This window comes from Paraburkholderia sp. FW306-02-B, assembly GCF_058782725.1.
Genome location: NZ_JBYSXZ010000001.1, coordinates 57,672 through 115,342, shown reverse-complemented (window position 1 = coordinate 115,342; position 57,671 = coordinate 57,672). Strand labels below are relative to the sequence as shown.

47 protein-coding genes and 2 pseudogenes (2 of these 49 cut by a window edge) are annotated in these 57,671 nt (G+C 60.5%); 22 read left to right on the top strand and 27 right to left on the bottom strand.

The genetic code is table 11. The annotated features are described in order from the left end of the window. Positions 1-784 carry the 5' portion of a carbohydrate ABC transporter permease gene (locus AC3WOG_RS00465; protein WP_492576126.1) on the bottom strand. The gene continues 629 nt to the left of window position 1, outside the view, so the window shows 784 of its 1,413 coding nt (coding positions 1-784); its start codon is at positions 782-784; its stop codon lies beyond the left edge, outside the window. Then, on the bottom strand, positions 691-2,049 hold the full coding sequence (locus AC3WOG_RS00460) for an ABC transporter substrate-binding protein (protein ID WP_492576125.1): 1,359 nt from the start codon (positions 2,047-2,049) through the stop codon (positions 691-693). The genes AC3WOG_RS00465 and AC3WOG_RS00460 overlap by 94 nt, the downstream gene beginning before the upstream one ends. A 669-nt stretch (positions 2,050-2,718) precedes the next feature. On the opposite strand from AC3WOG_RS00460, the gene AC3WOG_RS00455 reads away from it, so the two are divergent. The 3 genes from AC3WOG_RS00455 to AC3WOG_RS00445 all read left to right on the top strand — a co-directional run bounded on the left by AC3WOG_RS00455 (position 2,719) and on the right by AC3WOG_RS00445 (position 4,837). Beyond that, on the top strand, positions 2,719-3,921 hold the full coding sequence (locus tag AC3WOG_RS00455; protein WP_492576124.1) for a porin: 1,203 nt from the start codon (positions 2,719-2,721) through the stop codon (positions 3,919-3,921). A 91-nt stretch (positions 3,922-4,012) separates the two neighbouring features. Beyond that, positions 4,013-4,282 carry a SemiSWEET transporter gene (locus tag AC3WOG_RS00450; protein ID WP_492576123.1) on the top strand — a complete coding sequence of 90 codons (270 nt, stop codon included), beginning with the start codon at positions 4,013-4,015 and terminating at the stop codon, positions 4,280-4,282. Between the two features lie 240 nt (positions 4,283-4,522). Continuing rightward, a complete protein-coding gene (locus tag AC3WOG_RS00445) occupies positions 4,523-4,837 on the top strand; it encodes a LysE family translocator (RefSeq protein ID WP_492576122.1) in 315 nt (104 codons plus the stop codon). 110 nt (positions 4,838-4,947) lie between these two features. On the opposite strand, the gene AC3WOG_RS00440 is transcribed toward AC3WOG_RS00445, so the two are convergent. From AC3WOG_RS00440 to AC3WOG_RS00415, 6 genes are all read right to left on the bottom strand, one after another. Then, complete coding sequence (locus tag AC3WOG_RS00440; RefSeq protein WP_492576121.1) at positions 4,948-5,742, bottom strand: ABC transporter substrate-binding protein; 795 nt, start codon at positions 5,740-5,742, stop codon at positions 4,948-4,950. A 96-nt stretch (positions 5,743-5,838) separates the two neighbouring features. After that, a complete protein-coding gene (locus AC3WOG_RS00435; protein ID WP_492576120.1) occupies positions 5,839-6,993 on the bottom strand; it encodes a pyridoxal phosphate-dependent aminotransferase in 1,155 nt (384 codons plus the stop codon). 295 nt (positions 6,994-7,288) lie between these two features. Further along, a complete protein-coding gene (gene dbpA, locus AC3WOG_RS00430; protein ID WP_492576119.1) occupies positions 7,289-8,689 on the bottom strand; it encodes an ATP-dependent RNA helicase DbpA in 1,401 nt (466 codons plus the stop codon). Positions 8,690-8,725: 36 nt separating this feature from the next. Further along, positions 8,726-8,926 (bottom strand): hypothetical protein, encoded by a 201-nt coding sequence (locus AC3WOG_RS00425; RefSeq protein WP_341313710.1) that lies wholly within the window; start codon positions 8,924-8,926, stop codon positions 8,726-8,728. 123 nt (positions 8,927-9,049) lie between these two features. Further along, positions 9,050-9,481 carry a Cd(II)/Pb(II)-responsive transcriptional regulator gene (gene cadR, locus AC3WOG_RS00420; RefSeq protein WP_492576118.1) on the bottom strand — a complete coding sequence of 144 codons (432 nt, stop codon included), beginning with the start codon at positions 9,479-9,481 and terminating at the stop codon, positions 9,050-9,052. Positions 9,482-9,530: 49 nt separating this feature from the next. Further along, complete coding sequence (locus AC3WOG_RS00415) at positions 9,531-9,821, bottom strand: hypothetical protein (protein ID WP_492576117.1); 291 nt, start codon at positions 9,819-9,821, stop codon at positions 9,531-9,533. Between the two features lie 33 nt (positions 9,822-9,854). Here AC3WOG_RS00415 and AC3WOG_RS00410 point away from each other — a divergent pair, with 33 nt between their 5' ends. Next, positions 9,855-12,005, top strand: coding sequence for a heavy metal translocating P-type ATPase (locus AC3WOG_RS00410; RefSeq protein WP_492576116.1), 2,151 nt, complete (start codon positions 9,855-9,857; stop codon positions 12,003-12,005). 25 nt (positions 12,006-12,030) lie between these two features. Here AC3WOG_RS00410 and AC3WOG_RS00405 read toward each other — a convergent pair whose 3' ends face one another. Further along, the gene (locus AC3WOG_RS00405) at positions 12,031-13,074 is read right to left on the bottom strand and encodes a helix-turn-helix domain-containing protein (protein WP_492576115.1); all 1,044 of its coding nucleotides are present in this window, start codon (positions 13,072-13,074) and stop codon (positions 12,031-12,033) included. 324 nt (positions 13,075-13,398) lie between these two features. Between AC3WOG_RS00405 and adh the strand changes: the two genes are divergently transcribed. Further along, entirely contained in the window at positions 13,399-14,919 is a 1,521-nt protein-coding gene (gene adh / locus AC3WOG_RS00400; RefSeq protein ID WP_492576114.1) for an aldehyde dehydrogenase, read from the top strand. A 63-nt stretch (positions 14,920-14,982) separates the two neighbouring features. Further along, positions 14,983-15,378: a DUF779 domain-containing protein gene (locus AC3WOG_RS00395; protein WP_492576113.1), complete on the top strand. Its 396-nt coding sequence runs from the start codon at positions 14,983-14,985 to the stop codon at positions 15,376-15,378. Between the two features lie 4 nt (positions 15,379-15,382). Here the strand turns inward: AC3WOG_RS00395 and eutC are convergent, their stop codons facing one another. The 3 genes from eutC to eat are packed head-to-tail and all read right to left on the bottom strand — an operon-like array spanning position 15,383 to position 19,018. Continuing rightward, complete coding sequence (gene eutC / locus AC3WOG_RS00390) at positions 15,383-16,180, bottom strand: ethanolamine ammonia-lyase subunit EutC (protein ID WP_492576112.1); 798 nt, start codon at positions 16,178-16,180, stop codon at positions 15,383-15,385. Next, a complete protein-coding gene (locus tag AC3WOG_RS00385; RefSeq protein ID WP_492576111.1) occupies positions 16,177-17,571 on the bottom strand; it encodes an ethanolamine ammonia-lyase subunit EutB in 1,395 nt (464 codons plus the stop codon). Before AC3WOG_RS00385 ends, eutC begins: the two co-directional genes overlap by 4 nt. 43 nt (positions 17,572-17,614) lie before the next feature. After that, positions 17,615-19,018 carry an ethanolamine permease gene (eat, locus tag AC3WOG_RS00380; RefSeq protein WP_492576110.1) on the bottom strand — a complete coding sequence of 468 codons (1,404 nt, stop codon included), beginning with the start codon at positions 19,016-19,018 and terminating at the stop codon, positions 17,615-17,617. Positions 19,019-19,266: 248 nt separating this feature from the next. On the opposite strand from eat, the gene AC3WOG_RS00375 reads away from it, so the two are divergent. Both AC3WOG_RS00375 and AC3WOG_RS00370 read left to right on the top strand, forming a co-directional pair. After that, positions 19,267-20,133, top strand: a complete 867-nt coding sequence (locus AC3WOG_RS00375) for an AraC family transcriptional regulator (protein ID WP_492576109.1) — start codon at positions 19,267-19,269, stop codon at positions 20,131-20,133. 632 nt (positions 20,134-20,765) lie between these two features. Then, positions 20,766-22,124 carry a reverse transcriptase family protein gene (locus tag AC3WOG_RS00370; protein WP_492576108.1) on the top strand — a complete coding sequence of 453 codons (1,359 nt, stop codon included), beginning with the start codon at positions 20,766-20,768 and terminating at the stop codon, positions 22,122-22,124. An 88-nt stretch (positions 22,125-22,212) separates the two neighbouring features. On the opposite strand, the gene AC3WOG_RS00365 is transcribed toward AC3WOG_RS00370, so the two are convergent. After that, the gene (locus AC3WOG_RS00365; RefSeq protein ID WP_492576107.1) at positions 22,213-22,662 is read right to left on the bottom strand and encodes an ester cyclase; all 450 of its coding nucleotides are present in this window, start codon (positions 22,660-22,662) and stop codon (positions 22,213-22,215) included. 878 nt (positions 22,663-23,540) lie between these two features. On the opposite strand from AC3WOG_RS00365, the gene AC3WOG_RS00360 reads away from it, so the two are divergent. The 3 genes from AC3WOG_RS00360 to AC3WOG_RS00350 all read left to right on the top strand — a co-directional run bounded on the left by AC3WOG_RS00360 (position 23,541) and on the right by AC3WOG_RS00350 (position 27,004). Beyond that, positions 23,541-23,795 carry a hypothetical protein gene (locus tag AC3WOG_RS00360; RefSeq protein ID WP_492576106.1) on the top strand — a complete coding sequence of 85 codons (255 nt, stop codon included), beginning with the start codon at positions 23,541-23,543 and terminating at the stop codon, positions 23,793-23,795. 239 nt (positions 23,796-24,034) lie between these two features. After that, positions 24,035-24,877: a molybdate ABC transporter substrate-binding protein gene (locus tag AC3WOG_RS00355; protein WP_492576105.1), complete on the top strand. Its 843-nt coding sequence runs from the start codon at positions 24,035-24,037 to the stop codon at positions 24,875-24,877. Positions 24,878-25,438: 561 nt separating this feature from the next. Then, a complete protein-coding gene (locus AC3WOG_RS00350; protein ID WP_492579681.1) occupies positions 25,439-27,004 on the top strand; it encodes an EAL domain-containing protein in 1,566 nt (521 codons plus the stop codon). A gap of 311 nt (positions 27,005-27,315) precedes the next feature. On the opposite strand, the gene AC3WOG_RS00345 is transcribed toward AC3WOG_RS00350, so the two are convergent. Further along, a complete protein-coding gene (locus tag AC3WOG_RS00345; RefSeq protein WP_492576104.1) occupies positions 27,316-27,525 on the bottom strand; it encodes a hypothetical protein in 210 nt (69 codons plus the stop codon). Between the two features lie 231 nt (positions 27,526-27,756). On the opposite strand from AC3WOG_RS00345, the gene AC3WOG_RS00340 reads away from it, so the two are divergent. Further along, a complete protein-coding gene (locus AC3WOG_RS00340) occupies positions 27,757-29,568 on the top strand; it encodes an ABC transporter transmembrane domain-containing protein (protein WP_492576103.1) in 1,812 nt (603 codons plus the stop codon). A 478-nt stretch (positions 29,569-30,046) separates the two neighbouring features. Here the strand turns inward: AC3WOG_RS00340 and AC3WOG_RS00335 are convergent, their stop codons facing one another. After that, a complete protein-coding gene (locus AC3WOG_RS00335; RefSeq protein WP_492576102.1) occupies positions 30,047-30,685 on the bottom strand; it encodes a putative quinol monooxygenase in 639 nt (212 codons plus the stop codon). 763 nt (positions 30,686-31,448) lie between these two features. On the opposite strand from AC3WOG_RS00335, the gene AC3WOG_RS00330 reads away from it, so the two are divergent. After that, the gene (locus tag AC3WOG_RS00330) at positions 31,449-32,240 is read left to right on the top strand and encodes a hydroxyacylglutathione hydrolase (protein WP_492576101.1); all 792 of its coding nucleotides are present in this window, start codon (positions 31,449-31,451) and stop codon (positions 32,238-32,240) included. Between the two features lie 341 nt (positions 32,241-32,581). On the opposite strand, the gene AC3WOG_RS00325 is transcribed toward AC3WOG_RS00330, so the two are convergent. Next, positions 32,582-33,955 carry a hypothetical protein gene (locus tag AC3WOG_RS00325; protein ID WP_492576100.1) on the bottom strand — a complete coding sequence of 458 codons (1,374 nt, stop codon included), beginning with the start codon at positions 33,953-33,955 and terminating at the stop codon, positions 32,582-32,584. A 627-nt stretch (positions 33,956-34,582) separates the two neighbouring features. Between AC3WOG_RS00325 and AC3WOG_RS00320 the strand changes: the two are divergent. From AC3WOG_RS00320 to AC3WOG_RS00310, 3 genes and pseudogenes are all read left to right on the top strand, one after another. Next, positions 34,583-35,877 (top strand): annotated as a pseudogene (locus AC3WOG_RS00320) (recombinase family protein). Then, complete coding sequence (locus tag AC3WOG_RS00315) at positions 35,874-37,256, top strand: asparaginase (protein ID WP_492576099.1); 1,383 nt, start codon at positions 35,874-35,876, stop codon at positions 37,254-37,256. The pseudogene AC3WOG_RS00320 and the gene AC3WOG_RS00315 overlap by 4 nt, the downstream one beginning before the upstream one ends. A gap of 143 nt (positions 37,257-37,399) precedes the next feature. Continuing rightward, positions 37,400-37,825, top strand: a complete 426-nt coding sequence (locus tag AC3WOG_RS00310; RefSeq protein WP_492576098.1) for a lipocalin-like domain-containing protein — start codon at positions 37,400-37,402, stop codon at positions 37,823-37,825. Between the two features lie 750 nt (positions 37,826-38,575). Here AC3WOG_RS00310 and AC3WOG_RS00305 read toward each other — a convergent pair. Both AC3WOG_RS00305 and AC3WOG_RS00300 read right to left on the bottom strand, forming a co-directional pair. Beyond that, complete coding sequence (locus AC3WOG_RS00305) at positions 38,576-38,947, bottom strand: YciI family protein (protein WP_171929655.1); 372 nt, start codon at positions 38,945-38,947, stop codon at positions 38,576-38,578. A gap of 363 nt (positions 38,948-39,310) precedes the next feature. After that, positions 39,311-39,886: a TetR/AcrR family transcriptional regulator gene (locus tag AC3WOG_RS00300; RefSeq protein WP_429261044.1), complete on the bottom strand. Its 576-nt coding sequence runs from the start codon at positions 39,884-39,886 to the stop codon at positions 39,311-39,313. Positions 39,887-40,016: 130 nt separating this feature from the next. Here AC3WOG_RS00300 and AC3WOG_RS00295 point away from each other — a divergent pair, with 130 nt between their 5' ends. After that, positions 40,017-40,751, top strand: a complete 735-nt coding sequence (locus AC3WOG_RS00295; protein ID WP_429261043.1) for an SDR family NAD(P)-dependent oxidoreductase — start codon at positions 40,017-40,019, stop codon at positions 40,749-40,751. A gap of 102 nt (positions 40,752-40,853) precedes the next feature. After that, the gene (locus AC3WOG_RS00290; RefSeq protein WP_492576097.1) at positions 40,854-41,453 is read left to right on the top strand and encodes an NADPH-dependent F420 reductase; all 600 of its coding nucleotides are present in this window, start codon (positions 40,854-40,856) and stop codon (positions 41,451-41,453) included. A 533-nt stretch (positions 41,454-41,986) separates the two neighbouring features. Here AC3WOG_RS00290 and wrbA read toward each other — a convergent pair. The 4 genes from wrbA to ltrA all read right to left on the bottom strand — a co-directional run bounded on the left by wrbA (position 41,987) and on the right by ltrA (position 45,434). Beyond that, on the bottom strand, positions 41,987-42,607 hold the full coding sequence (gene wrbA, locus AC3WOG_RS00285) for an NAD(P)H:quinone oxidoreductase (protein WP_492576096.1): 621 nt from the start codon (positions 42,605-42,607) through the stop codon (positions 41,987-41,989). 23 nt (positions 42,608-42,630) lie between these two features. Continuing rightward, positions 42,631-43,314, bottom strand: a complete 684-nt coding sequence (locus tag AC3WOG_RS00280) for a type 1 glutamine amidotransferase domain-containing protein (RefSeq protein WP_492579680.1) — start codon at positions 43,312-43,314, stop codon at positions 42,631-42,633. A gap of 260 nt (positions 43,315-43,574) precedes the next feature. Then, positions 43,575-43,766 (bottom strand): hypothetical protein, encoded by a 192-nt coding sequence (locus AC3WOG_RS00275; protein ID WP_492576095.1) that lies wholly within the window; start codon positions 43,764-43,766, stop codon positions 43,575-43,577. A 360-nt stretch (positions 43,767-44,126) separates the two neighbouring features. Further along, positions 44,127-45,434 carry a group II intron reverse transcriptase/maturase gene (ltrA, locus tag AC3WOG_RS00270; protein ID WP_492576094.1) on the bottom strand — a complete coding sequence of 436 codons (1,308 nt, stop codon included), beginning with the start codon at positions 45,432-45,434 and terminating at the stop codon, positions 44,127-44,129. Positions 45,435-46,362: 928 nt separating this feature from the next. Here ltrA and AC3WOG_RS00265 point away from each other — a divergent pair. After that, complete coding sequence (locus AC3WOG_RS00265) at positions 46,363-47,070, top strand: hypothetical protein (protein WP_492576093.1); 708 nt, start codon at positions 46,363-46,365, stop codon at positions 47,068-47,070. Between the two features lie 327 nt (positions 47,071-47,397). On the opposite strand, the gene AC3WOG_RS00260 is transcribed toward AC3WOG_RS00265, so the two are convergent. After that, a complete protein-coding gene (locus AC3WOG_RS00260) occupies positions 47,398-49,368 on the bottom strand; it encodes a lytic transglycosylase domain-containing protein (protein ID WP_492576092.1) in 1,971 nt (656 codons plus the stop codon). A gap of 768 nt (positions 49,369-50,136) precedes the next feature. Here AC3WOG_RS00260 and AC3WOG_RS00255 point away from each other — a divergent pair. Next, positions 50,137-50,763: pseudogene (locus AC3WOG_RS00255) on the top strand (tyrosine-type recombinase/integrase). Positions 50,764-50,980: 217 nt separating this feature from the next. Here AC3WOG_RS00255 and AC3WOG_RS00250 read toward each other — a convergent pair. Then, complete coding sequence (locus AC3WOG_RS00250) at positions 50,981-52,396, bottom strand: IS1182 family transposase (protein ID WP_492576091.1); 1,416 nt, start codon at positions 52,394-52,396, stop codon at positions 50,981-50,983. A 201-nt stretch (positions 52,397-52,597) separates the two neighbouring features. Between AC3WOG_RS00250 and AC3WOG_RS00245 the strand changes: the two genes are divergently transcribed. Together AC3WOG_RS00245 and dctA are read left to right on the top strand one after the other, a co-directional pair. Further along, complete coding sequence (locus AC3WOG_RS00245; protein ID WP_408183237.1) at positions 52,598-53,527, top strand: LysR family transcriptional regulator; 930 nt, start codon at positions 52,598-52,600, stop codon at positions 53,525-53,527. Further along, the gene (dctA, locus tag AC3WOG_RS00240) at positions 53,524-54,825 is read left to right on the top strand and encodes a C4-dicarboxylate transporter DctA (protein ID WP_492576090.1); all 1,302 of its coding nucleotides are present in this window, start codon (positions 53,524-53,526) and stop codon (positions 54,823-54,825) included. The genes AC3WOG_RS00245 and dctA overlap by 4 nt, the downstream gene beginning before the upstream one ends. Positions 54,826-54,840: 15 nt before the next feature. Here the strand turns inward: dctA and AC3WOG_RS00235 are convergent, their stop codons facing one another. The 3 genes from AC3WOG_RS00235 to AC3WOG_RS00225 form a co-directional block, all read right to left on the bottom strand. Further along, on the bottom strand, positions 54,841-55,623 hold the full coding sequence (locus AC3WOG_RS00235; protein WP_492576089.1) for a substrate-binding domain-containing protein: 783 nt from the start codon (positions 55,621-55,623) through the stop codon (positions 54,841-54,843). 41 nt (positions 55,624-55,664) lie between these two features. Beyond that, entirely contained in the window at positions 55,665-56,963 is a 1,299-nt protein-coding gene (locus AC3WOG_RS00230; RefSeq protein ID WP_492576088.1) for an MFS transporter, read from the bottom strand. Between the two features lie 139 nt (positions 56,964-57,102). Then, positions 57,103-57,671: the 3' portion of a CoA-binding protein gene (locus tag AC3WOG_RS00225; protein ID WP_492576087.1), read on the bottom strand. It continues 2,131 nt past the right edge of the window; only the last 569 of its 2,700 coding nucleotides appear in the window; its start codon lies beyond the right edge, outside the window — the gene reads right to left on this strand; it ends in the stop codon at positions 57,103-57,105.

The following is a 57,671-nucleotide window of genomic DNA, read 5'->3' as shown; positions in this document are numbered from 1 at the left end:
GCGTTGCAAGCGCGAGCACGAGCGCAAAGCCGATATTGAACAGGCTGAGCGTACCGAACACGTAGAACAGCGTGTTGCCGAGCACTTTCCAGGTGCCGGGCGAAGACACCATCCGCGCATAGTTGCCGACAGTCACGGTCCAGCCTGTATAGCTGGCCTTGACCACGGCCTGCTGCTGTTCGGGCGTCAGGGATTGCCCAGCGACGGACACCGCAGCGAGCAGACTGCCAGCACTGTCGTACTTGCCGCCGCCCGCGGACTGCAGGAACGCGTCAGCATCGCGCTTGAGCACGAACACCTCGTCCGGCCGCCCCGGAAGCACGCGCAACGCGGTCACGAGATCATCGCGCTGCCCGTAGCTGCGGCTCATGAGTTGTGCGGCAATCGCATCGACAAAAGCACTGGGCGCACCATTGGCCTTGAGTCTATCGATGCCGTGCGCATCGACCCTGTATCCGACCTGCCCAAGACGGATGGCCAGGTCAGGTTGGTTGAACTCATTCGACAGGCGGGACAGGGCCACGGGAGTCAACTGGTACGTCCCGCGGCCAATCCCGGTGGCCGTGCTCATGTCCGTCATCGAGAACACTGCTGTCATCACGACCGGCAGCAGGAAGAAGAGCGACAAGAGAACCAGGGCCGGCGCGAGCATCGCCGGCCCCAGGGTGCGCGACCGATTTAGCACGCTCATTACCGGACTTCGACCTTGCTGGCGAAGCTGCTGGCACGCACTTCCTTCTCGGCGTCGGCAGCGGCTTCTTCCGGCGACTTCGAACCCGTCCATGCGGCCTCGAGACCCTTCCAGTAGATATTCCACAGATTGCCGAGGTCACTGTCGTTCGGCATCGCGTACGCGTACGGCATCAGTCGCTCCGTGGCTTCGGCAGACCAGCGGTCGGCGCGGTAGGCTTCGACGTTCTTCTCCTCCGGGCTGATGCCGAGGTGCGCCGACTTGAGCGCATGCAGCGCATTGATGCGCGGCTCGGAAGCGATTTCGATCAGCTTGGCTTCGATCGCCTTCTGCTTGTCGCTGCCCTGTTTCGTGATCAGATACACGAGCGGGTGCGTGAGGGTATTCGCCTTGCCGGTCTTGTCGCCTGCCGGGATCATCGAGTAGTCGACGTTACCAAAGAAATCCTTCAGGCCCTCCTTGCCCGTGTAGCGCACATAATGCCAGGTGCCGCCCTGCCAGAACACCGCCTTGCCTGCCGCCACCTCGTGATACCACTGGTCCCACGGCGTGCCGATCATGTTCTTGCGAGTCACGCCCATCTTCACTGCGTCAGCAAAGAACTGATAGGTCTTGCGGATCGCCTGCTTGTCGAACACGAGCTTGCCGGTCTTCGGATTCTGCATCTGGCCGCCGAAGCTCACGTAGTACTGCCAGTAGTCAGGGCCGGCCGACGGACGCGGATAGAAACCGTAGCCCGGCGCAACGAGACCCTTGTCCTGTGCCTTCTTCGCATCGGCGAGCATGTCGTAGAGCGTGTATTCGCCGGACTTGATCTTGCCCGGCAGCGCATCGATCTGCTTGTCGCTATAGCCGATCGCGCGCAGGCTGCTCCTCCACATGAACATCGTGCGGGCTTCCGCGTCCTGCGGCACGCCATACAGCTTGCCGTTGTACGAGGCAACCTTCATCAGGTTCGGGTAAATGCCCTTGATCGACGGGGCCGAGGTCTCCAGGTAATCCTCGATCGGCACGATGATGCCCGACTGCGACCACGGTGCGATGTCTTCATGGCCAGTCACCACAATGTTCGGTGCGTTGCCCGATTCGGCCGACAGCGTGACTGCCTGCTTGAAGCTGTCCCAGTCGGAATAGCTGCGCTTTTCCACCGTGATCTTCAGATGCTCGCCCTTCGCGACGGCCTGCTTCATCAGCACGTCGGCGGCCATTTCGATCGCGTCGGTACGATAGGTGTCGTTCGGGCCCGAGCCGCCGGCCACCACCGAGATCGTGTAGTCCGCAGCCAGTGCGTGGCCTGCGAAAGTCAGCCCGGCAACCATCAGGCTGCACCTGAAAATCCGCTTCGTCGATTTGCTCATTTCCCTGCCCCTTCAACCATGTTCGAGATCACCCCGGCACATTCGGCATCGCCCCGGACCGATGTGCACACGTGTGCATGTCCGGCATTATTCTGACGTTCCGTGAAAGATTTGTGATGGGCGGTCAGGTTTTTTCCGTTTGCTCCGAAGCACCTAGGCGACGTCCCGGCAGGTATGTCTTTGATGAGCGATCACGCGACTGCCGCAACAGCGTGTTCCCGAATTAAAACAATCCTTCACATCGCTTCCGGTGAATGCCCGGAAATTCCCTGGTTTTCGCGCTATTTCCCGAAGATTCATGTCATGAGGAATGCGACTCATCCGAGATTTCTGCGCCACTGTCACACACGCTTCATCGATTGACGTAAGACTGCGAACCGTTTCGAATCAGGATCACCTGAAGGCACCGTGTCGACAGGTCGCAGAAAGGGGGGCAAACCGCCTCCAATTTTTCCAGCTGTTGTGCACACGTGTTCAGTTTTGGTTGAAGAAGGTCTGAAAGGATGAGGGGCAATCGTTCTTTTTGGCCTTTTTTCTGGCACGAGACTGCACACGTGTGCACATCACGCACATACGAGGAACGAGCCACTGGGGCGCGGCCGCATCAACGGCTGCACTCCACGGATTTTCCTTCACGAACGACAGAGGGAATTGGGAGTTAATGGAACGATGAAAAAGTCATGCTTCGCACTGCTCGCGCTCGGTACGTTCGGCGCCGCCGCATATGCTCAGAGCAGCGTCACGCTGTACGGTGTGGTTGACGCCGGACTCGGCTACACGAGCGGCCAACGCGTCGTCGTCGCGCCCGGCAAGGCCGGTCGCCCGACCAGCTATCAGAACAAGCCGTTCTACGGCTTCGCAAGCGGCACGTGGTCCGGTCCTCGCTGGGGCCTGAAGGGCAGCGAGGATCTCGGCAGCGGTCTGTCGGCGATCTTCCAGATCGAAAGCGGTTTCAACATCGGCAACGGTCAGAGCTGGTCGGGCGACCGTCTATTCGGCCGCCAGGCCTACATGGGCCTGTCGAGCAAGCAGTACGGTACCCTCACGCTCGGCCGCCAGTACGACCCGATCGTGATGTACGTGGCCTCGATCGGTCCGGGTTCGTTCACGACCGGCGTGACCGCTCACCCGGGCGATCTCGACAACGAAGACAACCAGTCGCGCGTCAACAACACGATTCTGTATCGCACCCCGGCCTGGAACGGCATGCAGTTCGGTGCCATGTACGGCTTCGGCAACCTGCCGGGCAGCGTGAAGGCCCGCAACATGTGGAGCGTAGGCGGTAACTACGAGTACGGCCCGTTCGCCGTCGGCGTGGCCTACCTCAATGCGACCAACAACACCACCCTGCCGCATTCCGACACATGGGACAGTTCGTATGACGGCTCGTTCGGTTCGTCGGTGACCGAGGGTTTCGCCAGCACCAGGGACTTGCAGATCATCGCTACCGCCGCTACGTACAAGGTCGGCAATGCACGCTTCGGTGTGAACTACGGCAACACGCAATACACGCCGGACGGTGGTTCCCTGTTCAAGCACAAGGAGACGTTCAATGCAGTGGGCGTGAATGCCGAATACAACTTCACGCCTTTCACGCGCGTCGCATTGGGCTACAACTACGCACGCGGCGCCAGGATCGACGGCGCATCGGCACCGACATACCACACTGTCGGCGCGGGCGCGTTCTACTCGATGTCGAAGGCAACCCAGTTCTACCTGATCGGCGGCTACACGCATGCCGCCGGCAAGACGCTCGACCGCTACGGCAATCTGGTCGATGCGACGGCAACGATCGGCGACTTCACGAGCGGCACGCCATCGGCCACGCCGACGCAGACCGTCGTTCGTGTCGGCATGCGTCACTCCTTCTAGGCAAGACGGAAGCCGGTTCCTGCAACCGGACCATCAGGCAGTCCGGCGCGGCCGCGCACTCGTGCGCCCGCGCCGCTCTCATTCGTACAACATGGCCCTGCTTTTCAAACTTCTGACCCAGCCAATCGGCTATATCGCCGCGACCTGCACCACGGCCTCGTTCGTGCCCCAGGTGGTACTGACCTGGCGCACCAAGTCCGCCGAAGGCGTGTCGTTCGGTATGTATGCGGTGTTCGTCACCGGCATCGCGCTCTGGCTCACTTATGGCATGCTGACCGGCAACTGGCCGGTAATCGTGGCCAACGCCGTCACGCTTGCGCTCGCGGTGTGCATCCTCGCGATGAAGCTGCGCTATGACTGAAGCCACGCGGCCGTTACGCGGATGCTTTCATGTCGCCTGAATTCATCGAAGCGCTTGTTAGACCCAGTGACCAGGAGTAGCACTAGCTGAGCCTGGTTTGACTCTTAATCAGTAGGTCGAGTGTTCGAGTCACTCACGCCCCACCAAAGATTCAAAACAATTTCCTTCAATACACCCCACCCCACCGCCCGATACCGTTGGCCGTCGCAAATCCTGCGCACCCACCTATCGAGGCATCAGATGACCGTCTTACTTTCCATGGCCGCCTTTGCGTTTGCCTCGTCGATCTCTCCCGGCCCGGTGAATGTCGTTGCGCTCAGCGCCAGCGCGCAGCAGGGACTCGCCGCGAGCATGCGGCACGTCACCGGCGCAACCGTCGGCTTCACGCTGCTGCTTCTGCTCATCGATCTCGGCCTGCACGCGTTGCTCGCTCACTTCCCCAATCTGATCACCGTCGTCCGGTGGGCAGGAGTCGGGTTTCTGCTTTACATGACCTCGGCCGCTGCGCCGCATGCACTGACTAGCCACCGCCGCAGCCTTGCCACGAGAGAATAGCCGGGAATCTCCTTCGTCGCCCGCCGAAAAGAACGGCTGCGGATATCCGACAAGTTCGGCGAGACGCGCGACGTAATGGAGCGTGGTTCCGTGAACCACGCCCCTTTGCATTACTTCGGCGTCACATCAATATTCCCCAGATACTTCGCCGCCAGCGTCTTCACCGTGCCATCGGCCTGCACCTTCGCGATCGCCGCATTCAACTGATCGCGCAGCGCGGTATCGCCCTTGCGAATGCCGAATGCAATACCGCTGCCGAGAATCTTGTCGTCGCGCACCGGCTGGCCGACGAAGGCGTAATCCTTGCCGTTAGGCTTCGACAGAAAACCTGTCTCTCCTGCCGGCGCCAGAACCAGCGTCGCGTCCAAACGGCCCGCGACGAGATCCGTATAGACCTGGTTCTGATCCTGATACGGCACGACGGTGACGCCCGCCGCTTCCCAATGCGCCTTCGCGAAGGTTTCCTGAATCGACGCCTGCAACACGCCAACGCGTTTGCCCTTCAACGATTCAGGGGTCGGCAGCAGACCGCTGTCGCGCTTCGCGATCAGTTGCGTCGGCACGCGATACACGACGGTGGTGAAATCGATCGCCTGACGGCGCTGCTCGGTCGCGTTCATCGCTGAATTGATGGCGTCGAACTTGCGGCCCTGCAACGCGGGAATCAAACCGTCGAACGACGTTTCGACCCACTTGCACGTCATATGCGCAGCAGCGCAGACCGCCTTGCCGACATCGATGTCGAGGCCTTGCAGCTCACCGTTCGGCCCTTTCGACTCGAACGGCGGATACTGCGCTTCGAGTCCGAAACGCAGCGTCGATGTATCGGCAGCAATTGCGGCAGACGACGCTGCCACCGATGCCAATGCGCAAGCCAGCGCCAGTAGAGGTTTGAGCAACTTCATAACAGGTCCCTTTCCCTTGAATTTATTGTGACGGCGAGCACGCAGCGCGACGATCATACTGCGGCCAAAAAAGGCCGCCGGCTCGTGCAGCGTCCATCAGATTTCGCACAAACGCCGCGCACCTTCGATCAGCGTCGCGTCATCCTTCGAGAAGCTCAGGCGGATCAAACCCGAATCCGTGCCGTCGGTATAGAACGCCGACAGCGGAATCGTCGCGACGCGCGCATCGCGTATCAGGCGCAGCACGAAATCGCTGTCGCTTTCATCGGAGAAGCCACGAAAGCGCGCGAGCATGAAGAAGCTGCCTTCGCTCGGCAGCAACTCGAAGCGCGACTCGCGCAGCGCATGCGCCAGCAGATCGCGCTTCTTCTGATAGAACGCGGACAGGCCGAGGTAGCTTTCGCGATTCGCGAGCGCGTCGACGAACGCGTATTGCATCGGCGTATCGGCGGAAAACACCATGAACTGATGGACCTTGCGGATCTCGTCCATCAGCGCGGCGGGCGCGAGGCAATAGCCGACACGCCAACCGGTCACGTGATACGACTTGCCGAACGACGACACGATCACGCTGCGCGCCGCGAGTTCGGCGTCGCAGGCCATGCTTTGATGCCTGGCGCCGTCGAACACCACATGTTCGTAGACTTCGTCGGAGAGGATCACGATATCGGTGTTGCGCGTAATGGCCTTCAGCCGGGCGATGTCGGCATCGCTGAACACGGTCGCGGTCGGATTGTGCGGCGTGTTGATGATGATCATGCGCGTCTTCGACGTGATCGCGGCGGCGACCTCGTCCCAGTTCACGCGGAAATCGGCGAGCGACAGTTTGATCGGAATCGGCTTCGCGCCTTGCAGGCGCACGATCGGCCCGTAGCTGTCGAACGACGGCTCGAAGTAGATCACTTCGTCGCCGGGATGCACCAGCGCGCTGATCGTCGAGTACAGACCTTCGCTGGCGCTGGCGATCACGGTCACTTCGCCGGCCGCGTCGTAACGCACACCGTATAGCGTCTCGACCTTGTCGGCGAGCGCGTCGCGCAGCGCGCCGATGCCGGCCATCGGGGCATACTGGTTGTGGCCGGCGCGCATGGCTTGCGCGACGCCGTCGATCAGCTTCGCGTCCGGCGCAAAATTCGGCGCGCCTTGCGACAGGTTCAACGCGTCGTATTGCGCGGCCAATTGTCCGATCACGGTAAAAATCGTCGTGCCTACGTCAGGCAGTTTCGAGCGGGCTTGCAAGGCGCTCTGCATAAGGCGTTCTCCATCGGGCGGCGGATTCGCGGACAGCCAGGTGCGTGGCAGTCCCATCCGGTTCGATGATTAGGCATCAGCCAAAGAACCGTCACAATCGAAACTTTGTCATGCGCGGCATGCGTTTATGTCATGGCTGGCGCAATACCGCGCCGGCGCGGGCTAAGCCAATGAAATCGCGGCTTTGAGGGAAGAAATGAGGCCGTGCGGAGAACGCGGAAAACGGCAGAGGTATGACGTAATGTGATGAATGCGGACGGCTGCGACCGGGCGATCGCAGCCGTTTGAAGCGGAATTACTCGTCCATCAAGCGGACTTTGACCTTCTTACCCTTCACCTTGCCGGCGCTGAGCTTGCGCAACGCGTCACGCGCGACACTGCGCTCCACGGCCACATAGGTCGACATTTCGGTCACGTTGATCTTGCCGATCTGCGAACCGGCGAAACCCGCTTCGCCGGTCAGCGCGCCGAGCACGTCGCCGGGGCGGATCTTTTCCTTGCGGCCACCGAGAATCTGCAGCGTTTCCATCGGCGGCAGCAGCGGCTCGTTGCTGGCGGCCTTCAGATCCGCCAGCTTGTGCCACTCGACGTCACGCTTGTGCGCCTGTTCGAGGCTGCCCACGCGGCCCATCTCGTTCATGCTCGCGAGGCTCAGCGCCCAGCCTTCCTGATCGGCACGACCGGTTCGGCCGATGCGGTGCACGTGCACTTCCGGGTCCGGCGTCACGTCGACGTTGATCACCGCTTCGAGTTGTGCGATGTCGAGGCCGCGCGCGGCGACGTCGGTGGCGACCAGCACCGAGCAGCTACGGTTCGCGAACTGGATCAGCACCTGATCGCGCTCACGCTGATCGAGTTCGCCATGCAACGCAAGCGCATGAAAACCTTGCGCGCGCAGCACGTCGAGCAGATCGCGGCATTGCTGCTTGGTGTTGCAAAACGCCAGCGTGCTCACCGGACGATAGTGATTGAGCAGCATACCGACCGCATGCAGGCGCTCATCCTCGGTCACTTCATAGAAGCGCTGACGGATCTTGGTGTTGTCGTGCCGCTCGGCGAGCTTCACTTCCTTCGGATTGCGCAGGAATTGCTGGCTGAGTTTGACGATGCCCTCGGGGTACGTCGCGGAAAACAGCAGCGTCTGGCGCTCTTTCGGACATTGCCGCACAACCGTGGCGATATCGTCGAAGAAACCCATGTCGAGCATGCGGTCGGCTTCGTCGAGCACCAGCGTGTTGAGCGCCTGCAACGGCAGGCTGCCGCGCTCGAGGTGATCCATGATCCGGCCCGGCGTGCCGACCACAACGTGCGCGCCGTGTTCGAGGCTGGCCGTCTGCGGACGCATCGGCGTGCCGCCGCACAGCGTCAGCACCTTGATGTTTTCTTCGGCGCGCGCGAGGCGCCGGATTTCCTGCGTGACCTGGTCGGCGAGTTCGCGCGTCGGGCACAGCACCATCGCCTGCACGGCGAAGTTGCGTACGTCGAGGCGCGCGAGCAGCGCCAGCGAAAACGCCGCGGTCTTGCCGCTGCCGGTTTTCGCCTGGGCAATCAGATCGTGGCCGGCCAGTGCGATCGGCAAGCTGGCGGCCTGGATCGGCGTCATCTCGACGTAGCCGAGCTGCGTCAGATTGGCGAGCGTCGCGGGCGGTAAGGGCAGCTCGCTGAACGGCGCGCCGGCTGTGGTGGGACTGTTCATAGGGGTGATGGCTCGCTATCGGCTGAAGGCTAAGGACTAATCGGCCATGGGGCCAAGGGTGGGACGGCCTTCGATCTGCTCGTAAAGCACCGAGCCATCGTCCGCGTCGAAACGCTCGACGTAATTGCGCGCGCCGCACATCGGGCAACGGAACAGGAGCCCTTGGCCCTCGTTCTTGATGACGACGTCCGACTGTTCCCACTGCGCGCCGCAGGACTGGTTTCTACAGGTAAACACGTTGATTCTCCAACTGGATTCGATTGTTGATTGGGCGGGACGTACGAGCGGCCCAGCCGTGAATGGGGTCGCTACCGAGGACATTGCCGAGGTCACCACCGCGGTGGCTACGGATAAAGCGCTTTAGCCCAGATGCGTATGCCGTGCACGCGTCGCGCTCACGTCCATACCGGTGAGGCCCTGAACGATGCCGCAGTCTTTGACCGCTTGCTCGCCATGGCATTGCTCGCGCAGCGTGGTCAGTTGCACTTTCAGTTGCTTCAGTTCGTCGATGCGCGTGTCGACATGCGCGATGTGCTCGTCGATCAATGCATTGATGCCGCCGCAGCCGTCCGCCGGCGCGTCGGTCAGACGCAGCAATGCACGGATTTCGTCGTGGGTCATGTCGAGCGCACGGCAATTCCGGATGAAACGCAGCCGTTCGACATGTTTCGCCGTGTAGCTGCGGTAATTCGCCTCGGTGCGCTCCGCTTCGGGCAACAGGCCCTCTTTTTCGTAGAAACGGATGGTTTCGGTCGTGCAATGGGCGATTTTCGCCAGTTCGCCGATTTTCATGGAGCCTCCAGATTGCGGCCTTGACCTTGTAGTGGCTTCAAGGTGTTTACTAGACCACAAATCGAACCAGGAAGCCACCATGCTTCACGCCAGCCAAGCCGAAGCAGAACGCCACGAACACGGTGAAGCCTGTGCCCACGGGCATAAAGCGCGTGCTCGTGAGCACGACCATGAGCAGGATCACAGCCACGGCGATGGCGAAACCTGCGGCCACGGCCACGAAGCGCATGCTCAAGAGCCTGGACAGGCTCACAGCCACAGCCACAGCCACAGCCACGGCGAAACCTGCAGCCACGACCACGCAGCGCATGCTCAAGAGCACGGACACGCTCATAGCCATGCCGACGCCGCCTGCTGCGGGAGCACGCCCGTTATGCCGTTACCGAGCCGGCTCCCACAATCCGAAAGCGTCGGCAGCGATGTACGCACCGCCATCCGCATCATGCAGATGGACTGTCCGACCGAAGAAGCACTGATCCGCAAGAAATTCAGCCGCATGCCGGCCGTGCGCAGCATGGATTTCAACCTGATGCAGCGGGTACTCACGGTCGTGCACGCGCCCGACGCGCTCGGCACCATCCTTGCCGCGCTACGCTCGCTCGACTTCACGCCTGAACTCGCCGACGCCAATCCAGACGCGGACGCAAGGCCCGCCGCGCCTCATGCGCCGTCCAGGCCGTGGTGGCCGCTGGCGCTGGCAGGCCTCGCCGCAGTGGGCTCAGAGGCCGCCAGTTGGCTCGGCGCGCCCGTCTGGCTGGCTGCGGGTCTGGCGATCCTCGCCATCGTCTCCTGCGGCCTGACAACGTACAGGAAGGGCTGGCTCGCGATCCGCAACGGCAACCTCAACATCAACGCGCTGATGAGCATTGCGGTGACCGGCGCGCTGATCCTGCGCCAGTGGCCGGAAGCCGCCATGGTGATGGTGCTCTTCACGATCGCCGAGTTGATCGAGGCAAAGTCGCTCGACCGTGCCCGCCACGCGATCAAAGGCCTGATGCGGCTGACGCCCGAACAGGCGAGCGTGCAGCAAGCCGACGGCAGCTGGCGTTCGCTGGAACTCAAATCGATTGCGCTCGGCGCCTTGGTTCGCGTGAAACCGGGTGAGCGCATCGCGCTCGACGGCGAAATCGTCACGGGCCGTTCGAGCGTGGACCAGGCGCCGATCACCGGCGAAAGCCTGCCGGTCGATAAAACCGTTGGCGACACGGTGTTCGCCGGCACGATCAACCAGACCGGTTCCTTCGACTATCGCGTGACAGCCGCGGCCAGCAACACGACGCTCGCCCGCATCATCCACGCAGTCGAAGAAGCGCAAGGCACCAAAGCGCCGACGCAACGTTTCGTCGATCAGTTCGCGCGCGTCTATACGCCGATCGTGTTCGCGACCGCGCTTGCCGTCGCGGTGCTGCCGCCGCTGCTGTTCGGCGGTCTGTGGCACGAGTGGATCTACAGGGCGCTGGTGATGCTGGTGATCGCGTGTCCGTGCGCATTGGTGATCTCGACGCCGGTGACGATCGTCAGCGGCCTCGCCGCGGCCGCCCGCCACGGCATCCTGATCAAAGGCGGCGCCTACCTCGAACAGGGCCGCAAGCTGACGTGGCTCGCGCTCGACAAGACCGGCACGATCACGCACGGCAAGCCCGTGCAAACGGAGTTCGCAGCGCTGGCCGATGTCGATGCCGCCCGCTGCCGGTCGCTCGCGGCGAGTCTCGCGGGCCGCTCGGATCATCCGGTGTCGATGGCGATTGCGGCAGCGGCCAAAGCCGAAGGCGTCGCGAGCGCGACAGTCGATGCATTCGAAGCGCTGACGGGACGCGGCGTGCGCGGCGACATCGACGGCTCGCCGTATTGGCTCGGCAACCATCGGCTGGTCGAAGAACTCGGCCGCTGCTCGGCATCGCTCGAAGCACGCCTCGACGCGCTCGAACGGCAAGGTAAAACGGTCGTGATGCTGCTGGACGCCGAACGCGTGCTGGCGCTGTTCGCCGTCGCCGACACGGTGAAGGACACGAGCCGCGCCGCTCTCGCCGATTTACATCGCCTCGGCGTGCGTACCGCGATGCTCACAGGCGACAACACGCACACGGCGGAGGCCATCGCGCAGCAGGTCGGCATCGACGAAACGCGCGGGGATCAGTTGCCTGAAGACAAGCTGAACGCGGTGGCGAGCTGGTCGAAGGGCGGTACCGTGGTCGGCATGGTCGGCGACGGCATCAATGACGCGCCGGCGCTCGCGCGCGCGGACATCGGCTTCGCGATGGGCGCGATGGGCACCGACACGGCCATCGAAACCGCCGACGTCGCGCTGATGGACGACGACCTGCGCAAGATTCCGCTGTTCGTGCGGCTCTCGAAGGCGACGCGTGCCGTGCTGGTTCAGAACATCACGTTGGCGCTGGGCATCAAGTCCGTTTTCCTGGTGCTGACGCTAATGGGCCTGGGCACGATGTGGATGGCGGTGTTCGCCGATGTGGGCGCGAGCTTGCTGGTGGTGGCAAACGGATTGCGGTTGTTGCGTCAATAAACGCCGGCCGCGTCACGCTAAAGCGCTAATGAGCGAACGAATAGGCGTGTTCTTCGGCACGTCCGTTGGCGGCGGCTTTCAAAGTATCCGAAGGCCGCATGCCGAACAGCTTCCGATAATCGGTGGCAAACTGGCTCAGATGCCAGAAGCCCCACGCCGCGGCAACATCCTGCACCGAACGCGACTCGCGCCACGCACTGCATAGATCACGGCGCGCGCCGTTCAGCCGGATCGTGCGCAGATACGTGGCGGGCGCCATGCCGAGCACATTCTGGAAGCAGTATTGCAAGGTGCGCCGGCTCACATGCAGCCGTTCGCACAACTCTGGCACATTGACCGCGCGATCGCGATTCGCCAGCACATATTCGCGCGCTTCCGAGACGATCGACTGACGGCGTGGACGCGCAGGCATCGCAATCTGCTCCGAGCCGGGCAGCGCGCCCACGTCGAATAGCGACGCCAGCACCGACGCCTGTAAATTGTTGCGCGCGAACGAGGACAGCGGCGCGGCGTTCGCCGCGCCGTCGTCGAGAAGCTGCCGCAGCGAAGCGCACAGGCGCTCCTTTCTCGCCATGCCGATCGGCACGACCTCCGTATTCGGCAAATGATCCGCCAAACCGACGCGCTCCACTTCGGCCGCGTAACGGCGCAACACCTCGCCTTTCACCACCACGCCGAAAATCTCGTAACCCGACGACGTCAGCAGTTCGAATTCGATCCCGCCCGGACGAAATGCGAGCGCATCGCCTGCGATCACCTGCGCGTCGATACGCCCGGAGCCTTCCGGACAAGTGGGAATGCCGAACCAGTAAGCGTCCTCCTGCACTTCGCAAGTCTGCCTTAGCGTGTGGCTGGTCGTTTCGACGAACACCTGCATGTGATCGAGACATAACTCCGTCAACCCGCCGACAAAGCGGCCGGCGGTCAACTGGTCATAGATCTGGCTCCAGCCGTGAAGGTTGCGCGCCTGTTCGTCGGCATCGTGGGCGACACGGGTGTGCACGCAAAAGCTCGGCTGCGGCGCTGCGGGCCGATCAGTAAAGCTGTCGCTTTGGAGTTCAATCGTCATACCGGGTCGGCGAAAAAGGAACATGAGCGGAATATTGAGGAAAAAAGAAGGCAATTCCCATGCCGAACGCATTCGCTGCGCGCGGCGTCGACAAGCGCCAACGCCCTGTTCAATTGATGAACAACGCTGCGCACACTGATCAGAAACGGGACGTTCACCCTGTAGCAGATTGAACAGCACATCGTGCGATGCGTCGCAACCGTGCCTGTTACACGTGCAGGGTTCACCAGCGCGGTGCATTGGCACACTTCTGGCTCTAGCCTCTCGCGGCCAAGCGAAATATCGCGCCGAATACAGCCCATTCAACATGTGAGGAGCACACAGATGAATCACGCAGAGATGCAATTTCTGACCACCGAATTCCCGTACAAAAAGCAGTATGCGAATTTTATCGGCGGCGAATGGGTCAAGCCCGTCGGAGGCGAGTACTTCGACAATGTCTCGCCGATCACCGGCGAGCCGTTCACGTCGATCCCGCGCTCACGCGAGGCCGATATCGAACTCGCGCTCGACGCCGCCCATCGCGCGAAAGCCGCATGGGGCAAGACCTCGACCACCGACCGCGCCAACATTCTGAACCGCATCGCCGACCGGATGGAAGCGAATCTGCAACGACTCGCAGTCGCCGAAACGATCGACAACGGCAAGCCGTTGCGCGAAACCATGGCCGCCGACATTCCGCTCGCGATCGATCACTTCCGCTATTTCGCCGGGGCCGTGCGCGCGCAGGAAGGCTCCATCTCCGAGATCGACGACGACACCGTCGCTTATCACTTTCACGAACCGCTCGGCGTAGTCGGCCAGATCATTCCGTGGAATTTCCCGATCCTGATGGCGGTGTGGAAACTCGCACCTGCACTGGCCGCCGGCAATTGCATCGTGCTGAAACCGGCTGAGCAGACGCCGGCATCGATACTCGTGCTGCTCGAACTGATTCAGGACTTGCTGCCGGCGGGCGTGCTGAACGTGGTGAATGGTTTCGGCCTCGAAGCCGGCAAGCCGCTCGCATCGAACAAGCGCATCGCGAAGATTGCCTTCACCGGCGAGACGACCACGGGCCGCCTGATCATGCAGTACGCGAGCCAGAACATCATTCCGGTGACGCTCGAACTCGGCGGCAAGAGCCCGAACATTTTCTTCGCGGACGTGATGGACCAGGACGACGGTTACTTCGACAAGGCGCTCGAAGGCTTCGCGATGTTCGCGCTGAATCAGGGTGAAGTGTGTACATGCCCGTCGCGTGTGCTGATCGACGAAAAGATCTACGACCGCTTCATGGAGCGCGCGTTGAAGCGTGTTGCCGCGATTACGCAGGGCCATCCGCTCGATACGAAGACCATGATCGGCGCGCAGGCTTCGCAGGAACAGCTCGAAAAGATCCTCTCGTATGTCGATCTCGGCAAGCAGGAAGGCGCCGAATGTCTGATCGGCGGCGAACGCAATACGCTCGACGGCGAACTGAGCAAGGGCTACTACGTGAAACCGACGGTATTCCGTGGCCACAACAAGATGCGCATCTTCCAGGAAGAAATCTTCGGGCCGGTGGTATCGGTCACGACGTTCAAGACGGAAGATGAAGCACTGGAAATCGCCAACGATACGCTCTACGGCCTCGGCGCCGGTGTGTGGACGCGCGACGGCACGCGTGCTTATCGTTTCGGCAGGCAAATCCAGGCGGGCCGCGTGTGGACGAACTGCTATCACGCGTATCCGGCACATGCTGCGTTCGGTGGCTACAAGCAATCGGGCATTGGCCGCGAGAATCACAAGATGATGCTCGATCACTATCAGCAGACCAAGAACCTGCTCGTCAGCTATAGCCAAAAGCCGCTCGGCTTCTTCTAAGCGCGACGATCCTGTTCAGGCGGGCCGCGTCGTGCGGCCCGCTTTTTTCAGCGAGGGAATGTGATGGCTGATGAGAAGGAAGTCGCACGCGTGATCGCGACGCCTGCCGCAGCGACGTTGATCGACACGCTGCGTGCCGAGCATGGCGCCGTGATCTTTCACCAATCCGGCGGATGTTGCGACGGCAGCGCGCCCATGATGTTTCCGCAAGCCGAATTCATGGTCGGCTCATCCGACGTGAAGCTCGGGACGATCGCCGGCGTACCGTTCTACATGAGCGAATCGCAGTTCGAGTATTGGCAACACACGCAATTGATCATCGACGTGGTGCCGGGCAACGGCGGCATGTTTTCTTTGGAACGATCCAGCGGATTGCGATTTTTGACGCGCTCGCGACTCTTCGAGGACGACGAGAACGCGTGGCTGGAAACGCATCCGGTGGAACGGGCGGATGCGTGATTTCTTAGGCGGCGCCTGGGTTTGAATCGTCGCCGACTGCGGGTGCCGAGGGCGTACTCGTCAGCGACGCGTCGCTATCGTCTTTAAGACCGACACCGGTGAGTCCCAATCGCCGTGCATGCGTCAACAGGTAATGCAATTTGTGCGCAGCTAACGCGTAGTTCAAACCTTCAGGCCGCACGTTCGAAATGCAGTTGCGCTGCGCATCGCTACAGCCCACTTTCGGCGCGTACGTCAGATAGATGCCGAGGCTGTCGGGCGAACTCAAACCGGGCCGCTCGCCGATCAGCATCACCACCAGCTTCGCGCCTAACAACTCGCCGATTTCGTCGCCGAGCGCAACACGCGCCTGCCGCGCGACCACCACCGGGCCGATTTTCCAATCCGTGAGTTTCGGACAGACGGCTTGTAAAAACGGAATCGATTGCTTCGATGCGGCGAACGCCGACAGGCCGTCGCCGATCACGAACACCACATCGGGTGAAGCGGCCGGAACCTGGGCGAGCGCTGCGCGGCTCTCTTCCGACAAGCGTCTGCCGAGATCGGGACGCCGCAAGTAATGCTCGCGATCGGGCGCGGCGCTATGCACGTCGAGCGTGCTGAAATTTTGCGCGCGCAACTGTTCGTGCAACACATCGGTATCGAGCGGATGATGCACCGCGTCGCGTGCTTGCGCATGCGACAGGTTGAACGCCAGCAACGGCGCGGTCGGCAAACTGTTGCCCGCGCGTCCCAACGCGATGCGCGCATTGGTGAACTGGCGCAGCGCGTTCCATGGATTGTTTTCGAGGAAGTCGCTCATGCGATGCCCATCCAGTCGCGCGCGCCTTCCAGCAGCGGTTGTTGGGTCGATGCGCTGAGCAATGCGCCGCGCGTGTCGGTGATCTGCATCGACTCCAGCCATTCTTCGAATTCAGGTGCACGGCGCAAGCCGAGCACGTCGCGCACATACAGCGCGTCGTGAAATGACGTGCTTTGATAGTTGAGCATCACGTCGTCCGCGCCCGGAATGCCCATGATGAAGTTGATGCCCGCCACGCCCAGCAGCGTGAGCAGGTTGTCCATGTCGTCCTGATCGGCTTCGGCGTGATTCGTGTAGCAGATGTCGCAACCCATCGGCACGCCGAGCAGTTTGCCGCAGAAGTGATCTTCGAGACCCGCCCGCGTGATCTGCTTGCCGTCGTACAAATATTCCGGTCCGATGAAACCGACCACCGTGTTGACCAGAAACGGATTGAACTTGCGCGCGACCGCATAGGCGCGCACTTCGCAGGTCTGCTGATCGACGCCGTGATGGGCATCGGCTGACAACGCGCTGCCCTGGCCCGTTTCGAAATACATCAGGTTATTGCCGACCGTGCCGCGTTTGAGCGACAAGCCCGCTTCATACGCTTCCTGCAGCAGCGCGAGCGAAATGCCGAAACCCGCGTTCGCCTTCTCCGTACCGGCAATCGATTGAAACACCAGGTCGACCGGCGCGCCTTTTTCGATCGCGGCGATCGTGTTGGTGACATGGGTCAGCACGCACGATTGCGTCGGCACCTGATAGCGTTGGCGGAAGTCGTCGATCATCACGAGCAGTGTGGTGATCGCGGCGAGATTGTCGCTCGCCGGGTTGATGCCGATCATCGCGTCGCCGCAGCCGTACATCAGGCCATCGAGCATCGACGCGGCGATGCCTTTGACGTCGTCGGTCGGATGATTCGGTTGCAGACGCACCGACATGTGGCCCGGCAAACCAACCGTATTGCGAAAGCGCGTGATCACCGGACGCTTGCGCGCCGCCGCGATCAGGTCCTGATTGCGCATCAGCTTCGACACCGCCGCGACCATCTCCGGTGTGAGGCCGGCGGTGATGCGTGTGAGCGCGTCGGCATCGGTCGTGCTGCTGAGCAGCCAGTTGCGGAAATCGCCTACCGTCAGATGCGCGATCTCGGCGAAGGCTTGCGGCGAGTGATCGTCGATCACGAGGCGCGTGACCTCGTCGCTTTCGTACGGGATCAGCGCTTCGTTGAGGAACGTGCGCAGCGGCACCTGGGCGAGCGCCATCTTGGCTGCGACGCGTTCTTCTTCGCTGGCCGCGGCGACGCCCGCGAGTTGATCGCCCGAACGCTGCGGACTCGCCTTCGCCAGCAGCGTTTTGAGGTCGGCGAAACGATAGGTGCGGCTGCCGATTGTCTCGGTGTAGCTCATCTTTACGACTCCATCGCCGCTGCTCACGCAGCGGCTCGATCCGTCATTCTTCAAGCAAAGTGTCCGCCGGCGCCGTTTCGCGTTGATGGCGCGTCAGCAGGAAGTAGACGTAGCCCAGCGCGAGGAAGATCGCGAATACGATGGCCACCAGAAAATTGAAGTAGACCATCGTCGCCAGACAAATCACCGCGGCCACCAGCGCGAACGCCGGAAAGAACGGAAACAGCGGCGCGCGGAACGGGCGCTCCATGTTCGGGTCCGAGCGGCGCAGCTTGAACAGCGACAACATGCTGATGATATACATCACGATAGCGCCAAATACGGACATCGTCACGATGTTCGCCGTCAGCGTCTGGCCGCCGAACTGGATCAGCTCATCGCTGTAGATCGCGGCGATGCCGACCACACCGCCCGCGAGAATCGCGCGATGCGGCGTCTTGAAGCGCGGATGCACCGTCGAGAGCCACTCCGGCAGATAACCCGCGCGGGCCAGCGCGAAAATTTGCCGCGAGTAGCCGAGGATGATGCCGTGAAACGACGCGACGAGCCCAAACAGGCCGAGCCACACCAGCATGTGCATCCAGCCGCTATGTTCGCCGACGATGAACTTCATCGCTTGCGGCAGCGGGTCGTTGATGTTCGACAGCTTGGTCCAGTCGCCCGCCGCACCCGCAAACACCATCACGCCGATGGCGAGTACCACCAGCGTCAGAATGCCGGCGACGTAGGCGATCGGAATCGAGCGCTTCGGGTTCTTCGCTTCCTCGGCGGCCATCGCGACGCCTTCGATCGCGAGAAAGAACCAGATCGCGAACGGGATCGCCGCGAACATGCCGTGGAACGAGCCCATGCTGAAGGTGTCCGCGCCCGACCAGCCGCCCTTCGTGAAGTTGGACCACTGGAAACCAGGCGAGACGACGCCCATGAACACCAGCAGCTCGAAGATCGCGAGCAGCGTCACGCACAACTCGAAGGCCGCGGCGATCTGCACGCCGACGATATTCAGCGCCATGAAGACGAGATAGGCGCCCATCGCCGCGTGCTTCGGTTCCAGGCCGGGAAACTGCACATGCAGATACGCGCCGATGGCGAGCGCAATGGCCGGTGGCGCAAAAACGAATTCGACGAGCGTCGCGGCGCCCGCCAGATAGCCGCCGGTCGGGCCGAACGCGTGGCGCGCGTAGGCGAACGGGCCGCCCGCATGCGGGATCGACGTGGTGAGTTCGGTGAAACTGAAGATGAAGGTGGTGTACATCGCCGCGATAAACACGGCCGTGATGACGAAGCCGAGCGTGCCGGCGCTCGCCCAGCCGTAGCTCCAGCCGAAGTACTCGCCCGAAATGACGAGACCGACCGCGATTCCCCACAGTTGCCACGTGCCGAGCGTCTGTTTCAACTCGTGATGTGTGACCTTGCCGACGTGCTGACTTTTGGACTCTGATTTCATCGGGGGCTCCCTGATGTTGCCGCTTGCTTTATGCCGCAAGGTGTTGCGGTGCATGGGCGGACAGGCTTCAGCCGATGGTAGTGAGCCATTAATCGAGGTGTTATCGAAATTCGGCAATTTTCGGCGGCAGGTGTGTTAGCGGGCGCTTAAATGTGCTGATGCTCGGTGCGTGAGATTCGCAGGATTTGGTAAATGGAGACGTGGTACTTTGGTTCGCATCCATTCGGCAAACTTCTGTTGGTTAGCTCATGAACGAATCAGGTAATCGGGCACGCTATGAAACTCGGCTGGGCCGCGTGCTCGACCATATTTACGATCATCTCGACGAACCGCTCGATATAGACCGTCTGGCGGAAATCGCCTGTTTGTCGCCGTATCACTGGCATCGAATCTACCAGGCGATGTACGGCGAGACCGTGGCGACGACCGTGCGTCGTCTGCGGCTGCATCGCGCGGCTGGATACCTCGCGAACGGCGCGATGCCGATCGCTGAGATTGCCGAGTGCTCGGGCTATAGCAGTTTGCAGTCTTTCTCGCGCACCTTTCGCGCGGCGTTCGGTGTTCCGCCGGCGCAGTATCGCAAGCAGGGCACACATAGCCGGTTTCGTCCGGCGCTCTCAGGAGACAGGCAAATGACGATGCATGAAGTGGTGATTCGTGACGTAGAGACGATGGAGGTTCTGTCGGTGGATCACGTTGGACCGTACATGCAGATCGGCAAGGCGTTCGACGCTTTGTTCGGTTGGCTGGCGAAACACAATCTGCTGGCGGCGCAGATGCGGATGATCGGGATTTACTACGACGATCCGGGTGTGGTTGCAGAGAGCGAATTGCGGTCGAAAGCCGGCGTGTTGTTGCCGCATCCGATTCAGGCGGCTGTGACGGTGAGCGCGCCGGTCTCGGTGGCTCACGTGAAGGGGGGTCAATATGCGGTGCTGCGGCACAAGGGACCATATAGCGATATGCGTGCGGCGTATGAGTGGCTGTACGGAACGTGGCTGGTGCAGTCGGGACGTGAAGCTGCGGATGCGCCTGTGTTCGAGGAATATCTGAATAGCCCGAAGGAGACTGCGCCTGCGGACTTGCTGACGGAGATCTGTTTGCCGTTGGCTTGATGCTTTGCCTGCTCTGTGCTCGCTTGTGCAGCGCGGTTCGCTACTGCCTCTCTGGTTTTTATAGTCTTTGTATATGTATACGTAGTAATAATTAACAAGCAGCGCGCCTGGCTGTGGATAACTTGAATCTTCTTTTACGGATCAAAGGTCTGCGGAATCGATAACCCTGCGGAGCGTGAGCGGACAGGGACACGGAGCCAGGGAAAACTTTTGCGCGGCTTGGTGGGGCCGCGCTTTTATCAAGGTTTCGCCCACAGTGTGTCAGGTGGCTTTTACAAAAGTTATCCAGAGGGGGTTGTGGATAAGTGAGGGGCTCGCGTGGTACGGCAAGGACCTGAAAGTTGGCCGTCCGCCCAGCGGGGCGCCAATGCGCCGCTGCCGGTCTCTACCGTAAAATTGCTTCGTACTGCCAAGGCATTGACAAGTTATAGCCCCGTCGATTATCGTCGGCACGCGGGACGGCTGGTCAAGCTTGCCAAGGTACGGGAAGCATACGTTCCGGGCACTACGGGGCTACCCCGTGGATCTGAATGACCTCCGCAGTTCGTCGCATGAGCGCGACTTGCGCGTTGCGCAACACGGCTCACGCAACACAAGACGCGTTGACTGGTCGCCCCGCCCTCTTTTGCTCTATGTCGTTATCCTCTCTGCAGCACGTCACTTACGCCATCGCCGATGCAATGCTCGCCGGGGCGGCCGAGCCCCTCGGCATGGTCGAGCGCATGACGCATGTGTTGGGCGCTCCCGCTGACTGGATGGCCGGCCTCGCGCGCAGGGTCGCAAAGCGATTTGGCGCGCACTGGGATAGCGTCGATCGTAAAGAATTGTCGATGATCGTTGCTGAGACAACGGGCTTCGTTGCCGCGTGGCGCAGCGACAATCGCCCGGTTATCGTTCGCGTGCTGATCCGGCCGCCGATCCAGCGCCCGCCTCCGCCCCGTTTGCGCGATATCGTGCTGCCGCAGTTGCCGACCCTCGGCGACCTCGCCGCGTGGCTCGCGCTGGAACCGGCAGAACTTGACTGGTTTGCAGATCGCTGGCGCCTGTCGGCGCAGAACGCGACAACGCCGCTTCATCACTATTCGTACAAGGCCATCGAGAAACGCGACGGCCGATGCCGCATCATCGAAATTCCCAAATCGCGGCTGCGGAATCTGCAGCGGAAAGTGCTGCACGGTTTGCTCGGTCGGATTCCAACTCACGATGCTGTGCACGGCTTCCGGCGCGGGCGGAATACCGTCACGTTTGCCGCGCCTCATGTTGGGAAAGCGGCAGTGATCCGCTTCGATCTGACGGACTTCTTTGCGGCTGTTCATGCCGGGCGCGTTTACTCCGCGATCAGCACCTTAGGTTACCCGAGGGAAGTTGCGCGCGCGTTGACCGCTCTGTGTACCAATCGGGTGCCGAGTGGCCGCTTGCTGGCGCCCGATGTGCGAGACCGGATCGATTGGGCGGAGCGGCAGCGCTATCGGAACCGGCATTTGCCACAGGGGGCGCCTACTTCGCCCGCGTTGGCAAATCTGTGTGCTTTCCGGCTCGATCTTCGGCTCGCCGGGCTCGCCCGTACGGTCGGTGCGACTTATACGCGGTACGCCGATGATCTGGCTTTTTCCGGCGACGACGATCTCGCGCGAGTTGCGGAGCGGCTGTCGATCAGGGTGGCGGCGATTGCTATTGAGGAAGGGTTTGCGGTCAATCTGAGGAAGACGCGCGTGATGCGTCGCGGGGCGAGGCAACATCTGGCTGGGGTGGTGGTGAATAGCCATCCGAATCCTGCGAGGCCGGCGTTCGACGCTTTGAAGGCGGTGCTCACGAATTGCGTGCGGCATGGAGCGAGTTCGCAGAATCGCGATAATCATTCCAACTTTCGAGCGCATCTCGCGGGCAAGGTTGCGCATGTTGCAATGCTGAACCCGGCAAGGGGCGCGAAGCTTAGAGCGATTTTTGAGCGGATTGTGTGGGACGAAAATTGCCCGAGCGAGCAAGGATAACGCCACAACGGGCCGGTGACGCTTGGCCCGTTGTGGCGTTAGATGCACACAGCATTGCTGGAAAACTGCGGAAGCGCTGTGCCTTCGATCACGCTGCCTTGAGGAGTCCAAGTTGTTGCAGCGCGGTCACGCCGTCGTCCAGCCCGGTTTCTTCGACGATCTTGCCACCATTGAGCCGTAGCACGGTCGTGCCAGTGAAGCGCATTTTCCGTCCGGTCGCGGCCGGCAACGATCCAATGAGGAAATCGCCGAATGCCGGACCGGTATGTGTGCCTCCACCCTCCCAACGGCCAACTACATAGTCCCCCTCGGCGATGAGATCAGCGGCGCCCCAGAAGTTGAGATCCGGAAACGCTCGGCGGAAATCGGTCATGAATGCCTTGATGTCCTCGCGGCCACGGCGCGCCTCGTGCAGCGAGTATTGAAGAAGCATGTCAGGAGCAGCAAGTTCGTCGACGATGTCGAGGTTGCATGTCTTGCCCCAGAAATCGGTGAACCAGCGGCCCACGACGGCCTTGTTGTCATCTTCCCTGGACATGGTGAATTCCTCATTGACTGTGGTTGAACGAGGAAAACGCGATCGTCTCCCTCTGTCTGAACAATATTGGCGCCAGCAGTCAGCCGCCCCCCGTTTCTTGCTGCAATACTCGATAAACCGACGCGCGGCTTGTGGTGACGATGGTCACTACGCGCGTCGTTCGTAAGCGACGGCGCCAGGGGGCGTAGCGATGAAATAGACAGCAAGAATCGGAGTGCCTGTGCTGACCTGCTGCCATAACCTGTCCATGCGATCGCACAGTAACCAAGGCTGGCGGACGAAGGTCGGTGCGCTCGAACCACATGCATCTTGCGGGCGCCCGGAGCACCAATTTCGTCATCGGCGTAGCGCTCGCCTGTCCCTCATTGAAAGGAGTTCAACCATGTTGCCATTTCTCTCGTTTCATGCGCTCGCAGCCCAACGCGGCGATGGACTGCGCCCTGAACTTCTAGCCTTATTTGAACGCCATGCCCGATCAGAAACTGGTCTCGTCGCCATCATCGAACCTGTCGAAACAGAGTCTCTTTCCCAAGTCGCAGGCGCCGTCTCCAATGGTCCTGTGAAGGAGTGCCGGGCCGAAGGGGCGTCGGCGAACGTCTCATGCTCCCGCGGGAGCGGACAGTAGGTCACCAGTTCTGAGCGACTCAAACGGGTCGGCAGTGGCCAGTCGTCACCACTGTAATAATCGCCAGTACAGAGATCAATAACTTCAAGGATCGAGGCCAACGGAATGCGCGATCACTGATCGGCATTCTTGAGCGCGCGTCTCTGCCTGCACGCGGGGTGCAGCCCTATAACGAGTACAGCATCGGCCCGACCTCAATGGCACTCAGCGGACCGCGTGGCGAGACGGGCCGCTCACGCTAAGGAGACGTAGAATGAAATCAGTACTCGCGATTGCCTTCATCGTTTTTTTTAGCGTGGCTGCGATGGCCACCACTTCCATGGGATCCTACTTGAGGAATGGCAGCGACCAGCAGGACGCTTGCCGTTCTGCAACCGCTGCTGCGGAGCAGGACAGGGTTAATTGGCTCTCCAAGGGATGGATCTTCGCAGGGATGTCAAGCTGCACCTGCTCCGGAAGCGGAACAAGCTGGACTTGCTCAGTCAATGCCACGTATTTCCGCCGGTAACCGCAGAGCGACGCCTCACGGCAACTCGGGGGCCAGGTCGGCACTTCCGGTGTTCGCGGCTCCCTATTGTCGACCGTCCGGTCAGCAGCCTTAGCGGACTCGCCAACGCGTGTGCGCGACAGGCAGCTTCGGGTCGAACAGCGCCCGTCGACGGCGGGGTAGTGTGAAGCTGACCGGTTTGCGGCAGTCTCGCTGCCGCACTCGATGTCGGCTAACATCATGACTGGCATCCGGACTCGATGCATATCCGGACTGGGTCATCCGATCGACATTGGGGCGGGGTCGTGACCATCCGCAAGCTGAGGATTCGCGCACTCGCGTTCTGCGTAGCGGGCGTGTTACTGGGCAGCGGGGCCGCATTGGCAGACGAAGTCAAGGTGATGATTTCGGGCGGGTTTGCGTCAGCCTATCGCGAACTGGGCCCGCAATTCGAGGAGGCGACCGGCCGTAAGCTAATCACCGTCTGGGGGCCCGCGGTGGGTACGGCCGCGAATGCGATCCCTGTGCGGCTTGCGCGCGGCGAGTGGGCCGACGTGCTGATCGTGGTTGGGTATGCGCTCGACGAACAGATCAATGCCGGCAAGGTGTTGCCTGACAGTAAGGTGGACTTCGCACGCTCGGCAATCGGCATGGTGGTTCGCGAGGGGACGCCGAAGCCGGATATCAGCTCGGCCGACGCATTGCGGCGAGCGCTGCTCGCAGCGAAGTCGATCGTCTATCCGGACAGCCCGAGTGGCGTCTATGTTGGCAGCGAACTGTTCTGGCGTCTCGGCATCGCGGGGCGGATGGAGAGCAAGAGCCGCATGATTCCGGTCGCGCAGGTCGCCGATGCCGTCGCGAATGGAGAAGCTGAGATCGGAATTCAGCAGGTCGTCGAACTGTTGCCGGTGAAGGGGGTGACGGTGGTCGGCAGTTTGCCCGCAGAAGTGCAGAGGTACACGGTGTTCTCCGGGGGCATCGCCACCAATGCGAAGAATCCGGCCGGCGCAGAGGCGCTGATCCATTTTCTGTCGTCGCCGGACGCGGCGCCCGCGATTTCGAGGACCGGGCTCGAACCGCTTTCGGCGACGCCTGCGAAATGAGCGAAAACGCGCGTCCTATGCGCCGTTCGACCTGAGTGGCCGGCGACTTTCCGGGAACGGCCCAGACTGTGTCAAGACGCAGTTTGACCACCTATCATCTTGGTACCGCGTTAGGGGTAAGCCAGATGAAGCGTTTTGTTCAAGGCGACAGTCGTACGCAAAGCATCCTTCGTCCTGAATGTCTCGACGATTACGTAACGGATATGCCAGCAGCTGGATCTTTTCTCCGATGCCCGCTCGCATACGGACAAGAGACCTTGGTCGACGATGCTTTAATCTTCCGCTTGCTGCCGTAGGCCAAAGCGAACGCTCGCCGCGTGCAGAAAAAGCGCCAGAGGGTCATCTTCTCCTTCGTCGATGAGACGTCCGGATGTTAAGAAGGACGCGCGCTCTGATTTTATGGCACCCGCCCCGCTGGCCCGTTCGCAATAACATGTTTGTTAAATTCGTCTTAAGATACGAACACACCGGCTATACCAGACATCCGTTTCGGATGCCGCCAGTTCTCTCCTTTTGCCTCACGCGACTATGCATGACACATCGGAAGCTGTCGGCAAGACGATGCCAAGTGGGTGGTTCAGCAGCTTGATTACCGACTGGCGCGGGGTAAAGCTGCGCCTCTCGCTACTCGTCGCAATCGGCTGCGGCGTTGTCGTCCTGCTGACCGCCCTTCTGCTTGGCGAGCAGTACGCGGCTAGCGCGGTGGCCAAGCGTGAAGGTCTGATCGGCAACGATCTGGTTGCGTCCGTCGACAGTATCCTGAATCTCGTCAGGTCGCGCCGTCGAACTGAACTGGCGGCGCTCGCGGGACGACCGTGCGGGGATGTCCTGCGTTCCCTGGCGAAGTTGCAGACATACGTCCGGTACATTCGCGGGGCGAATCTCGTGGTCGACGGACGCGTTTATTGTTCCTCCGGTCTGGGACCGATCGACGTTCCGCTATCCGTCTATCTGACTTCGACCGCCGAAGGTGCCAGTATCAACCTTCTGCCGCGGACCCCATACCACCCAGACGATCCGGTCCTTGTGATGTTCGATGCAACGGGTAAGGGCACGGGCATTCTGTACATTATTGCGGGCGACTATATTGCGGATGCTCTCTCCCACGGCGTCAGATACGGCGCGCAGTATGCTGCCCTGTCGATCGCGGGAGTGGGGCTTCTGACCGACGATGGTGCGTTCGTGCCGCTCTCGAAGTCCCCACCCTTTTACGCGACGCGCGTTGCATCCAGCGCGTGGCCGTTCTCCATCATGTTGTCCTCGTCGACGGAATTCGTTTCGCAGATGCGCTGGAAGTACGGGCTTATTTTTGGTGCTGCCGGCGTACTGCTGGACATACTTATTGTGGCCGCATATCTGCTGGTGTTCGCGCCACGCCGTCTACTTCTCGCGGCAGTTCATCGCGCGTTGCGGCAGGACGAGTTTCACATCGTCTATCAACCAATCGTAGACATCGCCAGTCGCGACGCAGTTGGAGTGGAAGCCCTGTTACGATGGCATCACCCGAAGTGGGGGCCCGTCAGTCCCGCTTTGTTCATGGGCGAGGTCGAGTCCAGCACGCTTCATGCGGCTGTGACGAGATTCGTGCTGCGCACGGTAGTGGCGGACATGAGCCGTCACGCGCCAATGCTGCCGTTGCGCGTCGCGGTCAACATCTCGCCAAGAGACTTGGAAAGGAAAGGTTTCGTCGCGGAAGTCCTGGCCGTGAGCAGCAGACTGCCGCAACGCGTCAGTCTTACTCTGGAGCTGACTGAACGGTTTCTTCTCGATAAAAGCGTCCATACCGCGGCCATCTTCAGGACCCTCAGGACACAGGGAATCAAATTCGCGATCGACGACTTTGGTACACACAACAGCAACCTCGATCTTCTGGGACGGTTTCCTTTCGACTTCGTGAAAATTGACCGTCAGTTTGTGAGCCAGGTCGATACGGGCGGTGCCGAGCTTATCAAAGGCATTGTGTCCATGGCCAGGCACTTTGGCGTGCAGATCATCGCCGAAGGTGTGGAAACCGAGGCTCAGCATCAGGCGCTACAGGATGTGGGTGTGCCGTTTGGTCAGGGATACCTCTATCAGAGACCACTGCGAGCCGAACAACTCGCGTCAAGGCTGCAGGAACACAGATAACTAACCGCGGTCCGCGAGCGTCCAGTTTGCGGCGCTCAGCAGATATTGGGCGCCACAATTCAATAGGCCGCTCAGGGTCGTGTGCTGCCGATCGCCAACACGCAGCGGCTGGTCAGGCCCGGTTATTTACGCTTGCCCCCGAACGGGCAATCGTGGCCGACCGCATGGGTCGACGACAAACCGTTAGCAACATTGCTGACCTGTGGGCGTTCAAAGTTCGGTTTGGCCGGAGCGAAACGGCGCTGAGTGGCGATACGGCCCAATTCCTGAGAAACCTGCTGGCGACCGGCACATTCCTTATCAAACCGTGGCTAGCGACGTCCGCTGCGGCCCCATACATAGCGCACCCACCGCTGCCACCGGCTTTGCGGCGGAGCGGGTGAGTTGTGCGCAGCCTGCGCTTCGCGGTCGCGCTCGACGCTCTTCCGTACCTGTTCGTGGATCTGCCGCAACGTCATGCCGCCGGCGCCTTTCAGTTTGTCGGGATCGGAATCAGGATCGAGGTCGGGATTGTGTGTCATGGGAGTCGCTTGTTCCTGATGAGGCGGCTTGATCTTGATACGGATGCGCAGTCGCAGCAAGCATGTGGAAGCAGGTCGCTGACCTGCGCGTAGTCAGACAGGCGCGCAGTCCGCAGCGGTGTAAGCGAGCCATGAGCCCTCATGGATCAATGACAAGCATGCACGCGGACTGACTCCGAATCTGCAGGACTGGCACAATCGAGGGGAGCCTCGAGCCGCTCAGGAATCCTCATGCCAGATGTCGCCCCGTCTACTCCGCGTATCAGTCCCCTGTTCGCCCTGTTGCCCTTCCTGCGCCCTTATGCCGGACGCTGGGCGCTCGCCTTCGTGGCGCTGGTGACTTCCGCGAGTGCGACCCTGGCATTGCCGGTGACGTTCAAATATCTGATCGACCGGGGCTTCGCCGGCGGCAACCGGGCGCACATCGATCGCTATTTCCTGGCGCTATTCGCCGTTTCGCTGGTACTGGCCGGGGCCACGGCGCTGCGCTTCTATTTGGTGTCGTGGCTCGGCGAGCGGGTCACGGCCGACTTGCGGAAGGCGGTCTACGAGCACGTGCTGGGGATGAGTCCGCAATTCTTCGAGACCACGCAGAGCGGCGAGGTGCTGTCGCGACTCACCACGGACACCACGTTGATCCAGACGGTGGTGGGCACCAGCCTGTCTATGGGGTTGCGCAACTTCTTCCTGCTTACCGGCGGCTTGGCGATGCTGGCGGTGACGAGCCCTGTGCTGTCGGGCTACATCATGGCCACGCTGGTCGTGGTGGTCGCACCCATCGTCATTTTCGGGCGGCGCGTGCGGAGGCTCTCGCGTGCGAGCCAGGACAAGGTGGCGAACGCGAGCGCGCTGGCGGGGGAGGTGCTCAATGCCATGCCGACCGTGCAATCGTTTACGCAGGAGCCCCGCGAGGCGCGGCGGTTTGCTGGCATGGTGGAAGCGGCATTCGAGACGGCGCTCACGCGCATTCGGGCGCGCGCCTGGCTGACCGCCGTGGTCATCGTGCTGGTGTTCGCGGCTATCGTCTTCGTCCTGTGGCTAGGCGCGCAGGCGGTGCTGGCCGGGCACATGACGGCTGGCCAATTGTCCCAGTTCATCCTCTACGCAGTGATCACCGCCGGGGCTGTGGGCGCGGTCGCCGAGGTGTGGGGCGATCTGCAGCGGGCTGCCGGCGCCACCGAGCGACTACTGCAACTGCTGGCGGCGCGCTCGCCGGTGGCGCAGGCCGAGGCCGCCGTTCGGCTGCCGACGCACGGGGACGGCATCCGCTTCGACAACGTTAGCTTTTCGTATCCGTCCCGCCCCGGCATCGCCGCGCTCTCCGGCCTCTCGCTCGATGTCCGCCCGGGCGAGCATGTCGCATTGGTCGGACCGTCCGGCGCCGGTAAGACCACCCTGTTCCAACTGCTGCTGCGCTTTTACGACCCGCAGGCCGGCAGCATTCTGATCAACGGCGTCCCGACACGGCATGTGCCGCTTGCTGAGTTGCGCCGGGAAATCGGGGTGGTACTGCAGGAATCGGTGATCTTTTCAGGCAGCGTGCTCGACAACATCCGCTACGGCGCGCCCGAAGCCACACTCGCTCAAGTTCAGCAGGCCGCCGAAATGGCCGCCGCGGCCGGCTTTATCGAAGAACTGCCGCAACGCTACGACACGTTTCTCGGCGAGCGCGGGGTACGGCTTTCTGGTGGACAGCGTCAGCGCATCGCGATCGCCCGCGCGATCATGAAGAATCCGCCCATCCTGCTGCTCGACGAGGCCACCAGCGCGCTCGATGCCGCCAGCGAACGGCTGGTGCAACGGGCGTTGGACAACGCCGCGCAGAATCGCACCACGCTGGTCATCGCGCACCGCCTCGCTACCGTACAACAAGCCGACCGCATTGTCGTGCTGGAACAAGGTCGCATCGTCGCGCAGGGCCGTCACGCCGATCTCCTTCAGACTTCGCCGCTCTATGCGCAGCTTGCCGCCCTGCAGTTCGGCGAGCCGCTGGGGCAGACGGAGCAGCGCGGCGCTGTGCGCGATCACGTCGACTCTGCGTGAAGACACGATTCAGGTCGCCCGGGCAGCCAAGGCGCGATTGTCACCCGTTAGAAGATCGACTGGCCGTGGTCCGGCCGGCCAACGGGTGTCCGCCAGCGGCCGGGCCGAACGGTCGCGTTACCGGTCGAAAGCACCGCCCGACACATCCGTGCACGGAGGTTCCGTCACGATGCTGGCCCCCATCGGTCGCGATCCGCAACCGTCCGCAAAGACCGACCAGCCGCAGATAAATGCTTCGCGAATGACAGGCTCATGGTGGCCCGGAAGCGGCTCATCGAGAGCCGCGCCGCGGCTGAATGGCCCAAACGGGTCGAAGAACAACCCTCAACGAACACGGACGATCTTGCCCGAAAACTCTCGGGGCCGAGTACCGCCACGCGATGCTCACTCGCTGAGCCCTAACGATACGACACGGAGGCAGATTCCAACCTGTGGGGAAGGTTCCCTGTCAGGCCTCGTTCGCCGTCTGCTTGACCGTTCACCGCGCCCCCGTAGACTGGTCGGCCCATTTTGCGTCGACCACGTCGGGCATTCCGATATCCGGCACGCTACCCAGCAATGACAGCGAATGCTTGGCGAGTTCCCGAGGAACATGCCCCGTCAAGTGCGCAAACCGACCGCCGTTGTCGGGGAAGACGTCAAAGATGCCGAAGTGATCGTCGTCAAAGCGGATGGCAAACCAGGCAGCGGTCTTGGGTTCCTGCTCCACGAGTGCTTGCGCGTCGCGAAGGAACTGCGCGACCTGTGACTCATGGCCCGCCTTTGCCTTGAACGTGAGGAGCAGCGCCTTCGTGACCGGCTCGCCCGATGATGTTGAGGGCAACTTGTCAGCCAGGACGTCGAACTCCTGAATCAGCGGCGCTCCGGCAAACACGCTGCCGCCGGCATCCAGCAGTGCTTGTGTAACTGGCCCCGCCAGATGCGCCTCGCGGCCGGCATCGTCTGGGAACACGTCAAAGATGCCGTACTCCGATCGCCCGAATCTGATCGCGAACCACGCGGTCGTTGCGGCTTCCGCCCGACCCATCGCGAGAGCCGAGCGCAGGACGTCTTCCGCCATGGCGTCGTCGTTGCCGGCCTTGACTTCCAACCTGACGAGCAGACCTTTAGTGCCCATGAGACACCTCCATTCGTGGTCGACTGACCGTGAGCGCGTCGAGCGTACAGTCCTTCGACGTTAACAAGCCAGCAGCGCCGCGCAGTAGAGCCAGTGCGCTCCCTCCAGAGGACACCTTCGGTCCTGCGATCGTCGCCGGCGGCACCGGGCTAGACATCTCGCCCGGCGATCCTGCGCGTGTGCAATGCACCTCAACTGACACGATAGTGGATTTCGCCTCGCCGTTCCAGGCGGGTTCGCTGGAACCGGCTTGCCCTGATGACCCTGGCATCTGCAGTTACACGAACTCGCTCGCGACACGTCTGCAAGTCAGGAGCCGGAGCGTGCCGACGTCCGGTGCTGGCCGGACCCGGTCCCAGGCTGGCGGCGGTGGCGACTCCAGTTTGCTGCGCCGGCCCGCTGAACTGAAACCGGCGCGAGGCGGCAGCGGGCATGCTGAACGTGTTTCGGCGAGATGGCGGAGTGATCCACCACTTTTGGGGCGCGGAACTCCTCTTCGAACCGCCCGATCCCGGACAGGATTATCGCCACGTCGGTACCATCGAACCGCTCTGGAGCCTGTTTGACCTTACCCCCGAGGGACGTGGCTCCGACTGTCCTGGTTAGAGCAATGCCAACAGAAGTTGAACGACCGCTGCTACCATAGCTGAAGATCAAAGCCTGCGTGTCGCGCCTGCGGCGATGCGGTCCCATGGGCGTCCGGTCGGTAACATGGCTTGCTACCAATGCCTGTTCGTCGGCAGCAAGCCGTCGGGAGCACACGATGATCGTCGAGCGTATCTGGACTGGCAATGCCTACCGCAACTTCAACTACCTGATTGCGTGTCCGGAAACTGGCGAAGCGCTTGCCATCGACCCCCTGGACCATGAAAAGTGCCTCGCCGCCGCGAAGGCCAAGGGTTGGCAGATCACCCAGATCCTCAACACCCACGAGCACCGAGACCACACTGGCGGCAACGAAGCGATGGTCGCGGCCACGGGCGCCAAGCTGCTCGCTCATTTCAAGGCCGGCGCCCGCATCGCGGGGGTGGACCGCGGTGTCAAGGCCGGAGACGTCATCAAAGTCGGGAAGCGGGTCGAACTCGAATGCATGGACACGCCGGGTCACACCATGTGCCACATCTGCCTGCGATCACATACCGACCAGCCGGCGCTGTTTTCCGGCGACACCCTTTTTAACGCTGGCGCCGGCAATTGTCACAACGGAGGCGATCCGAGCGAGCTGTATGCCACGTTTGTGGGCCAGCTCGCCAAACTGCCGGATGACACGAAGATCTACCCCGGGCATGACTACATCGAGAACAATCTGAGGTTCACGTTGTCGCTCGAGCCGGAAAACGCCGCTGCCCGAGCCCTGCTTCCCCGCGTGGCCGGTCATGACCCGAAGACCTCGATCGTCACCACGCTTAAGGATGAAGAGCAGTTCAACACCTTCTTCCGGCTCACAAGCGCAAGTGTGATCGCCAGGTTGCGGGAAAGCTTCCCGGATCTCCCGGAAGAACCCGATGCCAGGACGGTGTTTCTCAAGCTTCGCGAGTTGCGCAACAGGTGGTGACGCAGCAGGGCGCGGAACGTTGCCGCTTACCGCAATCGGGCCATTTCTGTGTAGAGGCATCATCGAAGGCAGAGGGGGCCGAACCTCCGGGTTCACCCTCGCCAAAGCAGTCCCCGGCGGAAGCCGGCCCCAGCCAACAAGACGCTCCAACGAGCGTTCGCTTTCAACTGGAGCGAAGGACGCCTCTGTTGGATCGAAGGCGGGTAGACAGGCTGCATGCGGCCAGGAGCGGTCCTTTGCCTGCTTCCCAAGAATCGTTTCAATCGAGACCCGCAGCGAGACACAGAGGATCAAATCAGTGAAGGAAGCCGAATTTGTTGAAATGCTTGCGCGCCTCTCAGTCACTCATAATGCGGACGACGACCAACTGCTAATAAAGGCGGCGGACGCCCGTGAAATGTTCGATTGGCCGGTGTCTGCGGAGAAGTCGGCAGCACGACTGCTATCCGAGCCATTGGGAATCCGAGAACCTCTCGTTTATTTAAATTTCGGACATCCGAATAAATTGTGAGGAACCAGTAGAAAAGACTCGAGTTAAGAAGAACCAAAGCAGTCTCAGCATCCAAGCGATCAGAAAATGCGATTTCCTTCAACTCGGACGGCGGCCGCTCAATTCCATCATCATCTGTAATCGAAGGAATGAAACTCAATATTTGGACAAACCCGCTTAACTTACGTGTGTAATAGATGACATGCTTCTGACGAGGCCTAATCACAGCGCCGATCGGCATCGCTGACTTTGAGAATTTAGCCAAAATTTCTGGCTCGATTTCCGATCCAATTTTAGGAATTGAGCCCTCCCAATTGTATTGCCCGCTATTCGGTTGATATTGAAGTAGCGGGAAAAGGTTTGGACGGGCATGCGTATTCCATTTATTATATTTTGTACTAAACAAGCCATCTTTGCCCCGATGAACGAGCACAATCGAAAGCCTGATATGCTCCAACCTGTCTCGGAGTAGGCGTTTGTCGTCGGCAGTGATTTTGCCGTCATGCGACGTCTGCAAGGCGCGAAAGCGTCCGAAAAGCTCTGCAAGATCCGCAGTGCTTGTCTTGATCAGTTCACGGTGCCCCTGATCACTTGCCAACGTATTCGCGGCGTCAAATTGTGCCTCTGTCGCATAGCCGACCAAAGTGTTTCCAGCACGAATATTAAAATCGATGTCTGGAAGGGGTTCCAACTCCTTGTCCGCATCGACCTGCGAAACTAATTTAAGAAAAAGACGTAACTTACAGATTTCAACTGCTTCGTGCATGATGTCCACGCCGAAGAGATTGTGCAAGATCACGCTCTTATAGATAAAGTAGCGGCGCGAGGGATGTCGACCAACCTCGTCGAGGATGTTCACAAAATCAGATTCAACCGGTTTTCCAAGCTTCAACGCGTCTTCGACGAAGCCCTCCATCCGGTCGAGACAGGCCTCGTAAAGCTGCTCCAGCACGTTTAAGGCAGCGAAGAGAAACGCTCCGGAGCCACAGGTGGGATCGAGAATTGTAATTCCATGATGATATTTCTCGCCGGGATTCTCTGGTGCTCGGCCAACGATTGCTTGCCATACCGCGCGCAGTAGTTCAGGCCCGGTGCAGGTGTCAATTACGTCCTGCATGAATTGGCGAATATCGAGATTTAGCGCTACCAGATCTGATGCGCTCTTTACCCCCCCGCTAATCATCTTCTCGCGTAATGCCAGCGTGCGTGCACGCCGCGCCATCATGAAATCGCCCCGACTTTGCCTTGCCTGCGGCAATCCGTTTCATCCCCTTTTGCGGGTCCCCAATCAACGGTACTGCTCGGCCGCGGCGTGTCAGCGTGAACGCCGGCGCCGCTGGCAACGGCGGAGACTTCGCGTTGACGCCGACTACCGGGATAACCAGGCGCGGGCGCAATCGAACTGGCGCGCTCGTCACCCGGATTACTGGCGTCAATATCGCGCAACGCACCCAGCCTATCGGGAACGCAATTGCGCGATGCAACGGAAGCGGAACGCACGACGAAGTTCCAGCCCGGTTGCAAACATGGACGCGTCACCGCCTTGCCGGCCGACCGCGTCGGGGTTCTACATACTGCGCCGCGCCGTCGAAACCGGTCTTGCAAAGATGAACGCGTGCACCGTGCACATCGCGGTGCTGTCGGCACCAAATGGACCACTCATACGTGATTGCAAAGAGATGACGTGATCGACTTCCGCGCCGAGCCTGCTACCTTTGCCTTGTACCCGCTATCAATCAAACGCCGCCGCACAAAATGTGCGCCGGCATATCAGGTCAAATCTCCATCGTCCGGCGCCCCGCCGCACGCGGAGGTTGAGGGAGCGGGGTTCGACGCTGGCTGGAGCAGGACCGTGTTACTCGATCACACAGGCGATGCCGTCGTCTTGCAGACCTCTTCGGTACGGGCGGCCGAATACGTTCGCATGTCGACCGAGCACCAGCAATACTCGACGGAGAACCAGCGCGACAGGATTCGTGAGTACGCTACGCGGCGCGGTCTCGAGATCGTTCGCACCTACGCTGACGAGGGTAAAAGCGGTCTGCGTATCGACGGGCGGCAGGCGCTGCAGCAACTGATCAAGGACGTCGAAAGCGGTCGCGCAGATTTTCAGGTGATCCTCGTCTATGACGTGAGTCGCTGGGGGAGATTCCAGGACGCGGATGAAAGTGCGTACTACGAGTATGTCTGCCGGCGTGTTGGCATCCAGGTTGCCTACTGCGCTGAACAGTTCGAAAACGACGGCTCGCCGGTGTCCACCATCGTAAAAGGAGTCAAGCGGGCGATGGCCGGCGAGTACAGCCGGGAATTGTCAGCCAAGGTGTTTGCCGGCCAGTGCCGGCTGATCGAGCTCGGCTTCCGGCAGGGGGGACCGGCGGGATATGGCTTGCGCCGCGTCCTCATTGATCAGCACGGGATCATGAAGGGAGAGCTTCAGCGAGGCGAACATAAGAGCCTGCAGACCGACCGCGCCATCCTCATGCCAGGGCCCGAGAGCGAAATCCGGATTGTCAATCTCATCTACAGCTGGTTTATCGACGGGTCGTTAAATGAATATGAAATTGCGGCCCGGCTGAACGGCATGCGCGTTCGCACACATCTCGATCGGGAATGGACACGAGCAACTGTTCGGGAGGTACTGACCAACGAGAAATACATCGGCAACAACGTCTACAACCGCGTGTCGTTCAAGCTCAAGAAAATGCGCGTCGTGAATACACCGGACATGTGGATCCGGAAGGAAGGTGCATTCCAGTCGATCGTGCCAAGCGAAGTGTTTTACACAGCACAGGGCATCATGCGGGCGCGCGCCCGGCGCTATTCGAATGAGGAGCTCATCGAGCGTCTGCGTAACCTGTACCGCAATCGTGGATTCCTGTCCGGCCTGGTTATCGACGAAACTGATGGCATGCCATCAAGCTCCGTTTACATGTACAGATTCGGCAGCCTGATCCGCGCATAGCCGTTAGGCTCGACCACGCGAATTCGGCAGCGCTCGATTATTACCTCCTGCCGCGCCTGGATTTCGGCCAGCCGCGCATCAGCCTCGCCGACCAGAACAGGATTGAGTTCGAGAGTTACCATTTTGACACGCTCGATTATCTCTACGGCATGGCCGAACGGGCCCGTCTCCGGAGGGTGGCATGAATCCGCAGCAACAAACCGGCGAGGTCCGGATGATTCCGGTCAACCAGATCGAGGTCATTAATCCTCGCGAGCGTAACAATCGCGTCTTCAACGAAATCGTCGGCAACATCAGGGCGATCGGCCTGAAAAAACCAATCAAGGTCACGCCGCGCGCCACTGAGGATGGTGTCGAGAAGTATCTGCTCGTGTGCGGCGAAGGCCGCCTGAAGGCTTTCCGTTCACTCGGCGAAACCACCATCCCGGCGATGGTTGTGAATGTCAGCGACGAGGATGCATTCATCATGAGTCTCGCCGAGAACATCGCCCGTCGTCAGTGCCGGCCGCTCGAACTCCTTGCAGGCATCCGGCAATTGCAGGAGCAGGGATACACGCCGAAGGTAGCTACCGCGACGCGCAATGGTCACGTCGAGCGCAGTCACTGGGGGTCGATCGCAATCACAGATGCCCAAGGTTCGTTGCTCGCATGGGCTGGAGACCCGGATGTCTACGCATTCTCTCGCTCGACCATTAAGCCGTTTCAAGCGATTCCGTTTGTGCGGGATCACGGCCCATCCCATTTTGGATTTTCCGCCTCGGAAGTTGCGCTGTTGTGCGGAAGCCATTCAGGCGAAGATTCCCACGTAGCAGCGGTTAGCTCGATGCTGTCGAGGATTGGATTGTTGGAGCGGGATCTACTCTGCGGGGTCCATTTGCCGATTCAGTATGGCGAAGACAATTTGCCGCCTTCTGGAAGTCGCTTTGATCAACGACACAACAACTGTTCAGGGAAGCATACTGGATTCTTAGGGTATTGCTGCATGCACGGTCACGATCACACTGACTACGTCACGGACAGTCACCCGTTACAGCAAGACATCGTCCGGGAGATCGAACGGCTATCTGGGCTGCGGACGTCAGAGCTTTGGTTTGGCACGGACGGATGCAGCGTACCTAACATTGGCATGCCGCTGTCTCGCCTTGCGATGATGTGGGCTCGACTGGCTTCTGGTGCATCGGGAAGTAGCGCAAAAGAAGACGCCATATTGTCCGAGATCTTCGCGACGATGGCAGCGCACCCGGAGATGGTTTCAGGGACCGGCCGCTGTGACCTGGCGATTGCGCGAGCAACATCTGGAGATTGTGTCGGAAAGGTGGGCGTAGACGGCACATACGTAATCGGGGTTAAGAGCCTTGGTTTAGGAATCGCCATCAAGATTGCTGATGGCGACCTGTCAGCGCTTTACGCAAGCGCGGTCGCCGTCTTGAGGGAAATCGGGCTCGTCGACGATGGAAACGTCTCGGCTCTCTCCCGCTGGGACAATCCAAGGCTCTGCAATCTCCGCGGAATCGAGGTTGGCCAGCTTAAAACGATGGTGCACCTGAGTCGAACCTCAGGGTGAGTCGATCTAGCATCGGGCTTAGTTCGGCCATTAGCGGTCCGTGGCGCATCCCGCGAATTTGATGGTGTTATTGCAATTTGCATGGCAACTTACCCAACATTCGACAGGTGGGTACATTTAGTCGAACCACTACAGGAGGGAATATGTCTGAGCGCGACACAAAGCTCCACGGCTGCTGGCGGTTGGTTTCTTTTGATACTGAGCTTCAGGATTCAAAGGAGCGCACTCAACCGTGGGGCGCCGACCCCAATGGGTACCTCATTTTCGGCTCTGGTGGGCGAATGATGGTACTAGTTACCGCAAAGGCGCGGGAGCCAGGGAATACAGATGAGAAACTGGTGGCACTTTTCCGTACGGTGATGTCCTATACAGGACGGTATCGGATAGATGGGGATAGGTTCATCACAAAGATTGACTCATCTTGGAATGAAGCCTGGAACGGCACTGAGCAGGAACGATTCTACAAGCTTGATGGAGACACGCTCGATGTCAGTACGGCCTGGATGCCGAATCCGTTAGTATCAGGAAATCCAATAGGAAGGGCTATTCTCAGTTTTAGACGCGAGTAATTTTCCCTACGCTGAGTTCGCAACTAGTCGCTAGTTTGCAGGCCATCAACTCGACGGTGAGTCTGGCAGCCAGGCAGCCACCTTTGAATGACCGCATTGTGGCGGCCTCCCGGTCGGCTTTGGGTCGCGTTTTGTCGATCGACACCGAGGCAGGTCGAGCCGCCGATGCGGTTTGCATGAGGCAGTACGATCCGCGTTTAAGGTCCACGTATGAGCGCAAATGTGCACAATTATGATCGGGTGTCCGCTCTCATCTTCGTTGTGGTAGCGACCGCGATATTCAGATGGTTACGGTGGCGAAATGCCAAGGCGTCAGGGATCACCCGATTGCAGTTCGCCGAGATAGTGTCTAGGCCCGGGGAGAAAGAGCTATTAAATGCACAGTGGCTTCGATTGTTCGGGTGGATTCTCATTCTTCTCCCGATTTTCGGCGGCTCAATATCGCTAATTCGTCATCGAGACACCCTGTTCATGTTGATAGGCGGAATGGTGCTGTTAGAGATATTTCTTGGCGGACTTGGGTGGTTCATGCTGTGGATGGCAAGCCAATGCAAGGGACGCGCACGCCAGATGGGAGCAACTCTGTAGGGTTTCCGAATGTCCGTTCTCAAGCAATTGGAAGGGCTGCCTTGGGTCGACAGGCGTCGCCGCTCGGCCCAGAAGTAGCATTGTCGCGATGACTCACGAAGCCGTGAAGGTGTTTGAGGAGAACAGAGCCCCAACGCATATTTGAGACACGCGTCCAAGCCCTCATCGGGACCAGTAGAAATCCACGGGGATAAGCTCGACGACCCATCCACCTTCTTCGCCCAGCGTGGCCGCCGGGTGCATGGAGGCGATGCGCAACGCCTCGTCATGGGTATCCGCCTCGATGATGAACAGGCCGCCCACGACTTCCTTCGACTCGGTATAGGGCCCATCGGTGACGTGCGTCTTGCCACTGCGCGGGCGGAGCGTCCTCCAGTTGTCCAGATCGCCAAGCGATGCGGAAATCAGTACCTTGTCGGTAGCCCGCATCTTGTCGTCCAATGCGGGGCATTGGCTCACCAATTTCTTGACGTCGTCTGGCGCCATCGCGGCGAATTTATCGGGGGTGAAGTAGGCCAAGCCGAGGTATTTCATGGGAGATCCTTTGGGTGTGAATAACCTGACGACGAAGCTGATGATCGAAAATCGACAATCTTCTGAAAAGTTTGTAGCGGGTCTCGCCAGACTGTCCGCTTTTGGGGTCGCGCGGTGCCGACCGCCGGGCTCGTGCTGCACATGCGGATCGCGTGAGGCAGAGGTCGGCCATGTGCGGTCGCTGGGTAGTGCGACAGTTCAGCCGCTCCAACGTCTTATCGCCTTCGTCAACAGCCGCTCAAAACTCCCGACACGATCAGTTGCATTCGTCACCTTTGCCAAGACTTTTGCGCATAGTGTCGCCGGCGTCGGTCATAGAGGACGCCATCCGACGCAATGCAGACAACAATTCGTTGGACTCGGTTACGTTGCCTTCTTGATATCGTTGCCAGGCCGATTTGTCAGGATGGCGCTCGTAATAACGTGAAAGAGATGATCCCCCCGTGGCGCGAATCCGGGCTGGCCGACGAGCCAGCCGAGCGCCGACATCAGGGCGAACAGGTCGACCCCATCGATATCGGCGCGCGCCGTTCCCTCGGCTTGAGCGCGGAGCAGTAGTCGCGCACCCGCTGAACGCAGCGCTGTGCTCGAAGCGTGAAGCGCGGAGTCCGGGTCCGCGTGCGCGGTCGCAAACAAGGCGCAAATACCGTTATAGGTATGAACGAATGCAACCCCTTCGCGAAACCAGGACACCAGCGCTTCGTCAGGTGGGTTCGACGTTTCGAGTTCGGCCGCCTGCTGTATCAGTTCGTCCACGTTCATGCGCAGCAACGCTTCGAACAAGGCTTCTCGTGTCGGGAAATGGCGAAATAGTGTGGCCAGCCCGACGTCGGCCCGGCGGGCGATATCTCGCATGGACGCATCGGCACCATGCTCGGTGACGACGTCACGCGCGACTGCAAGGAGATGGTCGTAATTCTTTCTGGCGTCAGCTCGCATAAATTGCCTTGACAAACGGATCAGTGATCCGAATATAATGAGCCTGTATCCGGATCAGTGATCCACAAGATACAGCACATTTGTGCAGATGGGAACAGAGGCGCAGTACGACACCACGAAAGGAGATGTCATGGGAAAGCTTGAGGGTAAGGTTGCAGTCATCACGGGTGGATCGAGCGGCATGGCGCTGGCGAGCGCCAAGCGGTTCGTTGAAGAAGGCGCGTATGTTTTCATCACGGGCCGGAGGCAGGAGGCGCTCGACGAGGCCGTCAAGCTGATTGGCCGGAACGTGACCGGCGTGCGCGGCGACGGGGCCAATCTGGACGACCTCGACCGCCTGTTCGATACAGTCAAGCGGGAAAAGGGCAAGATCGACATCCTGTTCGCGAGCGCAGGCACGGGCGAAGCCGTCCCTCTGGGCGAGATTACCGAGCAGCACTTCGATGCGACCTTCGGTCTGAATACGCGCGGAACGCTGTTTGCGGTTCAGAAGGCGTTGCCGCTGTTCAACGATGGCGGGTCGATCTTCATGACCGGGTCAGTTGCTTCGGTGAAAGGTTTTCCTGGTTATGGCGTGTATGCGGCGAGCAAGGCGGCGTTGCGCTCATTCGCACGCACGTGGCTTAACGAACTGAAGGGCAGGAATATCCGGGTGAACGTGCTGAGCCCGGGGCCGATCGCCACACCGATGCAGGACCAGGTTCTCACCGAGGAGGCGAAGCGGATGTTCGAATCCCTGATCCCGCGGGGAAAGATGGGGCGTCCTGAGGAAATTGCGACGGTCGCGCTGTTTCTTGCTTCAGACGATTCGAGCTTCGTGAATGGGGTGGAGTTGTCTGTCGACGGCGGCTTCTCGGCCATCTGAAATCGCGCCGAAAGCGTGTAGAAGGATCTTTCAACTCGACGAAGGTGATCTGATTTGTGTCAATAAATATGGATTCCTTACAATACTGAATGGAGAGTTCGCATGAACTATTCGATTATTGGCTTCGGCGCGGTAGGCCAGGCCCTCGCCCGAGCGTTTGCAAGAAAGAATATCGATGTGACCGTCGCCAGCCGGCGCCCTCCCGAGACGCTGATGCAACGGGCACGAGCGATCGGCCCCACCGTTGTCCCCGGGACGCTGCAGGATGCAATCGCGTCCGACACGATCTTCCTCGCGGTTCCGTTTTGGGAACATCGCGAAGTCGCGAAGCAGATCACAACCTGGCAGGGCAAGACGATCATCGACACGACAAATGCTTTTGGTGTTCCCGTTGAAGACCTGGAGGGTCAGCCGCCGGCCGCGGTTGTCGCCAAGGCGTTTACCGGCGCCAGGTTCGTAAAGGGCTTTAACCATCTGCCTGCTGCCGCCCTGGCCGCTGATCCGAGCGTGAATGGCGGAAGCCGCGTCGTTTTTTTGTCGAGCGATGACGAAAATGCGGTGGCACCGGTCGCTGCTTTGGCCGAACAACTCGGTTTCGCGCCGATTGCGCTAGGACCGCTCAAGGATGGCGGCTTGCTTGTCCAAGGCAGGGGGAATACCTGGGGTCAACTGATCTTCAAGGATCTCGTCAAGTTCAAATAGCGGCGCCTCACGACGAAGTCACAGCGGCCACGCACATCGCTAAACGCTTGCTGGTGATTTGACCGAGATTCCGTTGGCGCTTCTGAGCGAGTGCATGATGGCCGCTCGCGACCCGTCGGCCGCGAGCGCCCGTACTGCAGACGTGATGCGGACGGATGTCCGTTCGGAATTGGAAAGCGGCCGTTGCCAACACGGTGACCCGAATGACGGCTCGGGGTCGGCATGCGACATACGCGTGTGCCGGAAGCGGCACCAAACCGATTGTCCGCCAGCAATGAGCTTTGTGACACGAATCAGCTCACAAATCGGCTCAAACTTGAGCCGATTCGAAAGTCGCCGTGGCACCAGATGCCGGCAGACTGAAGGCGTGCTCAGGCAAGGGTAGCAGACACACGCGATTTGGCCGCGAAGCGGACGCTTAGGGGTCAGCGCCTATTGATGCGGAAGACTCTTTGGGAAAGTCCTGGCGGGCTCAAAAGTGAAGTGCAGCACTTTGCTTCGTAATGAACCCGCCGACATCTATAGCAACGCCCTTACTTTGCCGCGAGCTTCCCGGCGATCTGCGCCACGTGACGCCCCTGGAAGCGCGCAATGGCCAGTTCGTTGTCGCTTGGCTGTCGGGAGCCGTCAGCCTTGGTGACGGTCGAAGCGCCGTAGGGCGTTCCCCCCGAGATTTCGTCCATGTTGAGCAAACCCTGCTCGGAATAAGGCACCCCCACGATCACCATGCCCTGATGAAGCAGCGTGCTATGGAAGCTCGTGATCGTGGTCTCCTGCCCGCCGTGCTGGCTCGCGGTACTGGTAAACACACTGCCGACCTTGCCGATCAGGCCGCCGCTCATCCACAATCCGCCTGTCTGGTCGAGGAAATTGCGCATCTGCGCGCACATGTTGCCGAAGCGTGTGGGCGTACCAAAGATGATGGCGTCGGCTTGCGTCAGCTGCTCGATGGTGGCCACGGGAACGTGCGCAAACGCCGCTCGCGCCGCTTTGGCACCGCTCTTTTCCAGCACCTCGTCGGGCACCAGTTCAGCAACCTGATGGAGCGAGACCTCCGTGTTCGCAACCTCGCGCGCGCCTGCGACGACGGCCTCCGCCATTCGATAGATGTGTCCATACATGCTGTAGAAGACCACTTGAACCTTGACTGTCATGGCATCTCTCCTGGTTCGTCATGTCAGGCCACGCCTAGCCTCGCCAGAAGCGCTTTTGCCGCAGCTTCCGACGACGCGGGATTCTGGCCAGTGATCAGGTTCCCGGCGACAACGACATGCGATTGCCAATCCGGTCCTTTCGAATACCTGCCCCCATTCTTCTTCAACATGTCCTCGACGAGGAAAGGCACCACTTCGGTCAGACCTACGGCCGCCTCTTCCGAATTGGCAAAACCAGTGACGGCTTTATCCTGCACGAGCGGGGCGCCGTCTGGCGCCTTTGTATGCCGCAGGACACCGGGAGCATGGCAAACCGCGGCGACGGGCTTACCGGCCGCGTACATGGCTTCGATCAATGCGATCGACTGAGAATCTTCCGCCAGATCCCACAGTGGTCCATGCCCGCCGGGATAGAACACGGCATCGTAGCCCGCAGCCGAAACAGTCGAGAGCTTCGCTGTATTTGCCAAAGCCGCCTGTGCGTCCTTATCGTTCTTGAAACGCCGTGTCGCGTCGGTTTGCGAATCCGGATCGTCGCTCTTGGGATCGAGGGGCGGCTGCCCGCCTCTGGGCGACGCGAGTGTCATCTCGACGCCTGCATCCTTGAGCACGTAGTAAGGCGCGGCAAACTCTTCGAGCCAGAAGCCGGTTTTCCGGCCCGTGTCGCCGAGCTGGTCGTGTGAAGTCAAAACCACCAGGATTTTCATAGCAGCCTCGCGAGTCTGTTCAAGTCGCGTCGCGACGGACCGCGAAGCGGTGTCGTCAAATACCAAGGGTGCCCAGGCAGTATAGGCAGCCATCGTCAGCACGGAAGGTATTTGTATTTCTTGTCCGGTATCCCTTCCTGCATTACCGCCGCATCCACATGCTCGTGAGGTATCTGCGGCTCTGGCACCAATATCAATCCGATTTAGTCCATCGTTGTCGGGCGCCGACGCGTCGATCGTCGCAGGCGCCAGTCACACGCCTACTTCGCCGCCACGGCCTCTGCCGCCGAAATCTGCATAGCGCCGAATTTCGGCAACCGCATCGCGATCGCTTCAACAGCACGTTTCATCACGCTGCTGCCGATATCGACAATACAGCCGACCCGTTGTAGATGGCGGTCAGACACCGACACCAAACGGCGGCGTCGAGGAAACGGAAGGGCTTTGCCCAAGGTGGGCGTTGGACGTTGATCGGGGTGGGAACGACCGGGCGTGGCGCGCTGCAGGGAGCCCGTAGATGGACGAGCCACCGCCTCATATACTCGGATTTCTGTGGTTGAGCGTCAGCTATTGCTAACTGTGACGGGCCGCTTCAGGCCCTGAGCCGGTCGCGATCGTCGCAAACCGGTAGAGTCGAGATGTGACGCGGTGGCGGTAGGCTGGGTTTGTCTGTTGCCGCCTCTTTCGTCTGGCGGTGCCCTAATAACCGTTGCCATAGCTCCGTCTTCACACCCCGCTCATCGAACCCGCCGTGCAGATCTCCCGCAACGGGCTCTCGGACGAGACATCACGCCTTCGTACACGGCAAGTCACTACCAAGGCCCCTGTAGACGAACGAGACCGAAGTGCCCGTAGAGGTGCGAGGATGGATAAGCCCCGCCTCTGCGACGCCTTACCTTGTGCTTGATACGTAACCACCGGCGCAACCGCGTGGAGGTGTAGCTGTCGAGCGCCCGATACGCACGACTGACCGTGCCTACCTTGAAGTAGTTCGCCCAGCCGCGTAGCGTGCGATTCAACTTGCCCACCAACTCTGTGGTATCGAGCCACGTCATCGACGAGGCGGTCAGCGCGTGAATCTTCTCGACCATGCGCCGGATACTCTTCTTCGATGGCCGCATACCCATGCGGGCCTGGCCCGTCGTCGCCGAGTACATCCGCCCAAACGTGTAGCCCAGGAAGTCGAATTCGCCTTCCGGCACCTTGCAGATTTGCGTCTTCTCCTCGTTGACCGTCAGCTTCAGTTTGCTCATGATCTCGCGCATTCGCGCCAAGGCTTCTTCCGCCTTGCCCCGCTTGCATAGGATCACCAGATCGTCCGCGTAGGTCACAATGCGACTACCAAGACTGCGCTGAAGTCCGAGCTTCTTCCATGCCAGCACGAACCGGCGCATGTAGACATTTGCCAGCAGTGGTGAGATGGGTGACCCTTGCGGAATGCCGCGCCTGCTATCTCTGGCCTCCGTCGTACGCTTCTTCCGGCCTCGGTTATCGGTTTCTTCTACGGAGCATTCCAGCCACATTCTGATCAGATGCAGCACACGCCGATCAACGATGCGTCGCGCGAGCGACAACATCAAATCGGCGTGCGGAATACTTCCAAAGTAGTCCGCGAGATCGGCGTCAACAACGTCCGTTTGCCCTCGATGCAACCGTTCCTCCACCTCGATCACCGCCTGCTGGGCGTTGCGCCCCGGGCGGTAAGCGTACTGCTCCGGTGGAAGGTCGGCTTCGAAGATCGGTTCGAGCACCAGCATCGCTGCTGTCATGCACACCCGATCACGCAGAGTCGAGATGCCCAGCGGCCTCAGCTTGCCATTGGCCTTCGGGATAAACACTCTTCTGATAGGGTCCGACCGGTAAGTCTCCTGCCTGAGCGCAAGCGCCAGTTCGCCGAGCCACTTCTGCACCCCATACGCTTCGATCTCCGCGAAGTCTTGCCGATCGACACCCGGCGCGCCCCTGTTCGAGCGACACTGGGCGTACGCATGCGCCAGCACATCCTCACGATAGATCTTGTCGTACAGCGCGTAGAAGCGATACCCGGCTTCTGCCTTCGCTTTCGCGTGTAACGCCATCTGCAGCTTCTGAACACGAATCGGAGTTGATAGGTTGCCCAATCTCCACGTCCTCACTACGTATTGCGTCTGTCTTGAACTGAGGCCCCTTCCCTCCACCAGCATTACACCGGCTTCAGCGGTAATACGGGCCTCTCCGTCACCCCAAGGCGCCCGGCCTGTCCCTCGCGGGCGTCCGGTTGGTCATCCCTGACCACGCCAAGGGGCTTCCCGTGTTGCGTGCGCTTCCCTTGTGTGCATGCTGTCGCCACTACCCCGGCGCAGCGACTGGGCGTCCTGCCTGCTCATTCACCCAGCCGTATCAGCCTTCCCCGATATGGCAGTCAGGTCGGCCTGCGCATCGTCCTTTTCGAGGCTTGCTCGGCATTCACTCGCGTTACGGCCTGCACACTCGCGCTGTCACCGTATTTCGTGACACGCTTCACCGAAGGCTTCAACCGCTTCGTTACCTCCACGATTGCTCCTTATAGGTTGCTTCCGGCTGGAGCGGTTGCCGGGCGGGGCTTACACCCGCTGGGAAAGCGCCGCCTTTGCACGGCGCACGCCACAAAGCGACATTCGCGTGGGCGCTGCTCCCGCCATCCAGATGACGGCTCAGCGCGGCAGAACGGTCATAGACGGACGCGGGACGCGGTTGGGACGATGACCTTGTGACAGGCTCTGGAGCATGTCGCGATGGACTGGGGATCGGCGGGACAGCGCAGACTGAAGGCGGACACACCCATCTCTCCGGATTCTTGGTGGTACTGGTATGTAATTAATTAGGAAAGCGTAAATGCTGCGACACGCGTTATCCGGCATCGTCCGCTGCTGGACCGATTCCGCATGCTGTGCCTCACAGAATGTCAATAGCCCGATGAAATATGGTGGATTCTCCTACCTTCACATTGGGCATTGTTCCTACCTTGACAGCATCGCCACATCGCCTAAAACAGACCTGACTGGGATGGTCCCAGTAGTGAGACCCATCATGAAGATGAAGAAGTACCGCCAGTTAATATTAACCAGCATCCTTCTCGGTCTTCCGGCCTCTGCCTTCGCCCAGAGTGCAAATTCCCCCGTCTATCCACCTGGCACATCGGCCCTGGGATTAACGTATGGCGAATGGTCTGCAACTTGGTGGCAATGGCTGCTTGCGATACCGTCCGCAACCAACCCGGAGAATCAACCAACAGGGGCGGTTGACTGCAGTATCAATCAGGCGGGATCAGTATGGTTCCTTGCAGGCAGCGCTTCAAATAAAGCCGTCACCCTGACGTGCTCAAATCATATTCCCTCAACAGCGTCCATTCTTTTTCCGCTCATCAACGTTGAGTGTTCAACCCAGGACCTGCCGCCGTTTCACTGCACGGACGCAGCATCATGCCGCAAATGCAGCGCGACTACTGCAGACGGCATCAGCCCAACCAGCCTGCACGTAACGGTTGACGGCAACGACGTACTGAACGGTGCACAGGGTTTCCGTGCGCTGTCGCCGTTCTTCAATTTCACGGTTCCTGCAGATAACATCCTTGGATCGGGCGCTGGACCCGGCATGTCGATCAGCGATGGGTACTGGGTGATGCTCAAACCGCTGTCGCCCGGTCAGCACACGATCAGATTTGGTGGGAGCTTTGTACGCGGTCCGGGAACTGGTTTCATGGTGGACACGACGTACGTCGTCACTGTGTCTCAGTGATTGAAGCCCCGCCCGCTCAGGGCGGGATGCAGGTCATGATTTCAAAGGATCCTTCGTCAGTTTTGGTTGGCGTGGCTCCGATTCGATGACTGAACTCGTCGTACGCGGATGCCCTCCACAATCTGGCAATACTGCTCGAAAGACATGGCGACTCCTAGGGCTTAGTCCGTCATTTGAACGCAGATCGCCGGCTGACTAGCTAAACGGCGCAGAAGATGGTTCCGTGTTGAGAGGTCATCCAGAGATAGAAGGATCGTTATACAGTGTCGCGTATGCAGCCGCACTTACTGCACCCGAGCGATCCGCGGATCAGCGTTGCGGACGATATCATCGGGGCTCGATTTGGCCAAGCCGCTCCGTCAGCGATTGCGGGTGGCCATCAAACAGCGCCGCGTAGTAAACCGTGTTCGACAATACATTCTTGACGTAGTCGCGGGTTTCGTTAAATGGAATTGTCTCCGCGAAAATCGCGCCTTCCACCGGTCGCGGCAGGTTGGCCTGCCACTTACGCGGGCGCCCAGGGCCGGCGTTGTAGCCGGCGGTCGCGAGCACGGCAGAACGGTCAAGCTGGTTGTAAATCATCGATAGATAGTACGTGCCAAGCAGGATGTTCGTGTCGATGTCGTTCATCCTGGCCCGCGAGATCGTACCGAGCCCGATCTTCCTCGCGACCATCTCAGCGGTGTTCGGCATCACCTGCATCAGGCCGCCCGCGCCAACCTCCGAGCGCGCATTGATAATGAAGCGCGACTCCTGGCGAATGAGGCCATACGCCCATCCGACGTCGAACCCGGTGGACCGCGCATCGCGCTCGACAATCGTGCGGAATGGCGCCAGGTAGCGCAGCGAAAAATCATGTTCCGTCTGCGTCCTGTCGGCAGTGCTCACAGCCCGGTCATAAAGCTCGATGCGACGCGCGTACTCGGCGACTGCGAGCAGTTGTCGGTCAGTCATGCCGCGCAGCTGCCAGTTCCACTCACGGTTGCCTTCCGTACGCAGGTGCAGCGCGTAAAAGCGTTCTGCCAGCTCGAAGCCTGGTGTCCGGCCAGCCCGCTCAACTTCTTCGTCGGTCACCTTGGTCTGCGGCGGGATCACGATCTGCCGGCCGAGCGCCTCGGAGGCCAACTGGCCATAGAAGGTGTAGTTACCCGCGATCGTTCGGAATTCCTGGTCGGCTGCCGCCACCTCGCTGCTCTGCTTCAACGCGCGCGCGTACCAGTAGACCCATGCTGGCTGTGCGCGCAGCGCGGCCGGCATCTGCTCGATCGACCAGCGCACCATTGTCCAATCCCCGGCCAGCAGCGCGCTGCGCGTGCGCCACTCGTAGGCCTGACTCGACAGGGGCGCGTTCGCCGACAGCCGGTACCAGTTCACCGCGCCCGGTAGCTGCCTGAGCACCGCCTGATAGGCGATCGTGCCCCAACCGATAGCCCGTTCTGCCAGGGTGAGCGACGGTGCGATTACGGTGAAGGTGGCCTCGGCGGCCTCCGGATCGCCGACCGCCAACTGTGTGATGGCGAGCAGCGCGAGTTGATGGGACGCTGCGTCCAGCTGGATGCCTTTCGCGAGCAACAGGCGTGGCTGGTTCGTCGCCTGCTCGAGGAGCAGCTGATCCGGGCGCGCCGCGCCCAGCGCATCGACCAGTCTGCCGCCCGTCGTCCTCGCGCCCTGTTCATAGGCCTGGCGAATCAGCTGCCACCCATCGTCCGGAGTGAACTGCTGGTTACGGTCGAGCGCGGTGATCAGATCGACGCAGCCGTCACCGTACCAGTTCGGCTCGACGAGCAGCGCCCGCGCCGCGTCGGCCACATTTTCGCCTCGCGTCGCACGGGACTCGAGCGCATAGCACTTCACCTGCGTGTCGTCGTCCAGGACGAACTTTGAATATTGCGAATCGAAATCGTGCCAGTCGTGGCGCGCCCCGAGCACGCGAAGGTAGTCGTTGCGCAGACGGTCGGCAATCGCCTGTCCGTCGTAGCGTTGCAGAAATGCCAGCACCGGTGCGTCCGGCGCGTCGAGATTCGCATGCCCCGCGCCCTTGAACAGACGCGGCTTGATCTGGAAATAGCTGAGATAAGCCGGCGCCGGATAATTCGGAATCAAGCTTGCCAGGTGCGCTGCGCGCGCGGGATCGTTGTCGCGTGCAGCGTCATGCAACTTGATGAAAATCTGATCGTCGGCGGATAACGAGGTGAACGGGGTGGGATGTCTGGCTAGCACCGTGCCAGACATGACCAATGTCACGGCGGCAAGGGCAAGGCCGACCGTGCGAGACACCCGGTGAAGTCGTGTGGACATCGCTGTTTTCTCGTTGTTTCAGTGCAGAACATTGAACCAAAGCTTAGGCCGCTACCCGGCGAAGCGAAGCTTCGAAAAACACAGGACTCAACCCGCAATTCAGCTCTTTGCGAGCCGGATGCCTGGGCCACATCGGCACTTGCGTGTCCGCTGTTTCGTAGCGTGGGCCGGGAGCTGGATTCGGCAATGCGATCCAGAAGGTCTTGAACGCGGCGTTGGTCGTTCTGGCCGGGATGCTCGCTTCTGGGTGGTTTTGGAGCGGAGGGTCGTCAAAGAGCAGCGAGGACTAAATGAAACGGGCACCCACCTGGGTGGAGATTCCTCCGCTTATGTCGAGAATGACTCTTGACTGACCAGCGCGGCTAGAGCTCACGAGTGCTGCGAGTGAGGTGGTTGTTGGACCCAACCACGGTAGCCAGGCAGCGAGCGCGGGGGGCACGGCCGAGACCTTGGCTAGTCGGATGGAAGTCGAGATCGACGAACGTGGCCGAGTTTGTGATCTACATCGTCAAAGGCCGTGACGTTCGAAGCAAATCTTTATACGACCGCTTTGCGCGCTGCGTCAGTATTTAGCGGAACACGGTAGTCTGCGACGATAGACGGCCAATTGCAGCAGTTCGCTCTCGTCGGCGCGAGGTCATTCGACCGGCGGTTCAGCTTTGGTAAGAGACATTGAGACGGCCGAGCGTCGAGCGGCAGAGAAGGGTCGAACAGCGCCCATGGCCGCCAGCGCAGACTGGCACTCCCTTCACTTGAAAGGAGTGTGTCATGGAAGCGACTACGGTCAACACCCCGGTCCGCGTGCCGTGGAACAAGGGCAAGTTCACAGGCCAGAAGCCGCCACTGAAACTGAAGGAGATCTGGGCCATCCGGATTCGCCTATAACTTTCGGCGCGAACACGTGATCTCGCGATTTTTAACCTGGCCATCGACAGCAAGTTGAGAGCATGCGATCTGACCAAACTGCGAGTGCGTGATATTTGCCACGGCCAACACGTTGCATCACGGGCAACGGTCATGCAGCAGAAAACGCAGCGTCCCGTCCAGTTCGAAATCACTGAGCAGACTCGGGATAGCGCGGAAGTGTGGATCAGGACGGCTAGACTGTCGCAGTCGGACTTTCTGTTCCCGAGCAGGCTCCACGAGTCGCCTCATATCTCAACGCGTCAGTACTCGCGCCTTGTGCATCGGTGGGTCGCGTCGATCGGACTGGACGACACCGCGTACGGCACCCACACGATGCGTCGGACGAAGGCGTCTCTGATTTATCGCCGCACGAAGAATCTCCGCGCTGTTCAGTTGCTCCTCGGCCATACCAAGCTCGAGAGCACAGTACGATACCTGGGCATCGAGGTCGACGATGCACTCGAAATGGCGGAACAGACGGAAATTTGAACATCGGCGCTTCTGCGCTTCCGGACGGTGATCGGGCATTGGTCGCTGTCCGGCCATGAAGAGACGCCCACCTCTCGGCCATGAATGACCGCTGACACGACGATTGTGTTGAAAAAGTCTTGTTTTGGATCAGGGCGCTGGAGTTGGCACGACGTTATCGAGTTGTGACGATCGGCGAAGCGGTGAACTTGGGCGAGGCAACGATCCTCATTTCTCGTCATGCAACTGCCTGGTTCATCTGCTTGCTTCCTGACATGAACCGCTTGGCCATTCTTCGCAGGTTTTGCGCAGTCGCTGCCATCAGGAACTCATCATGAGCACCGCTTGGACCTCGCAGTCGCAAACGGTCCAGTTTCAGGATGCGTTTGAGATGGGCAAAGAGCATTTCCACCTTCTTTCGCTCACGGCAAGATCGCTTGTATTCAGGCGTCTTCGCAATACGCCTCGTTTCGTCACGCGCAGCTTCATGGATGCTGCGGGCGATCTTGCGGAATGGTGTATTCGGACAGCAGCGATCCTTCATCGAACAGCTCTCGCAGTCGAGCTGACTTGCCCGATAGATGATCGTGTCAGCCTTCGTGACGCGCGAGCGCGGATTCGTGAATTTGCGCCGATCACTGCGTAGTGCGTGCCCGGTGGGACAGCGATATTCATTGGCCAGTTCATCCCATAGGAACTCGCTGCTGGACAATGTATTGTCCTTGCGCGTCGTTTTATCCCAGACCGGAACATGTGGTGCAATCTCCTTCTCTTCGATCATCCAGGCAAGCATCGCTGCCGAGCCATACGCGGTGTCGCCTGCAAGACGTCGAGGTTTGAGATCATGCCGCCGCTCAACGCGGTCAATCATCGTCCTGGTTGATTCCACTTCGTGCGAACGGTTCGCGGGCGTCGCCTCGACGTCAACGATGATCCCTGCCTGCAGGTCAATCAGATAATTGGTCGAGTAGGCGAAGAACGGCAAGCCACCCTTGGCCGCTGTCCAGCTCGCGGCGGGATCCGTCAGAGATATCCTCTTTGGAGGGGGCAATGTCTCTGCCATCTCCGCCGCTTCGGTGCCCGCTGGATTCGCTTCTTCCAATGCTTCCAGATACTCGCGCACTGCACGGCTTTGTCCCTTGACGCAACCCCAGTCGATGGGCCCGGAACCCGGAACACCGCGTGCAGAGCTCACGTCGGCTCTGATGATGCTTGCGTCAATCGCGAATCCTTCACCCTTTACGAGCCCTTCGGACATGCACCGACCCAGCACCGACTCGAACACATGGCGTAGTACATCGCTATCGCGGAAGCGACCGTGGCGGTTCTTGGAGAATGTCGAGTGTTCGGGTACGGCGTCCTCCAGGCCCAGGCGACAGAACCATCGATACGCCAGGTTCAGATGTACCTCTTCGCATAGCCTGCGCTCGGACCGGATGCCGAAACAGTAGCCGACGATCAACATGCGGATCATGAGCTCCGGATCAATCGATGGCCGCCCCATCGGACTGTAGAACGGCGCGAGATGCTGGCGTAGATCGCGCAGATCAAGGAAGTGATCGATGCCTCTCAACAGGTGTTCGCGAGGGACGTGATTATCGAGGTTAAACGAGTAGAAGAGTTTGTCCTGTCCGCGGCCCAGTTGACCCATCATGACGAATCACTCCCGTCGATCAATGTCTTCCAGGATACCGAACATTCCGAACCACGGGCGACTTTTTCAACACAATCACGACGAAACCGGCCCCTCGATCCCGACTTCGGCGACCCCTCGCGGGCTAATCACCGAGTGTTGCCTCGAAGGGCGCGTCCGTATCATGCAAAATAGTCGCATCTAAAATGCGGAGGATGGCCCGTGGGCGTCAACTTCGACCTGAACGATTTGCAGGCGTTTCGAGCCGTCGCGGAGTTGGGTAGCTTCCGCAAAGCAGCGGAGGCGGTCAATATTTCGCAGCCAGCGCTGAGCCGGCGCATCGAGAAGCTCGAAGCGGCGCTCGGCGTGCGGCTCTTCGAGCGGACCACCCGCAGCGTGACGCTCACCACCATAGGTCGCGTGTTCGCCCCAAGCGCGGAACAACTTCTCGACGATCTCGATGTCGCGTTGCTCGGCATCCGCGACGTCTCCAGCAGCCGCCTCGGTCATGTGACCATCGCATGTGTGCCGTCGGTCGCCTACTATTTCCTGCCGAGCGTCGTTGCCGCCTATCACAGCCGCTATCCGCGGATCCGGGTCAAGCTGCTGGACTCGAGCGCCAACGAAGTGCTCGGCTCGGTCATCAGCGGTGAAGCCGATTTCGGCGTCAGCTTCATGGGCAGCCAGGAAACCGAGGTCGAGTTCAAGGTCCTCCTGCAGGAACGGTTCGTCGCCGCGTGTCGTCGCGATCATCCCCTTGCTCGGAAAAAGCAGGTGACCTGGAGCGAGCTTTATGAACACGAATACGTTTCCGTCGACAAGACTTCCGGCAACCGCCTGCTGCTCGATCAGGCGTTGACCAACGTGGCGCCGGCAGTGGCGAGCGTCTGCGAGACTCGCCATGTCACCACCATGCTCGGCCTGATCGAAGCGGGACTCGGTGTGGCAGCGGTGCCTTCAATGGCAATGCCCATGCGCGACCATCCGATTTTGACCAGCGTGCCGCTCGTCGATCCGGTCGTGACGAGGCGAGTCGGCATTGTCAGACGCCGGGGACGCCCCCTCGCGCCGGCCGCGCAGCAGTTCTACCAGACGATCCTCGACACGAAGCGCAGCGGCATGGTCGGTGCGGCGAAGAAGACCTCGAAATGACACTACCACGGCCCTTTAGGCTGCTCTACGTCCAGGTCCTGCTTGGAATGGGGCTCGGCATGACTGTCGGCCACTTCTGGCCACAGGTCGGCGCGTCGCTGAAACCGCTCAGCGATGCGTTCGTCGCGCTGGTACGCATGATGATCGCACCAATCGTCTTCTGCACGATCGTCACCGGCATCACATCGCTTGCGAGCGGCTCGAAGATCGGCCGGACCATCCTGAAGGCGCTGGCGTTGTTCTACTTTCTTACCATCGTTGCACTCGTCCTGGGGCTCGCGACCGCGTTCGCGCTGCATCCGGGCGCGGGACTGCATATCGACGCACATCATCTGGACACCACCATCCTCACGCAGTATTCGACTCGCACGCAGACGCACGGACTCGTCGAGTTCGCACTGCATCTGATTCCGGAGACGCTCGTCGGCGCCTTCGAGAAAGGCGAGGTTCTGCCGGTCCTGCTGCTTGCCCTTCTGTTCGGCTTCGCAATGAACGCCAGCGGAAGCGCCGGACGGCGAGTGCAGGAATTCATCGATAGCTTTGCACACGTGCTGTTCCGCATCCTCGCGCTGATCATGCGGCTTGCCCCCGTCGGGGCATTCGGCGCGATGGCGTTCACGGTGGGCCGTTTCGGCATCCGTTCGATTGGCTCGCTCGGCATGCTGATGTTGTCGTTCTATGCGGCGTGCCTGCTGTTCGTCGTCTGCGTGCTCGGTCCGCTCGCACGCCTGCATCGCTTCTCCCTCTGGCGTTTGCTGCGCTACATTCGCGAGGAACTCGTCATCGTGCTCGCGACGTCGTCGACCGAACCGGTGCTGCCGCGCCTCATCGTCAAGCTCGAAGCGCTTGGCTGCGACAAGGGCATCGTGGGTCTCGTGCTGCCCGCCGGCTATTCCTTCAATCTCGACGGCACGGCGATCTACCTGACGCTCGCCTCGATGTTCATCGCGCAAGCGTGCGATGTACACCTCTCGGGCGGCCAGATCGCGACGATGCTCGTGGTGATGCTGATCACGTCGAAGGGCGCGGCGGGCGTGTCGGGCAGCGGACTGGTTACGCTCGTCGCGACGCTCGCCGTCATTCCCGATCTGCCGGTTGCAGGCGTCGCGCTACTGGTCGGCATCGATCGCTTCATGTCCGAGGCGCGTGCCCTGACGAGCGTGATCAGCAACGCCTGCGCGGTGATCTTCGTATCGATGTGGGAGCGCGCCTGCGACCGGGCGCGTCTGAAAGAAGCATTGAGCCTGGCGCATAAGCCCGAAGAAGCTTTCGATCAGCCCGCCGACCTGCCGGGCTGAATCGTTGCCGTCGTCTCAAAGAGTGGCGACGGAATCGAGCCCGGTCGATGTCACCTCCGGCTGCACGGCGGGCGACGCGAGATAGTCGAGCAGCGCTTTCGCCTCCTTCGGATGCTGCGCGCCGACCGGGATGCCGGCCGCAAAGCGCGTGACGGACTGCATCGACTCCGGAATCTTGCCGACGTACGCTGCGCCCTTCACCGGGAGCAACTCGCTCACCTGCTGAAATCCCACTTCGTAGTCGCCGGTTGCAACCACCGACGCCACCGGGATCTTCGGGATCATCTTCGCCTTGGTCTTCACCTGTTCCTCGATGCCGAGCCGCTTGAACAACTCGCGCTCGATATAGACGCCGCTCGCGCTATCCGAGTAAGCGATCGACCGGGCATGCAGCAAGGTTTCCTTGAGCGCCGCCTCAGACCCGATGTCGGGCTTCGGCGCGCCATCGCGCACGACCATGCCGATGCGCGAATCCGCGAGCTCGACGCGCGAATCGGGGATCACCTTGCCCTGCTTGATGAGGTCGTCGAGTGCATAGCCGACCATGATCACCACGTCGGCAAGCTCGCCGCGCTGAAGCCGGTTCGGAATGGCCTCCGGCGACTTGCCCATCGACGGTCCGAGCGCGGTATCGAGCGTGTTGCCCGTGGACGCCGCGAACTTCGGGCCGAGCAGCTTGTAGGCGGCGGTGAAGCCGCCCGAGCTCATCACGTGCAGATCGGCGGCCTGCACATTCGCCGCAGCGGCGGCGCTGCCGAGGAACGCCGCGGTGCAGAGTTTCAGAAGGATGGATTTCATGGTTGAAAGTCAGGCTGAAGTTCGAGGAGCGAAGCGATGCTTCAGGAAGCCGCATGCAGCGGAACGCGACGGCGCCGATACAGTGCGAGTGTGGCACCGAGCCCGCACACCGCGGCGAAGCTCATCCAGTAGCCCGGCGCGGCTTTATCGCCCGTCATGTGAATGAGCGCGGTCGAGATAACGGGTGTGAAACCGCCAAAGACCGCCGTCGCAAGGCTGTAGGCCAGCGAGAATCCAGCGACACGCACTTCGACTGGCATCACTTCGGTGAGTGCGACGATCATCGCGCCGTTGTACATCCCGTACATGAACGAGAGCCAGAGCAGCACAAGCAGCATGTTGACGAAGCTCGGAGCGTGAGCCAGCAGCGATAGCGCGGGGTAAGCGGTCGCAATCGCCAGGATCGTCATTCCGAGAAGGAGCGGACGGCGTCCGATCCGGTCCGATAACGCGCCACCAATCGGCAGCCAGATGAAGTTGGAGATCCCAACGCACAGCGTGACGAGCAGGCTATCGGCGGTGCTCAGATGCAGGACCGTCTTGCCAAAGGTCGGCGCATACACCGTGATCAGATAGAAGCTCGTGGTGGTCATTGCGACCAGCAGCACGCCCGCGATCACGACATTCCAGTTCTGCACGAGCGTCGTAAAGACTTCTTTCATGCTCGGCCGATGCTGGCGCTGTTTGAATTCCTGCGTTTCCTCGAGATTGCGCCGCAAGATGAAGATGAAAGGCACGATCATGCAGCCGACGAAGAACGGCACGCGCCATCCCCACGCAGCGATCGCCGCCGTGTCGAGCCACTGATTTAGCGCGAAGCCGAGCGCGGCAGCGATGACGATCGCCACCTGCTGGCTCGCCGACTGCCAGCTCGTGAAGAAACCCTTGCGGCCCGGCGTCGCCATCTCGGCGAGATAAACTGATACGCCGCCCAGTTCCGCACCCGCGGAGAAGCCCTGCAGCAGACGGCCAATGAGAACCAGGGCCGGGGCGAATAGTCCGATCGTCGCATAGCCGGGCACGAACGCGATCAGGATGGTGCCGCTCGCCATGATCGACAGCGTGACAATCAGGCCCTTACGGCGACCGACATCGTCGATATACGCGCCGAGGATGATCGCGCCGAGCGGCCGCATCAGGAAGCCCGCGCCGAACACTGCGAACGTCATCATCAGTGAAGCGAACTCGCTCCCCGCCGGGAAAAAGACCGTGGCAATCTGCGTGGCATAGAAGCCGAAGAGGAAGAAGTCGAACTGCTCCAGGAAGTTGCCTGCCGTCACGCGTAGCACGGCGGATGCCTTCGATTGCCCGGGGGCCAGCGGGGGTGAGGAGGGATGCATCGAGGTGTCTCCAGAAATTTTGAACTTGCGGTGTTCGGGCGATTTGTTGTTTGTCGAATATTCGCCCGAACCACACGAAACGATAAGTGCTATTTTCGAAACAATTGATGTGCGTTGGCTATCAGTGTCGCCGAAGTGCTCAAGCTACGAAGCGGCACTGGGACGCGGGCGTTCGGGTGTCCATGTTGCGCCCCCGGTTCAGGTGATCGTCGATTTCCGCCGCGCATCCGAGCATGCGAGGATAAAGGAAGATCGTGAATGCGGCGGTTTCCAGATCGGTCTCAGTCAATTCACCACGTTGCAGCGGCTGCCACAGCATCTTCAGCAGCAGCGCCGCGATCACGGCATCGACGTTTACGCAGTACACGTTGCGGGAGACGCCGGCATCAAACAACGCCTGCACCAGTTCGCGATAGAAAGCATGGAACACGTTATATTCCCCACGCTTCTCGCACAGTTCCGCGATGAACACTTCGCGCGGGTCGTAGTTGACCGGCCTGTCCTTGAAGACCGGATGGTTCACGCCCGGCAGCTTCGCGATATCGAGGCTGCCGGCATGCTTCTGTCGGGCCTTGTACTGCGCATAGCGCTCGACCGAGCGCTCGGCCAGCGAGCGCAGGTCCACGCCGTGCGCGGGGTCGGACGGATCGGCAAGCCCGCTGTCCCTGAACGCTTCGATCAGGAACGCGATGCCTTCATAGCCATTGC

Coding starts and splice junctions, on each gene's coding strand:
- AC3WOG_RS00460 (WP_492576125.1), bottom strand. CDS start 2,049: ATGAGCAAATCGACGAAGCGGATTTTCAGGTGCAGCCTGATGGTTGCC.
- AC3WOG_RS00455 (WP_492576124.1), top strand. CDS start 2,719: ATGAAAAAGTCATGCTTCGCACTGCTCGCGCTCGGTACGTTCGGCGCC.
- AC3WOG_RS00450 (WP_492576123.1), top strand. CDS start 4,013: ATGGCCCTGCTTTTCAAACTTCTGACCCAGCCAATCGGCTATATCGCC.
- AC3WOG_RS00445 (WP_492576122.1), top strand. CDS start 4,523: ATGACCGTCTTACTTTCCATGGCCGCCTTTGCGTTTGCCTCGTCGATC.
- AC3WOG_RS00440 (WP_492576121.1), bottom strand. CDS start 5,742: ATGAAGTTGCTCAAACCTCTACTGGCGCTGGCTTGCGCATTGGCATCG.
- AC3WOG_RS00435 (WP_492576120.1), bottom strand. CDS start 6,993: ATGCAGAGCGCCTTGCAAGCCCGCTCGAAACTGCCTGACGTAGGCACG.
- dbpA (WP_492576119.1), bottom strand. CDS start 8,689: ATGAACAGTCCCACCACAGCCGGCGCGCCGTTCAGCGAGCTGCCCTTA.
- cadR (WP_492576118.1), bottom strand. CDS start 9,481: ATGAAAATCGGCGAACTGGCGAAAATCGCCCATTGCACGACCGAAACC.
- AC3WOG_RS00415 (WP_492576117.1), bottom strand. CDS start 9,821: ATGGCTATGAGCGTGTCCGTGCTCTTGAGCATGCGCTGCGTGGTCGTG.
- AC3WOG_RS00410 (WP_492576116.1), top strand. CDS start 9,855: ATGCCGTTACCGAGCCGGCTCCCACAATCCGAAAGCGTCGGCAGCGAT.
- AC3WOG_RS00405 (WP_492576115.1), bottom strand. CDS start 13,074: ATGACGATTGAACTCCAAAGCGACAGCTTTACTGATCGGCCCGCAGCG.
- adh (WP_492576114.1), top strand. CDS start 13,399: ATGAATCACGCAGAGATGCAATTTCTGACCACCGAATTCCCGTACAAA.
- AC3WOG_RS00395 (WP_492576113.1), top strand. CDS start 14,983: ATGGCTGATGAGAAGGAAGTCGCACGCGTGATCGCGACGCCTGCCGCA.
- eutC (WP_492576112.1), bottom strand. CDS start 16,180: ATGAGCGACTTCCTCGAAAACAATCCATGGAACGCGCTGCGCCAGTTC.
- AC3WOG_RS00385 (WP_492576111.1), bottom strand. CDS start 17,571: ATGAGCTACACCGAGACAATCGGCAGCCGCACCTATCGTTTCGCCGAC.
- eat (WP_492576110.1), bottom strand. CDS start 19,018: ATGAAATCAGAGTCCAAAAGTCAGCACGTCGGCAAGGTCACACATCAC.
- AC3WOG_RS00375 (WP_492576109.1), top strand. CDS start 19,267: ATGAACGAATCAGGTAATCGGGCACGCTATGAAACTCGGCTGGGCCGC.
- AC3WOG_RS00370 (WP_492576108.1), top strand. CDS start 20,766: ATGTCGTTATCCTCTCTGCAGCACGTCACTTACGCCATCGCCGATGCA.
- AC3WOG_RS00365 (WP_492576107.1), bottom strand. CDS start 22,662: ATGTCCAGGGAAGATGACAACAAGGCCGTCGTGGGCCGCTGGTTCACC.
- AC3WOG_RS00360 (WP_492576106.1), top strand. CDS start 23,541: ATGAAATCAGTACTCGCGATTGCCTTCATCGTTTTTTTTAGCGTGGCT.
- AC3WOG_RS00355 (WP_492576105.1), top strand. CDS start 24,035: ATGCATATCCGGACTGGGTCATCCGATCGACATTGGGGCGGGGTCGTG.
- AC3WOG_RS00350 (WP_492579681.1), top strand. CDS start 25,439: ATGCCAAGTGGGTGGTTCAGCAGCTTGATTACCGACTGGCGCGGGGTA.
- AC3WOG_RS00345 (WP_492576104.1), bottom strand. CDS start 27,525: ATGACACACAATCCCGACCTCGATCCTGATTCCGATCCCGACAAACTG.
- AC3WOG_RS00340 (WP_492576103.1), top strand. CDS start 27,757: ATGCCAGATGTCGCCCCGTCTACTCCGCGTATCAGTCCCCTGTTCGCC.
- AC3WOG_RS00335 (WP_492576102.1), bottom strand. CDS start 30,685: ATGGGCACTAAAGGTCTGCTCGTCAGGTTGGAAGTCAAGGCCGGCAAC.
- AC3WOG_RS00330 (WP_492576101.1), top strand. CDS start 31,449: ATGATCGTCGAGCGTATCTGGACTGGCAATGCCTACCGCAACTTCAAC.
- AC3WOG_RS00325 (WP_492576100.1), bottom strand. CDS start 33,955: ATGATGGCGCGGCGTGCACGCACGCTGGCATTACGCGAGAAGATGATT.
- AC3WOG_RS00315 (WP_492576099.1), top strand. CDS start 35,874: ATGAATCCGCAGCAACAAACCGGCGAGGTCCGGATGATTCCGGTCAAC.
- AC3WOG_RS00310 (WP_492576098.1), top strand. CDS start 37,400: ATGTCTGAGCGCGACACAAAGCTCCACGGCTGCTGGCGGTTGGTTTCT.
- AC3WOG_RS00305 (WP_171929655.1), bottom strand. CDS start 38,947: ATGAAATACCTCGGCTTGGCCTACTTCACCCCCGATAAATTCGCCGCG.
- AC3WOG_RS00300 (WP_429261044.1), bottom strand. CDS start 39,886: ATGCGAGCTGACGCCAGAAAGAATTACGACCATCTCCTTGCAGTCGCG.
- AC3WOG_RS00295 (WP_429261043.1), top strand. CDS start 40,017: ATGGGAAAGCTTGAGGGTAAGGTTGCAGTCATCACGGGTGGATCGAGC.
- AC3WOG_RS00290 (WP_492576097.1), top strand. CDS start 40,854: ATGAACTATTCGATTATTGGCTTCGGCGCGGTAGGCCAGGCCCTCGCC.
- wrbA (WP_492576096.1), bottom strand. CDS start 42,607: ATGACAGTCAAGGTTCAAGTGGTCTTCTACAGCATGTATGGACACATC.
- AC3WOG_RS00280 (WP_492579680.1), bottom strand. CDS start 43,314: ATGAAAATCCTGGTGGTTTTGACTTCACACGACCAGCTCGGCGACACG.
- AC3WOG_RS00265 (WP_492576093.1), top strand. CDS start 46,363: ATGAAGATGAAGAAGTACCGCCAGTTAATATTAACCAGCATCCTTCTC.
- AC3WOG_RS00260 (WP_492576092.1), bottom strand. CDS start 49,368: ATGTCCACACGACTTCACCGGGTGTCTCGCACGGTCGGCCTTGCCCTT.
- AC3WOG_RS00250 (WP_492576091.1), bottom strand. CDS start 52,396: ATGATGGGTCAACTGGGCCGCGGACAGGACAAACTCTTCTACTCGTTT.
- dctA (WP_492576090.1), top strand. CDS start 53,524: ATGACACTACCACGGCCCTTTAGGCTGCTCTACGTCCAGGTCCTGCTT.
- AC3WOG_RS00235 (WP_492576089.1), bottom strand. CDS start 55,623: ATGAAATCCATCCTTCTGAAACTCTGCACCGCGGCGTTCCTCGGCAGC.
- AC3WOG_RS00230 (WP_492576088.1), bottom strand. CDS start 56,963: ATGCATCCCTCCTCACCCCCGCTGGCCCCCGGGCAATCGAAGGCATCC.